At 61.8% G+C, this 57,671-nt stretch carries 28 protein-coding genes and 1 pseudogene (1 of these 29 running past the window's edge); 12 read left to right on the top strand and 17 right to left on the bottom strand.

Annotated features, from left to right (window positions below):
* Positions 1-87 precede the first annotated feature (87 nt).
* A complete protein-coding gene (locus tag QM716_RS24975) occupies positions 88-270 on the bottom strand; it encodes a hypothetical protein (RefSeq protein ID WP_283306837.1) in 183 nt (60 codons plus the stop codon).
* A gap of 128 nt (positions 271-398) precedes the next feature.
* The gene (locus QM716_RS24970; protein ID WP_283306836.1) at positions 399-1,010 is read right to left on the bottom strand and encodes a VOC family protein; all 612 of its coding nucleotides are present in this window, start codon (positions 1,008-1,010) and stop codon (positions 399-401) included.
* Positions 1,011-1,327: 317 nt separating this feature from the next.
* Between QM716_RS24970 and QM716_RS24965 the strand changes: the two genes are divergently transcribed.
* On the top strand, positions 1,328-4,432 hold the full coding sequence (locus QM716_RS24965; RefSeq protein WP_283306884.1) for a multicopper oxidase family protein: 3,105 nt from the start codon (positions 1,328-1,330) through the stop codon (positions 4,430-4,432).
* Positions 4,433-4,490: 58 nt separating this feature from the next.
* Here the strand turns inward: QM716_RS24965 and QM716_RS24960 are convergent, their stop codons facing one another.
* The 4 genes and pseudogenes from QM716_RS24960 to QM716_RS24950 form a co-directional block, all read right to left on the bottom strand.
* A complete protein-coding gene (locus QM716_RS24960) occupies positions 4,491-4,724 on the bottom strand; it encodes a ferredoxin (protein WP_283306835.1) in 234 nt (77 codons plus the stop codon).
* Positions 4,721-4,963 (bottom strand): NADH-ubiquinone oxidoreductase-F iron-sulfur binding region domain-containing protein, encoded by a 243-nt coding sequence (locus tag QM716_RS29435; protein ID WP_502942138.1) that lies wholly within the window; start codon positions 4,961-4,963, stop codon positions 4,721-4,723. Before QM716_RS29435 ends, QM716_RS24960 begins: the two co-directional genes overlap by 4 nt.
* Positions 4,964-5,409: 446 nt before the next feature.
* Positions 5,410-5,937 (bottom strand): annotated as a pseudogene (locus QM716_RS29430) (NADH-ubiquinone oxidoreductase-F iron-sulfur binding region domain-containing protein); the annotation flags it as partial.
* Position 5,938: 1 nt separating this feature from the next.
* The gene (locus QM716_RS24950; RefSeq protein WP_283306833.1) at positions 5,939-6,496 is read right to left on the bottom strand and encodes a ferric reductase-like transmembrane domain-containing protein; all 558 of its coding nucleotides are present in this window, start codon (positions 6,494-6,496) and stop codon (positions 5,939-5,941) included.
* 218 nt (positions 6,497-6,714) lie between these two features.
* Here QM716_RS24950 and QM716_RS24945 point away from each other — a divergent pair, with 218 nt between their 5' ends.
* The 5 genes from QM716_RS24945 to QM716_RS24925 are packed head-to-tail and all read left to right on the top strand — an operon-like array spanning position 6,715 to position 14,304.
* On the top strand, positions 6,715-7,458 hold the full coding sequence (locus tag QM716_RS24945; protein WP_283306832.1) for a response regulator transcription factor: 744 nt from the start codon (positions 6,715-6,717) through the stop codon (positions 7,456-7,458).
* Positions 7,455-8,690, top strand: a complete 1,236-nt coding sequence (locus tag QM716_RS24940; RefSeq protein WP_283306831.1) for a sensor histidine kinase — start codon at positions 7,455-7,457, stop codon at positions 8,688-8,690. The genes QM716_RS24945 and QM716_RS24940 overlap by 4 nt, the downstream gene beginning before the upstream one ends.
* 18 nt (positions 8,691-8,708) lie before the next feature.
* A complete protein-coding gene (locus tag QM716_RS24935; RefSeq protein WP_283306830.1) occupies positions 8,709-9,251 on the top strand; it encodes a DUF2231 domain-containing protein in 543 nt (180 codons plus the stop codon).
* Between the two features lie 35 nt (positions 9,252-9,286).
* On the top strand, positions 9,287-9,934 hold the full coding sequence (locus QM716_RS24930) for a HemK2/MTQ2 family protein methyltransferase (RefSeq protein WP_283306829.1): 648 nt from the start codon (positions 9,287-9,289) through the stop codon (positions 9,932-9,934).
* Positions 9,931-14,304: a non-ribosomal peptide synthetase gene (locus tag QM716_RS24925; RefSeq protein WP_283306828.1), complete on the top strand. Its 4,374-nt coding sequence runs from the start codon at positions 9,931-9,933 to the stop codon at positions 14,302-14,304. The genes QM716_RS24930 and QM716_RS24925 overlap by 4 nt, the downstream gene beginning before the upstream one ends.
* 3 nt (positions 14,305-14,307) lie before the next feature.
* Here QM716_RS24925 and QM716_RS24920 read toward each other — a convergent pair whose 3' ends face one another.
* From QM716_RS24920 to QM716_RS24910, 3 genes are all read right to left on the bottom strand, one after another.
* Positions 14,308-14,631, bottom strand: a complete 324-nt coding sequence (locus QM716_RS24920) for a DUF1003 domain-containing protein (protein ID WP_283306826.1) — start codon at positions 14,629-14,631, stop codon at positions 14,308-14,310.
* Between the two features lie 189 nt (positions 14,632-14,820).
* On the bottom strand, positions 14,821-15,738 hold the full coding sequence (locus tag QM716_RS24915; protein WP_283306825.1) for an acyl-[acyl-carrier-protein] thioesterase: 918 nt from the start codon (positions 15,736-15,738) through the stop codon (positions 14,821-14,823).
* 178 nt (positions 15,739-15,916) lie between these two features.
* Positions 15,917-16,216 carry a hypothetical protein gene (locus QM716_RS24910; RefSeq protein ID WP_283306824.1) on the bottom strand — a complete coding sequence of 100 codons (300 nt, stop codon included), beginning with the start codon at positions 16,214-16,216 and terminating at the stop codon, positions 15,917-15,919.
* Between the two features lie 79 nt (positions 16,217-16,295).
* On the opposite strand from QM716_RS24910, the gene QM716_RS24905 reads away from it, so the two are divergent.
* Positions 16,296-17,534, top strand: coding sequence for an HNH endonuclease signature motif containing protein (locus QM716_RS24905; RefSeq protein ID WP_283306823.1), 1,239 nt, complete (start codon positions 16,296-16,298; stop codon positions 17,532-17,534).
* 86 nt (positions 17,535-17,620) lie between these two features.
* Here the strand turns inward: QM716_RS24905 and QM716_RS24900 are convergent, their stop codons facing one another.
* Genes QM716_RS24900 through QM716_RS24890 form a run of 3 tightly spaced genes read right to left on the bottom strand, consistent with a single transcriptional unit; the run spans position 17,621 to position 22,103 of the window.
* The gene (locus QM716_RS24900) at positions 17,621-18,592 is read right to left on the bottom strand and encodes an antibiotic biosynthesis monooxygenase (RefSeq protein WP_283306822.1); all 972 of its coding nucleotides are present in this window, start codon (positions 18,590-18,592) and stop codon (positions 17,621-17,623) included.
* Positions 18,589-21,282 carry a molybdopterin-dependent oxidoreductase gene (locus QM716_RS24895; RefSeq protein WP_283306821.1) on the bottom strand — a complete coding sequence of 898 codons (2,694 nt, stop codon included), beginning with the start codon at positions 21,280-21,282 and terminating at the stop codon, positions 18,589-18,591. The genes QM716_RS24900 and QM716_RS24895 overlap by 4 nt, the downstream gene beginning before the upstream one ends.
* Positions 21,279-22,103, bottom strand: coding sequence for an FAD binding domain-containing protein (locus QM716_RS24890; RefSeq protein ID WP_283306820.1), 825 nt, complete (start codon positions 22,101-22,103; stop codon positions 21,279-21,281). The genes QM716_RS24895 and QM716_RS24890 overlap by 4 nt, the downstream gene beginning before the upstream one ends.
* A 261-nt stretch (positions 22,104-22,364) precedes the next feature.
* On the opposite strand from QM716_RS24890, the gene QM716_RS24885 reads away from it, so the two are divergent.
* The 3 genes from QM716_RS24885 (at position 22,365) to QM716_RS24875 (ending at position 51,166) form a co-directional block, all read left to right on the top strand.
* Positions 22,365-49,127, top strand: a complete 26,763-nt coding sequence (locus tag QM716_RS24885; protein WP_283306819.1) for a non-ribosomal peptide synthase/polyketide synthase — start codon at positions 22,365-22,367, stop codon at positions 49,125-49,127.
* A gap of 86 nt (positions 49,128-49,213) precedes the next feature.
* Positions 49,214-50,236, top strand: a complete 1,023-nt coding sequence (locus QM716_RS24880; protein ID WP_283306818.1) for an alpha/beta hydrolase — start codon at positions 49,214-49,216, stop codon at positions 50,234-50,236.
* A 102-nt stretch (positions 50,237-50,338) separates the two neighbouring features.
* On the top strand, positions 50,339-51,166 hold the full coding sequence (locus QM716_RS24875) for a helix-turn-helix domain-containing GNAT family N-acetyltransferase (protein ID WP_283306817.1): 828 nt from the start codon (positions 50,339-50,341) through the stop codon (positions 51,164-51,166).
* A 10-nt stretch (positions 51,167-51,176) separates the two neighbouring features.
* On the opposite strand, the gene QM716_RS24870 is transcribed toward QM716_RS24875, so the two are convergent.
* Genes QM716_RS24870 through QM716_RS24850 form a run of 5 tightly spaced genes read right to left on the bottom strand, consistent with a single transcriptional unit; the run spans position 51,177 to position 56,353 of the window.
* Positions 51,177-52,643, bottom strand: a complete 1,467-nt coding sequence (locus tag QM716_RS24870; RefSeq protein ID WP_283306816.1) for an FAD-dependent oxidoreductase — start codon at positions 52,641-52,643, stop codon at positions 51,177-51,179.
* 54 nt (positions 52,644-52,697) lie between these two features.
* Positions 52,698-53,159, bottom strand: a complete 462-nt coding sequence (locus tag QM716_RS24865; RefSeq protein WP_283306815.1) for a carboxymuconolactone decarboxylase family protein — start codon at positions 53,157-53,159, stop codon at positions 52,698-52,700.
* Positions 53,156-54,061 (bottom strand): NAD(P)-dependent oxidoreductase, encoded by a 906-nt coding sequence (locus QM716_RS24860; RefSeq protein WP_502942141.1) that lies wholly within the window; start codon positions 54,059-54,061, stop codon positions 53,156-53,158. Before QM716_RS24860 ends, QM716_RS24865 begins: the two co-directional genes overlap by 4 nt.
* Before the next feature lie 26 nt (positions 54,062-54,087).
* Complete coding sequence (locus tag QM716_RS24855; protein ID WP_283306813.1) at positions 54,088-54,837, bottom strand: SDR family oxidoreductase; 750 nt, start codon at positions 54,835-54,837, stop codon at positions 54,088-54,090.
* A gap of 49 nt (positions 54,838-54,886) precedes the next feature.
* The gene (locus QM716_RS24850; protein WP_283306811.1) at positions 54,887-56,353 is read right to left on the bottom strand and encodes an aldehyde dehydrogenase; all 1,467 of its coding nucleotides are present in this window, start codon (positions 56,351-56,353) and stop codon (positions 54,887-54,889) included.
* 198 nt (positions 56,354-56,551) lie between these two features.
* Between QM716_RS24850 and QM716_RS24845 the strand changes: the two genes are divergently transcribed.
* The gene (locus tag QM716_RS24845) at positions 56,552-57,409 is read left to right on the top strand and encodes a mycofactocin-coupled SDR family oxidoreductase (RefSeq protein ID WP_283306810.1); all 858 of its coding nucleotides are present in this window, start codon (positions 56,552-56,554) and stop codon (positions 57,407-57,409) included.
* Between the two features lie 95 nt (positions 57,410-57,504).
* On the top strand, positions 57,505-57,671 hold the 5' portion of the coding sequence (locus tag QM716_RS24840) for a TetR/AcrR family transcriptional regulator (protein WP_283306808.1). Its footprint extends 439 nt past the window's final position; 167 of the gene's 606 nt are visible here — the first part of the coding sequence; the start codon lies at positions 57,505-57,507; its stop codon lies beyond the right edge, outside the window.

The following is a 57,671-nucleotide window of genomic DNA, read 5'->3' as shown; positions in this document are numbered from 1 at the left end:
ACCGAACTCACCATCGAGTACCGGGGCAGGACCGACAGACAGGTCAAGATTCGTGGTCATCGCATTCGTGTTCGAGTTCTTGCCACGTCACATGCTCCCGAGTGCCGTCGTCTTCATCGACAAGGTCCCGACGACACCGACGGGCAAGGTCGACGAGCAGGCATTGCCGACCCCTGATTTTGCGTCGAAGATCGTGTATCGGGACCCGAGCACACCGACGGAGATCGCTGTGGTCACAGCCTTCTCGGAAGTTCTCGAAATCGCTGACATCGCGCTGACGACACCTTTTCCGAACTCACTGGGACATCACCTCGCCCGCTGCGCTCCAGACCGTTGCTCCGTTGATGGCGCACAGCTTGGCGAGGATTCGTCGGATGTCCTGAGTTGCTCGGGCTTGCTCACGAGTGCGCGCTCTCCCAGGCGAAACCGTCGAGATCCGCGAAAGGTTCGGAAGCGCCGGTGATGGTGATCCGGTGCGATCCGGTGCCTTCCGGGGCGAGTCCGGCATCCTTCGCCAAGGCGCGGCGACCATACAGTGCCAGTGTGACAGTGCCTGCTGCACTGGTGAATTCGACATACTTGCGGCCGAAGCTCTTGGACACTTCGAGTCCGTGGTCGAGGTAGAACTGCTTGCTGGCCTTGACGTCTTCGGCGCCGAGTAGTAGCACGAGGCTGTCGATTGTGCGGGTCGCTGGCCCGTTGTTCTTCTTCGATGACGTGGCGATCTTCCAGATCGAACCGTCAGGAGCCTGAACAACTCCGCCGTATCCCCAGAGGGATTTCTTGATCGGCTTCAACTCGGTGGCACCAGCTGCGAGTGCTGCGCCGACGAAGGCGTCGACGATGTTCGGTTGGGAAACGACGAGCGAAAGGGTATACCCACGAAACCCGGTGGTCGGTTCGCTGGATGCACGTAGCTGGATTCGATCTCGGACGCCAAGGGCGTTGTAAAAGGCCTCGGCTGCCGCGAGGTCCGGAACGTCGAGGATCACGGACTGCGCGGTGGTCATCTGGACGCTCCCTGCCGATGTGTGGTTTGACGACGTGTGGTTGGAAGTGGACTTCTGTGGTGTGTTCATGTGTTTCAAGGTAATTGCGGGTCCCGTGGCTGTGCTTCTCGATTCCTGATCGGTTTGGTGGGCCACCTTGCGGCGTGCATCTCGGAAGCGGGCACCGGCCGGGCAATTTGTCGTGAATATCCTGTTCAGCCGATGTTTTCTCGATAGGCTGATGAGCGCTGATCGGACGTATCTCACGCCACCATGGAACGGGGAAACCAGTGATCGCACTGCGAGGAAAGTCGTTGGCCGCGGTGGTAGTGGTGTCCATGACGGTGGCGTTGGCGGCGTGTACCTCCGGTGAATCGGCGCCTGAGATGGGCGCCAACTACGGCTCGGACGGCGCCCCCGTCGACTACCGGGAGCCGGTGAAACTGAGCAGTCGAGATGGTGTCCTCGAAGTGCGGTTGTCCGCTCATCAGGGAGTGATTCCGCTCGATACCGCGTCGGCGCCGGTGTCGAATTTTCTGCTCTTCGGATACGAGGTCATCCGCGGTACGGCATCGGACGGGTCAACCTCGGCGAGTGACGTCTATCCGGCGCCGACTCTCCGGGTCAACCCCGGGGAACGGTTGATCATTCATTACGACAACGATCTGCAGGAACTCACGATCGAGGACTTCTACGATCCGGCGTTCACACCGGCGGGCGGGGATGTGCCGATCTACCCGCCGGCGCTGTCGTCGGCTCCACTGAATCTGCACACGCACGGAGTTCACGTGAGTCCGGACGGTAATGCTGACAACGTATTGCTCAACATCCCCGCCGGTCAGGGAAATGTTTACGACTACGCGATTCCGGGAACGATGCCGAACGGTCTGTACTGGTACCACAGTCACCGGCACACGCTCACCGCCCAGCAGACGTACATGGGTCTGGCCGGGCTACTGGAAATCGGCCGGCCGGACGGCAATTTGCCTGTCGTGACGTCTAACGACGTTCCGATCCGCGATATGGCACTGCAGTACAACTTCGTGTTCGACCGCAAAGGAAAGGGCCGACAGCTCAACGACGCGAACTGGCCCCAATTCGTCAGTACCTTGACGCCGCCCACCGGCACGGAATTGGCCGACGGCACCTACCGTCCGAGCTTGGCGCCGGTGAATTTCTCGGAAACGACGGAGGGAGCGCAGTACTTCACCAACTGGTACAGCGGACCGCTGTCGCCGGCCAATCATCGTGGACAGAATCAATTCGTACCAGGCAACCTTCAGAGCTTCGAGGGCGAATCGACGAGTGTCCCGGCTGATCCCTCCCTGCCGGACAACCAACGCGATGTGCAGTACACCGTGAACGGTCAATTTCAGCCGTCCCTGAGAGTGAAGCCGGGTCAGACCGAAATCTGGGTCCTCGCCAACATCAGCGACTTCGCCTACATGCCGGTCACGTTGACGGAAACCGCAACCGGCGCTCATCCGAAGTTCGCGATCGTGGGGCAGGACGGAAATCCGTTCGACGAGGTCAGGCCTCCTGTGGACGGCGACGGAACCAGGCTGGTGATTCCGCCGGCGTCGCGATACGCGATTGCGGTGACGATGCCGGAGGCCGGCGATCTGGTGTTGGAGATGCCACCGCTCGAAGGTGCAAAGCCGGTGAGCAATCCAGGCATTCTGTACACAAACAACGGCACCGACAATCCGCCCGCCGAACTCGGAACCGTCACTGTCGACCCGTCGGTGATCAGCTACGCGGACGGATTCTTCACGTTCCCGACTCAGCAGTTGATCCGTGCGACACCAGAGGAGGGCGACGGAAAGACGGCTCCTTTCGACTTCGGACAAAAACTCGACACCTACACCTCGTTCGTGGATACCGCAGCGATGACGCCCGACGTGACCCGCAACCTCACAGTCTCGGGCGGATTCGGAAACGAGAAGGCCAGCAACAGTGATCCGAAGGCCTTCACCTACGAGTTCGCCGACAACACGTTCCCCAACATTCCGCTGATTCAACCGCGTTTGAATTCCGTTGAGGAATGGAAGATCACGAACCTCAACAACGACGAACATCCGATGCATATTCACGTCAACGACTTCCAGGTGACGGAAGTCGTGGATCCCGTCGCAGGTACCACGACGGGCGTTCAGCCCTGGGGAATCGACAACGTGAACGTACCGGCGCCGGTGACGGACGAGAACGAGAATGCGCTGGAACCAGCATCGGTGACGTTACGGACGAAGTTCACCGAGTACACCGGAACCTTTGTCATCCATTGCCACCGACTCAATCACGAGGACAACGGATTGATGGCGACCGTCAACGTGATTCCAGAGGTGTCGACGTATGCAGTGGCGGTGCCTGGTTCGGCCGGCGTTCCTGCCAAGGTCCAGATTTTCGATGCCAACGGCGACAAGCTGATCTCCACCGTCACTCCATTCTCGTCGTTCGAAGGCACACCGAGCGTTGCGATGGCCGACGTGAACGGAGATATGGTGCTTGATCTGGTGGCTGGAACAGGTGCTGGTGCAGCTCCAGAAGTGGTGGCGTACAACGCAGTGGGAGGCGTGCCGTTCACCGACGAGTTGGCAAGATTTGCACCTTTCGATTCGGGGTTCCGTGGTGGAGTGAACGTAGGCGGCGTTGACATCGACGGAAATGCTTTGGCGGACAACATCATCGTCGCGTCAGGCCCAGGAATCGAGTCCCAGGTCAAGATCTACTCCACCGACCTTCCGGCAGACAAGAAGTCCGCGCCGGCAGAATTCGGCTCCTTCTATCCGTATCCGGGCTCGAGTAGCGGCGTTACTTTTGCGACCGGGATGGTTGACAGTCACTCCGGTCGGGCGAGCATCGTCACCGCACCGGGTGCCGGCGACGAGCCTTTGGTCAAGACGTTCCGCTACGACCTGTACGAGCCGACGGCGGCCGCGAATGACGGCTCCGATGAACACGCAGGTCATGCGGTTGGTCCGGTGACGACATCACAGTTCTTGGCCTTCGACCAGGGCTATCGCGACGGAGTGTCGCTTTCGACGGGATGGGTGGCCGGCGCCGAGGGCGGAGCCAAATCGATAGTGGCGGGCATGTTCGGAGGGGAGGGCTCCGTCCGTGTCTTCTCGAGTGGATCCAGGCTCGACGGTGCGCCCGAGATGTACTTGGAGAGCCCTGACCATCATTCGGCGGACGTAGCGTTTCGGGAAGTTGCAGCCTTCGATCCGTTCGCCGGTCCAGGGTCGGGCGTCGAAGTAGCGACGACGAGCACGACCACCGGCGCGGATCTCCTTGTGAGTGGTAGCAACGGAACGGGTGCCGAAGTTCGGAAATTCACGCTGGGTCGCGCCGATCCGTCCGTGACCACATTGACACCGACGCTTGTGGGAACGCTCCCGCCCTATCCTGTCGGTGGGGGAGCCTTGCCGCTCGGCGGTCGATGATCGACGTCGACGGCATGGTGTGATTGCGAAGTCGGGATCAGAGCACGGAAACAGATCTTCATCGATCCTGACGCGAGAGAATCCTCAATGATGCTCTGGGACAAAGTTTGACGGCGCGTTGGGCGTCCGTTTCGAGTTCGGCGGGAATGTGTGGCTCACGTCGGCGATCGTGTGGGAGTGGATACCCGCATTCGTCTCGCGTGAGTAGGGTCGGCAGCAATTCTGTGCACAGTCCTCGACCTTCGCATGTAGTCCAATCGATGTGTAGGATTTTGGGCGATTTTGTGCTCATGATGCTGCTCCCATTCGTGTGCCGACCTCGCAGGCTCCTGCTGCATGCATTCGGAGATCGTGCTGGAAAACGCGAAGGGAACTCCTCACCAATCTCACTGTCCCGTCCGGGTGTTTGCATGCTCCACGCCCCTCGACCAGATCTGCCAGATATCGGATCGACTCCTGGGTTTGGGCCGACCCTGAGCGATAGGCAATCTCGGATAACGCGCGTGCCAGTCGGGCATTCCGTTGATGCACGGTCCACACTGACGGGCGCTTTGATCGGCAAGATACTCAACTATGTCGGCTGAAGTCTTCAGACCACACCTTGCGTGACCCAGTACGTGAATGACTCCGGCACCGGGCGAAGCACCGACCGTCGCCAACGCCGTTGTTGTCATGGTGCTAGTTGGCAAGTCTTGCGCATCGATCCAACCTCCGTGAAACCCGCCGACGAGGACTGCTCTGATCAACGGAGTATCAGTACGCGAATACTGGGTCACCAACTGATCCAATGGAATTCCCATCGGGACCTCGACGACACCACTCACGGTCACATCGCCTGACAGGGTGATCAAGGTGGTTCCCGACGCGCCGCCTAGCCCTCGCGTGCGAAACCACTCGGGTCCGTATCGGGCGATGAGTGCGATGTGTGCCAGTGTCTCGACATTGTGAACCACGGTGGGTCTTCCGTTCAGCCCGGCCACGGTGCTGTGTACCGAGCGGTCTCGAGGAATGGGTGCTCGGCCTTCGATCGTTCCGACTACCGCGGACGTTTCGCCGCTGATAAATGTCTTCGGCGAAGCCACGAGTGTGACCAAGGGCTCGGTCGGCCCGGCAGTCCTTCTTTCTTGCAACGCATTCCGTACGAAGTGAAGCTGCTGAGATCCTGCGTACAGATATGTTTCTCCGCTTCCGCACTCGTGTGCGACGAGTTGTAAGCCGTCGAGGACGAGGTGCGGCGCACGTTCGAGAAGTACTGCATCCTTGTCGCTGAGCGGTTCGCCTTCGCTGCCGTTTGCGATTACCACGACACGCCGTCCAGTTACGGAATCGAGTTTTCGCGCAGTGGAAAATGCCGCCCCGCCTTTCCCATGGAGACCGGCATCGGCGAGTAGGCGGCTCAAGGTACCCGGTGACGAGCGTGGGTTGTGGCCGTGGAGGGCCGTGTGGGTGGCTAGATCGGGTGAGGATGCGGCGATAAGTCCGGCACGGGTGGATTCGGTTGTCACCTTATGTCCTTTCTGCGAGGCGCAGAGTCGAGTATTCGACGAAGTCTGTCCGGAGTCGCCAGAGAACAGCTCCGGTCACGGCGACGGCTGATCCGATGGCGATGGCGAGAAACCACGTATGTCCTGAGTCCGTTCCGTTTTCCAGTCCGTGCGCGAACGCGATCGGCCACAGGGCGTACGCGCTCCAATGAACGAGTCGAAAAGTTCTGTTTCCTATGCGATTTCGCAGTAGTCCTGTCAACGACACCGCGAACAGAACATCGAATGCAAGGGTGCCCAGTCCGAGCCAGAAGGCACGATAGTCGCCCAGGAAGGGGAAGACGAAGTCGACGAGTTTCAATTGTGCGTACGGATCGGCCAACAGTGCCAGCATTGGTACGACTACGAGGATCACCCCGATCAAAGCGGCGGCCTTGTGCACGTTCTGCGCGCCGAATCGAGGTAGTCCCGCTAGAGCCCTACCGGACCGTGTGACGATTCCGAGAACCATTGACACCGTCAGGAACACGAGAGCGGTGATACCTGTCCCTCGGCCCAATGCCCACAGTGCTTCGTCCACGACTAGGGTTCCCTTCTGCCGGCGGCGACCGCATCTTCCGTCGGCCATCCGTTCAGTAGGCGGATCTCACCAGCACGGTCCACCAGTCGCGCGTCGAAATCCGTCTTCCGGTGTATCCATCTGATGCCTGCTCTCGAAGGTTCGATTGAGAACTCAACACTCGGCCGAGGTGCTTGTCCGGGGCTGCATGTCTGCTGTGAAGCTGCTGGGAATCGGTAGTGCCGTCGGAGAGCGCCGAGTTCCACGATCGCGCTGCAATCTTGGAGAGTTCTCAGAGCGGACGTGGCAGGCTCGCAGGCATGGGCGCGAAACCACGAATTCTTCTTGTCGAGGACGACCGGCAACTGGCGGGCATGCTTGCGGACCTCTTCGAGGAGGAAGGGCACGAGGTGGACGTAGCTCATGACGGACAAGTCGCTCTGCATCTGGCGTTGACTCGCACCTACGATGCTTTCGTCTTCGATCGTGGAGTACCGGTCATCGACGGTGTGGAATTGCTCAGAACCCTTCGGGCGAGGGATTGCTCAGTACCGTCGTTGATCCTCACTGCTCGCGGTTCCGTTGCCGATCGTGTGGAGGGACTCGATGCCGGTGCCGAGGATTACTTGGTCAAACCCTTCGAGATTCCCGAGTTGTTGGCTCGAATGCGTGCCCTGTTGCGTCGCCGAACTTCCGTTGTGCCGATCGTGGTCGGAAGGTGGGAAATCGATCGTGCGAACCGAACGGCTACCGACACCGAGTCCGGATCGGTGACCTCGTTGTCCGAACGCGAGAGCGAACTGCTCGGGTTTCTGAGCGCATCGCCTGGGCAGGTTTTTTCTCGGACTCAGCTTCTGGGGCGTGTGTTCGGAAGTGCAGATACTCCAGGCACCGTTGACACTTATGTCCACTATGTCAGGCGGAAACTGGGCAGGGACGTCGTAGCCACCGTCCACGGCCTCGGATACCGGCTCGGATCATGATTGTCCGCAGCAAAAACACGGACAGGCAGTCGTCTGGGATCAGGTTCGGTGACGAGGTGCGCCTACGGCGAGCCGGACGTTCAGCTGCGGTCCAAGCCGCCATTGCTCTTGGTGCCGTGTTGCTGATCGTTGGAGCGGTGTCCTATGTGGGTTATGCGCGGGCACAGGATCGTCAGATTCGTTCTGCACTGACCGAGGTTGCAGCCACAGCAGACGATGCGGACGATCCTCCACCCGGTATGTCGCTGGCCTTTCGTTCCAATGATGGCGTGGTGACCGTGAGCGCGCATGCCCCCACCGGGACCGCGTTACTTTTGGATGCGCCCGCTGGGTATTCAGATTTCACCGAAGGTGACAGTAACTTCAGAGCCCTCGTCTCCGACGGTGCGGAAGGTCGCGTTGTCGTGATCGCGGCACTCGAGCCCTATGAATCAGGAAGGCAGCGATTACTTCTCGCACTCGGATTTGCCGAACTCACCGGAATTGCCGCATCTGTGGGCGTCGTGGTGTTGTTGTCCCGACGGGCGATTCAGCCACTGACGCAGGCGCTCGAGCTGCAACGTCGTTTTGTCGCCGATGCATCGCACGAACTACGTGCGCCGTTGACCGTACTGCACACTCGTGCGCAACTTTTGGCTCGACGCGGAGACTCGCTCGAATCTTCTGAGCTTGTTTCGCAGCTCAACGGGTTGGTGGACGACACTCGGGCCCTTGGCGAAGTCATCGAGGACCTGTTGATGGCCGCATCAATGGACGACAGCGGACAACCCCGGAATCGAGTGGACATGGCGGCAGTGTGTGAGAAAGTCCGCGACAGTGTGGCCGATCATGCTCAGAAATCTGGCGTTTCCGTCGACGTGAGCCAGGCCGGAACTGGAGAGCCAGTGGTCCTGGGGATCGAATCTGCATTGCGCCGAGCAGTTCTCGCGCTCGTTGACAATGCGCTTGCTCACGAGCGTCCAGGAGGTCACGTCCTTCTCCGCGTCGAGCGAGATCGCGACCACGTCAGAATCCGCGTGAGCGATACCGGAATCGGAATCGAACCTGAAGCGGTTCCGATTCTGTTCGACCGATTCTCACACGGCCCGACTCAACCCGCCGGTAGCCGGCGATATGGCATCGGATTGTCCTTGGTTCGCGAGATCGCGCACGCACACCGAGGTATAGCCTTCGTCGAATCGACACCGGATGTCGGCTCGGCCTTCGAGATTGTGCTGCCGGTAGCTCGGTGACACCGAACACGTTCGAGCATGGTCCCCAGAACTCTCCAAGAAATCCTGCCTACGTTGGTCGACATGGGCCTGACCACGATCGGCGGATTACCCGCTCACCCACTCCTCGTTCATTTCGTTGTCGTGTTGGTTCCGCTCTCGGCGGTTCTGGTTCTCTGCTCGGTTCTATGGCCGAGTGCTCGGCGCAGGCTCGGGATTTTCCCACCGGCCATCGCCCTCGTCACGTTGATACTCGTACCGATCACGACCGATGCAGGTGAATGGCTCGAACACAATTCGCCCCACAGCGAGTTGATCGAGATTCACGCCGAACTCGGTGATCAACTTCTGATCTGGTCCATTGTGGTGTTCGTGTTTGCGGCGACGTGGTGGGTCCTGCACACCAACAGATTCTCCGAGTGGCGAAGCGCACGAACTTCACGGTCCGACAGTTCGACGCTGCTCCGAGTCGTGACAGTTGCGATAGCGGCAATGGCAATCGTGGCGGCCGTGGGTTCGATGGTCCAGGTCTATCGAATCGGTGAGAGCGGAGCGAAGGCAGTCTGGCAGGAGCAGTCGTAGACATCCACCGAGCAAGTCCACGGCAGGAGCGCAGTGTGATGATTCGATTTCCCGGTGTCTATGCGCCTCAGAGCGATACTCGCCTCATCTCCGACGCAGTACGCGCCGAGAAGTTGGATGCGTCTTCTCAGGTTCTCGATCTGTGCTCCGGTAGTGGTGCGCTGAGTGTGTGTGCGGCCAAAGCTGGGGCGGGAACGGTTTTCGCCGTGGATATCTCACGACGTGCCACGGTGTGCACCTGGATGAACGGGAGACTCCGCGGCCACAGAATCCGCGTCCGTCACGGAGATCTCCTGGCCCCGTTTCACGGTCGTCGATTCGACCTCGTCGTATCGAACCCGCCCTATGTTCCTTCTGTCGGCGATCGTGCGCCGCGCACCGGCCGTGCTCGTAGTTGGGACGGAGGCAACGACGGGCGCCTGTTGATCGATCGCATATGTGCGACGGCACCGGGTGTTCTGCGGAAGGAGGGTACGATACTGCTGATCCAGTCCGCACTCAGCGGTATCGATCGCACCGTCGAACTGTTCGCCGACCACGAGCTCGAGGCATCGGTGGTGTCGAGGACGTCGATTCCTTTCGGCCCGGTCTTGCTGTCGCGCAGGCGATACCTGGAGTCGATCGGCGTCATCGATCCTGATCAGGTCACCGAGGAGATCGTCGTGATCCGAGCAAGACGATGACGCCGTTGACAGCTGCACAACGCTCGTTGTGGTTCGCTCAGACCCTCGATCCGACCACCCCTTTTGTGATAGCTCAGTTCGTTGATCTGAACGGTGAACTGGATGCGACTCGGCTGGAATCAGCGACAGTCGCCGCCCACCGTGAGTTCGGTGTTGCGGGCCTTCGTCTGCGTGTGAAGGACGGAGTGCCGGAACTGGACGACGACCCTGATGTGGCACTGGTAGGCGAAAGGCTGGATTTTCGTCCACACGACGATCCCGTCGAGGCAGCGATGACGTGGATGAAGCGAGAGTGGAGCACAGCAACTCTCGATCCGGATACTGCCCTCACCGTCGCAAATCTGTTGCAGGTCGGACCTCATCGCTGGTTCTGGTACTACCGTGCGCATCACATCGCACTCGACGGTTACTCCGCTGCACTTCTGATGCGCCGCACGGCCGAGATCTATCTGTCCGCTGGTCCGGTGAGGCCGGATCAGGTCGACTCGGTTGTGGCGGATCGCGCGGCGGCGGTTGCCCGCCAGGAAAGCCGATACCGAGAATCACAACGCTGTGTCCGCGATCGAGAGTTCTGGCACGAGAAACTCCGGTCAGTTCCTTCACCTCCGTCCTTGGGCACGAGTGCGACGGGTACTTCTCGGCGGAGAATGTTGCGGGCGAGTGGCACAGTGCCACTGTCCGATCTCTCGGCAGCAACCGTGATATCGGCGTTCGCGTCATACGTCGCGCTAATGTGTGGTGTCGACGACCTGTGTTTGTCGCTGCCGGTATCCGGACGAGTGACTGCTGCGTCGAGATCGTTGCCAGGGGCGATGTCGAACGTGGTTCCTCTGGTACTTCACGGAGTGGGTACATCGACCCCCTCCTCGGCGGTATGCGTTGTCGAAAGCGCACTGAGCGAGGCACTTCGGCACCAACGTTACCGCCGGGAGGACATTTCCGCTCTGATTGACGGCCGAGGGCAGTCGAACGTGCAATCGTTCGGTCCGGTCGTCAACATCATGCTGTTCGACAGGACCCTGACCCTGGGTGCGGTACGAGGTCACGTCGAGATACTCACGACCGGACCGGTCGACGATATTGCGCTCAACGTCTACCCCGGTTACACAGGGAACGTTCGTGTCGATCTCGAGGCCAACGGTGCGCTGTACAGCTCTGCCGAACTTTCTGCGCATCATGATCGATTCGTTCGGTTCCTCGAGGCCTTCGTCGACACACCGCCGGATCATCCTGCTCCGCCTCTGTGGACGGATGTCGAGCTGGGAGCCACGACGCCGGCGTGTGGCGAGCTTTCGGTCGAGCCCAGAAGTCTTGATTCTCTTCTGCGTTCCGCAGTGCACCACGCTGCCGATTCGGTTGCGATCTCCGACGGTGATCGGTCATGGACCTACGGGCACCTCGATCGGATGGCGGAGATCTGGAGTCGACGCTTGAAGTCCGCCGATGTGGGCCCCGATGATGCTGTCGTGGTGGCGATCCCGCGATCCATCGAATCGGTCCTGGCAATGTGGGCTGCGGCGCGTGTGGGAGCCACATACGTACCGATCGATCCGGCCCACCCCGCCGAACGGCTCGTGGACATGCTCGGTGTATGCAAACCGAAGATCGGGCTCACGACTTTCGGGTTGCGAAATTCGTTGCCGCACGACCTCGAGTGGCTGTTTTTGGACCGTGACCCCGGTGCTCTCGGGCCGTCCTTCGACGCCAAGCCCGCACATGTCGATCATCGGGCCTACATGATCTTCACCTCCGGCTCCACCGGCCGGCCCAAAGCGGTGTCGGTCACTCACCGTGGCCTGGCCAATTTGGCTACCGACATTCGCGAGAAATACGAGCTGGATTCACGCTCTGTCGTAATGCATTGTGCTTCAACCAGTTTCGACACATCCGTCGTAGAGATGCTCGCGCCCGCTCTGTTCGGCGCCTCGTCGGTGATCTGCCCACCCGAGACTGTTGGTGGATTCGAGCTGGAAGACCTCATCTGCCGCCATGACGTGACACATCTACTCGTAACACCTTCGGCGCTCGCAACATTGGCTCCGGAACGGGTGACCTGTTTGAAATTCCTGATAGTCGGTGGCGAGAAATTACCGCACGAACTGATGCGCCGGTGGGCGCCGTTCGTGCGTGTTCGAAGCGCGTACGGTCCTACCGAGGCGACATGCAGCGTCACCATCACCGACGTCTTGAACGTCGACGATCGTGTGACACTCGGGCGCCTCATGCACGGAGGCCAGGCGGTGGTTCTCGACGCATCGCTCAATCCGTTGTCCACCGGGGCCGCGGGGGAGCTCTACCTGTCGGGACCCGGTTTGGCCAGAGGCTACGAGGGTAGGGCGGGGGAGACGGCTGCGCGTTTCGTTGCGTCCACTCTTTCAGCCGGGCAGCGCATGTTCCGAAGCGGCGATCGGGTCCGATGGACAGTCGACGCCCAACTCGAATTCCTCGGCCGCACAGACGATCAGGTGAAGGTGCGTGGGCGCCGAATCGAACTCGGTGAGATCGATTCCGTCCTGTACGGCCACCCGTCGGTCGAGTTCGCAACGACGATGGTCCGCGATCTTGCCAACGGCTCGCCGGCGCTGGTGAGTTACGTGAAACTGCACCCGGGAATGGGGGATACAGATGCAAGTATCGAACGGCTTCTGACACAAAAGTTGCCTGATTACATGATCCCGGTCGTCGTGATTCGAATCGACGCGGTTCCGCTCACCACGAACAAGAAAGTCGATCGGAGCGCGCTCCCCGCACCCACATTCGAGCGGAGGGAAGCGGTAAGGGGCGCAACACCGATCGAGGCCCGCATCATCCGTACCTTCGAGGAAGTGCTCACGGCCACCGAGATCGGCCACAATGATTCGTTCTTCGATCTCGGGGGAGACTCATTGTCTGCAACCCGTGTGATCGGCCGCCTCAACGCTGAATTCGGCACCAACCTCGGTGTTCGCGATCTGTTCGACTCGCCGAGCGCCGCCGCGCTCGCGAGTTCCTTCGGCCCGCACGCTGGACGGGTGCCACCATTGGAACGTGCACTCGACGCCTCGACGCCGGTGCTTTCACCTGCACAGGAAAACATCTGTCGAGAACTCACCTCACCTGCTCTGTACAACCTGCCCTTCACAATTCGCGTGCGTGGCAGACTCGATCACGACGCGTTGGCTTCGGCGGTGCACGACGTAATGGCCAGGCACGAAACACTTCGAACCGTGTATCCGGATGTCGAGGGTTCGCCCCGCCCGCTGGCAGTGAGTCCGGACCGGATTCCGCGCGGACTTCCAGTGTTCGAAGGGAATTCGAGCGATGTAGAGTCGATAGTTCACCAGACTCTCTCCGGGGGTTTCGATGTGCGTTCCGAGATCCCCATTCGCTTGATGGTATGTGCATACAGTCGCGACGATCATCTGTTGGCAGCGGTTGTCCATCACATCGCGGCAGATGGATGGTCCCTTGCCATTCTCGCGCGCGACTTGTCCATCGCGTACGAGGCTCGCGCGCGGAACACGAACCCGACGTGGCCGGCGACCGCGGTGCGGTACTCGGACTACGCCAAGTGGCGCACGGCAATTCTGGGAGCGCAGCGTGCGCCGACCGACCTCACCGTCGGTCAACTCGAACACTGGGCGACGGTTCTCGACGGGGCACCGAGCGAGATTTCGCTGCCACTCGACCATACTCGACCCTCGATGTGGACATTCGGGGCCGGGCGAGTCGAATTCTTGCTCGATCCCGAGACTCATCGCGGGTTGACGACGTCTGCAAAGCGAGCCGAGACCGGGGTGTTCACTGTCGTTCACGCCGTCTTGAAGGCGACACTGAGTGCTCTGTCCGGTGACCATGACGTCATCATCGGTAGCCCGGTCGCAGGCCGGGGCCATCCGAAACTCGACGACCTCGTGGGCATGTTCGTGAACACACTCGTTCTACGCACTCACGTCGACGTTACGGCGGACTTCGACTCTCTCGTAGCCGAGTGCCGCCGAGTTGAACTGTTGGCGCACGATCACAGTGATGTGCAGTTCGAGCGACTGGTCGACTATCTCGATCCTCCTCGTCACGCGTCGTTGCACCCGTTCTTCCAGGTGGCAATGTCGTTCGAAAACTTTCCTGCCGCAGTGCTCGAATCCGACGGGTTGACCTTCGAGGTCACGCCGCGGCCACTCGACATCGCCAAATGCGATCTTCATTTTCACTTCGCCGAAGTGTTCGACGAAACCGGTGAACCTGCCGGGATCGAGGTGGCTCTCGTCTACTCGTCCGATCTCTTCGACGCAGCTACTGCCACCCTCTTCGTCAAAACCCTGTCCGCAACCGCGGATGCTCTCGTAGCGAGTCCGGATGCGGCGCTGCTCGCGCTGGACACGACGCGGTGACGGTTAGCGTGCGGTGTGTTCCGGAGTGCAGACATGCTTGTGGATTTCCCGCGAGAGTCCAGCGACGGTCTCGGTCAGTGCCGTGTTCGCCTCGATCAACTGTCGGAGTTGATTGGTGTTGTCGAGGGTATGAACTGCAACTTCGCTACTGATGGCATCCGCCCGTTTCGCCGAGATCAACAGAATTGCTCCCTGCATGCCGGCAAGCATCGACAAAAATAGATTCAGCAGAATGAAAGGGTAGGGATCAAAACCGGTATCGCCGTTGAACCCCGCCCAGATTCCCATGATCGCGATGAAGACGAAGACGAATGGCCACGACCCCATGCCGTTGCGGACCACATCGGCCGCACGTTCTCCGCGGGTCAGCTCGGAACCGGTGCGTACTGCCGGATGCAGGTGCCATCGATTCTTGTTTCCTTATGTCATCGTTCGACGTGTCATAGTTCGCTATTGTGCGCTCGTTCCTACCATCAGAGTACGAGCAGGACGCCCGCGACGGCCAGGTTGGAACAATCAGTTGTCGGCGACATCTCTCGGCAACCTCGACTGACTCGAAGCACGGTGCGGTGGCGTCCGATCCGATTTTCGACAGACGTTGCTGTCAGATCCGTCGGGTTCACTCGGGGAGGGCGACCCAATCGTATCGGCAGGAGGTTTCATGAAGTGAGCGATGGCGTGGGTTTCGCCGGCACAGACGAACCATGCGGTGCTCGCAACTGCGTCGTAGTTGGTTCGGATCTCGACGGTCTCGTCGGCTGTAGTGGGCTTGATGTATTCGAGAACGGCTCGGAGGGGCTCCTCTCGCAAGGTTGAATGCTTGCGCATGACAGATTCGGCGGGCTGCCAGTAGACGGCGTTGTTGAGATGATGAAATGGATCGATATCACTTGCTCGTAGAGGAAACTCCTGACCCTCGGTGTTGGGCCCGGGGGTTCTGATCCGTGGTTGCCAACTGAGTCGATGCTGGTCGGTTGTCGAGGTCAGCGGCGCCGGGAAGTCTTCGCTGATGCTCGAAGGCATACCGTTCTGAGGATTGATGTTGATCCAGAATCCGTCGGTTTCGATCAACCCACCAGCTTCTGACTCGATACTCACCCGCATGGTGCACCAGCGACTGGAGAGGGCGGAACACCACCGGTGCAATCGAACGGTGTCGGGCCAGATGATCGGTCTGACGGCATCGATGACTGTTCGACGAACGAGCCACACCGGGTGGGTTCGTGCCGCGCCGTTTGCTTCGAGGTTATCGAAACCCAGATCTTGCAAGTAGCGAGCTATCGCGTCGAGTCGCAGGCTTCGGTCAGGGTGGACGTCACCAGTTCGGACGGGCCACGAATTGCTGAAGACCTCGCCCAGGGTGGGGCGCTTGGGAAGTGGATCCCGTACCGATCCAACACGATTCACGTGCGTTCGTGATGCAGAGGATCTCATCGTGCAGCGCTCTTTTCGTTGGTTCGGGCGGTCCAGCGTCCGGCGCGGATCGATATTGCCATCGGTGATTGTCTGACTCGAGCCAAGGTGTTTCGACGAATTCTTGGAGAGTTCTCAGTGCTGCGTGGCTTCGCGGTTCACTGCGGATGTATGCAGGATTGCGCCATTGCCAGAGAGATCAGTAAGCCTGCAGCGCATTGCATTCCGACTCACCCTCGGCCGGAGTGACATAGCGACTGTGAAATATCACGTGCGCCTCCTTGATGTCACTGGTCAGGTTGATGTCACTGGTCAGGTTGATGTCACTGGTCAGGTAGTCGTGGGTACCGAGCGAGCCAGGTATCGCAAAGATGATCTCCCCGGGTATTGCGGTTCTCAGTACAGGGACTGTTTGTTCGCCGTCCAGATGATGCGGGAGTAAAGACTGTCGGCTGCTGGCTTCCTGCTTCGTGAATTCGTGAAAGTTATGTACTTTCAATCGGTCTCGAGTTCGATGTTTCTTGAACCTGTCCGCTTTGTCCCTGGATATCGAAAGTATGTTCGATTAAACTTTGAGCATGGACAGTCGGGAAGCGTGGCAGCTGGATGGTGAGGATCTCAAGAGCGAGATGCTCGACCTGGTGCGCGTCCGGCATGAGTTGCAGTCGCGGATGGTACTGCTGATCGTGGAGATGTTTTCCCGGGAGACTGTGGTCGGGAAGGGTTTTCGGGCGATCGCGCAGTGGTTGCACGGTTCGACAAATCTGGAGATCGGTGAGTGCAGCCTGCTGGTCAGTCTGGCGCGGCTGCTGTTGCTCGAACCTGTTGTCGCGGATGCTTTTCACCGGGGTGGGGTTGATGCGTTGAAGGCTCGTCAGGTGGCGTCGTTTTGTCAGCATCCGCCGAAGAACATGACCCCGGCGGACGTGGACAAGGCCCGCGAGATTTTGCTTGATCTGGCGTCGAAGAAGATTGCTGATTGTGATGCGGTGCGGGCGGCGATTCGGCGGATCGAGAAGCAGTACGGCAAGCGTGAGGACGGAGTACCGGTGGGTGAGGATTCGGAGCGTAATGAGTTCTACGCTTCGAAAGGCCTGTACGGGCGAGTGTCGGTGAAAGGTGATCTGGATGCCGTGAACGGTGCCCGTTTGATCACGTTGCTATCGAGTTTGTCAGCGCCGACGCCGGAAAAGGACGGCGTCAAGGACACCCGCACGCCGGCGTTGCGGCGGGCGGACGGATTCTGCGAACTGCTGCGGCGGTACGAGCGGGCGGGGTTGGGACCGATCGAGGGCGGAGTGAAACCGCACATCACGGTCACCGCCAGCGCAAAAGACATGACCGATATGCAGGCGCTGAAGAACTTGTTGCCGTCGACGGAGGAACTCGGGTGTGCGTGGGCGGATTGGGTGGGCCCGATCAGTCTCGATACTGCCCGGATGCTGGCGTGCGACTGCACCGTGACCCGGATCCTGTTGGATGAGAATGGTGTTCCACTCGACTGCGGCAAGGACGTGCGAACGGCGACGGTTCCGCAAAGGCGAGCGTTGGCGGTACGCGATGGCGGTTGTGCGTTCCCGGGGTGCGGGACACCGTCGGGGTGGTGCGATGCTCACCATATTGTTCATTGGGGTGATGGTGGCCCAACGGATCTCGATAATCTGATCTTGTTGTGTGGTCATCATCATCGAACGATGCACCACACGGAATGGCGGGTGGAGATCGGGCCGGATCGGAAGACGGTGTTCTATCCACCCATGTCGATCGACCCGTATCAACAGCCGATCGGCGGGAACGGTCCACCGACAGCCGCCTGAACGGATATCGCTGAAAATGCCAGCGTAGTGCACCGGGGAATAACCATGCCCGGGGCATACGCTGGCGTTTTCGTGTTCCGCCGAGTTCAAGGCAGCGACCAGAACTGAGTAGTCACTAGGTAGAAGACGACAACCCAGAACAGGGTCACAGCGGCGACGATTGCCACTCCTTGCGCGTTCGTCTTCGCGACAGGAATCCCTGGAGGCGGACGCAGCCAACGGCGGAGGAGTCGATTCACGTAGTACGGCATCGTGAAGAAACTCATGATGAAGCTCGACAACAGGTTGCCGATCAACAATCCCAGCCAGAGTGGCAGCTTCAGCGGTGACAGCGCCAAAGTAAGCAAGACGACAGTCGGGTAGAGACCGACCCAAACCGCGATCGAGGTTTTTGTCTCCGAAGGTGGAGGGGCCTCGTTTCCGTTCTCGTCGAAGGCAAACCAACTGCCGAACGAATTGTCGACGGTTCGCAGTTCGAAGTCGTGGAACTTACGGCCCTCGGCGAGGAGTTGTTGTCGCTCAGGCGAAGTCAGCCACGTATCGAGATGGGCGGCATTGTCGAAGCGATAGAGCAGCGTCCATTCGTCCTGCACACCGTCGACGGGGCGAAACAGCTCGGTGCCGCGAAAGCCTTCGAAAGCGCTCTCCACCTCGCGAAGACGCTCCTGCCAGGCAAGGAACTCGTCGATGCTGTCGTCACTGACCCGGTGCGTCACTACGACGGTCAGCAGCGGATCCGGAGGCTTGATCCCGCCGCTCACTACTTGCTGCGTGGCCGGTCCGTCGAAGTACTGACGGCCGTTCTCGAGATAGTCCTGCCTCGTCGCGCTGTTGATCCACGCTTGAACATGGGCGATGGAGTCGAATCGGTACACGATCACCCAATCAGGTTGGGTGGGGGTCGGAGCCGCAATTTCTGCCCCGAGAAAGCCGGCGTAATCTGCGGCCGCGCGGTTGAGATCTTTCTGCCAGACCTCGAACTCTTTCTCCAGTCCGGCACGCACTCGCTGGCCGATGATTACTGTTGCCACGCTGTCCGCCGACGTGTTTGCGGTCATCGGTTCAGACCCGTGTAGATACGCTCGGGGGTGAGCGGTAGCGACCGGAATCGCGACCCGGTGGCATCCTGCAGTGCGTTCGCCAGCGCAGGAGCAACCGGATTGATGCAGCACTCTGCCATTCCCTTGGATCGGAGCGGACCAACGGAGTCGGACGAATCGACGAGGATCACCTCGGTGCGAGGGACGTCCGCATAGGTCGGTATCCGGTAGTTACGCAGGTTCGGGTTCATCATCGCGCCATGCGCGTCTACGTGGAAGTTCTCGGTGAGAGCGAAGCCGATGCCCTGGGCGACGCCACCTTCGATCTGTCCCCGGACCTGCGCCGGATTGATGATCACTCCGGCGTCGGTGGCCTGAACGCTGTAGAGAATGCGGATCTCACCGGTGATGCGGTGGACGGCAATCCGAAAGCCATGGGTATTGGACACCACGCTGCGCGGAGATCCGTACGCCTTCCGCGCTTCCGTGAATCGGATCCCGCGCGGGCGTGCAGCCTCGAGTACCTCTTGCAGAGTTACCCGAGTGCTACCGCAGACGATCTTGTCGTCGTCCATCGAGCACTGATCGATGGCGACGCCGGTGTGGTGTGCGGCGAAGGCCAGCAGTCGGTCACGTAGCGCGTTCGACGCGCGAAGGACGGCGTTGCCGGCAACAAACAGTCCGGCGCTGGCGAAAGCGCCTGTGTCGAAACCGGTTCGGTCGGTGTCCGACTGGATGATTCGCACGCGCGACGGTGTGGTGCCCAGCTGATGTGCGGCGATCTGCACGTGGGCGGTAGAGGTTCCCTCACCGAATTCGACTGTGCCGATGGCAAGTTCGTACACACAGTCTTCGCCGAGGGTGAGCCAGGCCTCGGAAATGTGCTCGGTGGGAGGCGCTGTCTCATGTAGTGAACTGGCGGTACCGGTTCCGACAAGCCAATCGTCTCCGAGGGATGGGACCGGATGGCGGTTCAACGCGGCGTCGATCAGATCGATGCATTGCCCCAGCCCGTCTTCGGTGAAGATCACGTCGTCGGGGCCGTCCTCGAGTGCTACCAGCGAATCGCCCGGTCGCACGATATTGCGTCGACGCAGGTCGAGTGGGTCCATGTCCAGCGCGACGGCCAATTCGGTCATCGCCGATTCCACCGCAAAGGCAGGTTGAGTCATACCGTATCCGCGCAACGCACCACTCGGAACATTGTTCGTGTACACGGAATACGCATCGAACTTCTTGTTGGCACAGCGGTAGAGCGAGACCGCCGCGCCGCCGGCAAACAGAGTTTCGCCGCCATGGTTCCCGTACGCACCGGTGTTCGAGATGTTTCGGTACTGAAAGGCCGTGAGGGTTCCGTCTGACTTGGCACCCAGTTTGATCGTCAGCTTCATCGGATGACGCGGTGACGCGGTGGTGAACTCTTCTTCGCGGGTGAATTCGAGGCAGACGGGACGGCCGGTGTCCAGGGTGGCGAGCGCCACCAGATCTTCGCTGATCACTTCTTGTTTTCCGCCGAACCCGCCGCCCACGCGTTTGCAGAACACGCGTAGTTGATCCGGGCGGAGGTCGAAGAGGTGGGCGAGTTTGACCTTGGCGATAGAGGGGGACTGGGAACTTGTACGAACGTGAAGGCGGCCATTTTCCATCCACGAGATCGACCCATGAGTCTCGAGGTGCGCGTGCTGAACCCGTGGGGAGAAGTAGGTGCCTTCGTGGATGACGTCGGCCTCGGCGAACCCGGCATCGACGTCGCCGACATGGCCGTGAATTTCGAGCAGAATGTTGCGCTCGGGATCGCGGACGAAGGGATCGTCGGAGCCGTGCAGGGTCGGCGCGCCGTCGGCCATGGCCTCTTCCGGATCGAACACGGCAGGCAGGATCTCGTAGTCGACTTTCACCTTCCGGCGGCCTTCTTCCGCAGCGACGATTGAGTCGGCGAGTACGGCGACCACTCGCTGACCCACGAAACGCACGACGTTGTCGAGGATGTACGTGTCGTCCGGATCAACAAGGTGGTCGGTATGAATTGCCGTGGTGAAGAGCTTGCGCGGCACGTCTTTCCAGGTGTAGACGCGGTGGACGCCAGGGACGGCGAGAGCGTCGGTGGTGTCGATGGACACGATGCGTGCATGGGCGTGAGGTGAGTGCAGCACTTTCAGGTGCAGCATGCCGTCGATTTTGGTGTCCATCGTGTACTCGGCGCGTCCGGTCACCACCTCGGTCGCCGCCGGCGCGCCTACGCTTGTTCCGACTGCTTGACCGGGAAGGGCAACCTCGATTGCGCTGACGCCATTGACCGCGTCTTCGATGGATCGGTATCCGGTGCAACGGCACAGGTTTCCCTTGAGCGCCCGCGGCAAGTCTTCTTTCTGCTCGTCGGTGAGCGCCGCCGAGGTCATGATCATTCCGGCAGTGCAGAAGCCACACTGAAATCCGGGTGCGTCTCGGAACTGCTGCTGAATCGGATGGAGATCTTCGGGCGTGCCGAGCCCCTCGATGGTGGTCACGTCGTGACCGTCGGCGCGAAACGCCGGTGTGATGCAACTGTGTATCGGTGCGCCGTCGAGCCACACGGTGCAGGCCCCGCAGTCACCGCCGTCGCAACCCTTCTTCACCCCGTGGTGTCCGAGGTGCCGAAGAAACGTGCGCAGACACTGACCGGGGAACGGTTCCTCGTCGAACTTTCGTTCGTTCACCGTGTAGCTCATGACAGGCTCCCCGTCAGTTCGATTCGCAGCTCGTCGGCGTAGTGACGAGCGAGGTGAAGGCGGTGGTCGGGGGCTCCGTTGGGATCGTCGAACCAGCTCTCGGCGGGGATGGAGTCGACAGCTCGTCGCAGCGATTCTTCGTCTGGCATCGCGTCGAACGTCAGCCGGATCGGATGCGTTGTGCCCGCAGTGATGGTCAGGTGAAAGTCGTCCGTGTCAGGCGTCTGTACCGCGATCATGAAGAGCGTTGATCGCCCGAGGTGAGTGAGACTGAATCGGCGGTGGGCGTGCCGTTTGGTGAGCGAGTGCACCGGGAACTCGATGCACCGAAGAACTTCGCCCGGCTCCAGGACGTTCTGGTGGTCGCCGGTCACGAAGTCGCAAGCGTCGACGGTCCTGACACCCCCGTCGGTAGCCCACAGTGTGAACGTGGCCTCGAGTGCTACCGCAAGCGTGATCATCGGTCCGGCGGGAAGTGACATGCAGATGTTGCCGCCGACGGTGGCCGCATTCCACACTTTGAACGAGGAGAGGAAGTATTCGCAACTGACGCGAATAAGTGGACTTGCGCGCCAATTATCCGGTGGTACAAACGCATACAGTTCGGCAACTGTGCACGTAGCTCCGACGCTGAAGTGAGTCGCGCCGATGTCCAGTGGTGTCCAACCGAGTGCTGTGAGGTCGACGAGTCGACGTGTGTCGGGTTGTTCCGCTGAGAACAGCCAGGTTCCACCGGCAAGCCAGGCGTCGCCTGGACGCCACACGTCCCCTGGGCGATCCGGTGGTCGGCGTATCACGTCGGTAATGGTGGTGATGTCCATGCGCCTGCTCCCCTCGGGGGACGTGTCGTCTAGGAGTGGGACATTACCGAGGTGACGGGCCACATTCACACTTTTAGTGCATATCCGGCACGCGAAACACGAGCGAAACGTGTGCGACATCGACCGGTGGATCGCTGCTTGTGCTGGCCGATTCTGGGTACGACTGCTTGAGAGGCGCGATCAGCCTCTTGCTCTCGCGCTGTTGATTCGGACGCGGCTACGCACTCGGCGGCCGCGGAGACCGTGCGGGGCTGGGACACTGTGAAACCCTTCGAGGTCAAGCGGACTGACACTTCTGATCAGACGCACTTTCCGCTCTCGGCCGCCCAACGGGCAACCTGGTTCGCGCAACAACTCGATCCTGAAGTCCCGAATTTGATTGCGCACTACGTCGAGTTGCGCGGCGAATTGGACGTCGAGTTATTGGATCGGGAAACGCGGGCGGTTGCACACGAGTTCCAGTCTCCCTTGCTGAAAGTGATCGAGGTCGACGGTCAACCGATGCAGTACGTGGATGAGACTGCCGAAATCTCGGTCGGTTTTGTCGACTTCCGCGGGACCGAGGAACCGTTCGATGCTGCGCTCGAATGGATGCGCCGAGATTGCCGGACGCGACTCGACCTGGCAGTCGACGAAATCGTCGAGACGGCTGTGCTGTGCGTGGGTGACCTGCACTACCTGTGGTACAGCCGCATTCATCACGTAGCGCTCGACGGTTTCGGTGCCATGACCACGATGAACCGTATCGCGCACCGGTACTCAGCTGCGGTGGCGAAGAAAAGTCCGAAACCTGGTCGTGCCGCCGCGCTTCGCACGTTGTACGACATCGACGAGCGATACAGAACGTCAGATCGATTCATTGCCGACCGTGAGTACTGGGCCGGGCGGAACACGGCCGTCGCCGGATCTACCACCCTGGCGGACGACTCTGGGCCTGCACAGCCCGAGAGCGCACTCGAGAGTTCTCTGATCTCGCGCCGCGGCGGTGCCCGACTCGACGAATCCGAGAACCAAGCTGCAACAGTCATCGCAGCACTCGCGCTGTACCTCTCGCGGTTGACCGCGAAAGAGACTGTCCAGATCCATGTTCCGATGTCCGGGCGGACAACGGCGCTGTTACGCAACTCGGGCGGAATGATGGTCAGCGTCGCACCGTTGGTAATCGCGACGGCCGGGGTCGATACCGTCGGGGAACTCGTCGCGCTGGTCCAGCGTGAGCTCATGGGTGCATTGCGTCACCAGCGCTGCAGCCTCGACGACATCCGTCGGGACGCAGGCGTGAAGAGCGGTGTGGCCGGCGAAGACTCGTTCGCCGGCCCCATGGTCAATGTCATGCTGTTCCGCCAGGAGGTTCAGCTGGGCGAGATGGTGGGCGAGTACCACATAGTCACGTCCGGTCCGGTGGAGGATCTACTGGTCAACGTGTACCCGAGTGGCGATAGGCTGCGGGTCGACTTTCGGGCGAACCCGAACCGGTACGAGGACGCGGGTTTGCGCGATCACCACCGGAATTTCCTCGAGTTACTGGAAGAGTTGATCGCGGCCGATCCCGGTGCCGAACTCTCGGCAGTACACGACCTGACCGCTCGCGAGGGTGTGCGACGACGCCGCGAAGCTTGGCAACTCGCGTATTGGAGACATCAGCTCTTCGGGGCACCCGAACTGCTGCAACTTCCGTCCGATCGACCCAGGCCGGCAGCGCAATCGCTGCAAAGCGGACAGGTCGACGTCCGGGTCGGCACCGACACCCACACGCGGATCACGGCAATGGCGAGTGATCTCGGGACCGACACACGTGCGGTCTTACACGCAGGCTTTGTGCTCCTGGTGAGCCGGTTGTCCGGAGCTTCGGACGTGGTGATCGGTGCGCCGGTGGGATCCGGCGCGAACCTGGTGGCCATCCGCAATCGCGTCGATCTGGAGATGCCGTTCACGGCGCTCCTGCACAGCGTCACCGAGGCGCGCAGTAATGCGCTGGTGCACAGTGAGACACGGCTCGAGCAGCTGGTGCAGTCGCTCGATGTGGAGGATGTGCCCGCGTATGCACCGGTCGTTCAGGTGACGTTCGAGTGCGTCGGCAGCACTGACGAGCGTCCTCGTGACGTTGGCCGTTTCGACCTCGGTGTACGTGCAGTGGAAACCTTCGGCGCGGAGGGTGCACCGTCCGGAATAACGGTGGTGCTCGAGTTCGCCACCGATTTGTTCGAGCCCGAAACGGTACGTGGCCTTGGTTTACGGTTCGCGCGCATCCTGGAATCCCTCACCACGGGTCCGTCAGTCGTGATCGGCGACATCGACATCTTGTCGGACGACGAGCGATCCGCGATGCGGCCTGTCCGCAGTGGCCCCCGCACTTCGCATCGCACCCTCGCCGAGTTGTTCGACGGAGCGGCGCGGCAACATCCCGACCGTGTAGCTCTCTCATACCTCGGTGACGAAGTGACGTATCGAGAAGTCGACGAGGATTCCACTCGAATGGCTCGGATGTTGATTGCCCGCGGAATTGGTCCGGAAAACCTTGTGGCGCTGGGTTTGACGCGCTCGATCGGATCAGTTGTTGCCATGTTGGCGGTGGCCAAGACGGGTGCGGCATTTGTGCCCGTGGATCCGAACTATCCGTCTGAACGTGTTCGTTACATGCTGATCGATTCCGGCGCCACGCTGGGACTCACGGTCGTTTCGGAACTTGACCGTTTACCGGATTCGTTTCCGTGGATGGCGATGGATGACCCTGAGTTTCGTGCCCACTGCGCACAGTTGTCCGGGCGCTCCATCTCCGACATCGATCGCGTGTACCCACTCCGGCCCGACAATCCGGCGTACGTGATCTACACCTCGGGTTCGACCGGACTCCCCAAGGGGGTGATTGTCTCCCACTGTGGTCTGGAAGATCTTGCCGGCGAGCAGCGTTCGAGGTTCGGTGCGACGCAGAATGCTCGAACGCTGCACTTCTCGACGCCGAGTTTCGACGCCTCGATCTTCGAATATCTGTTGGCCTTCGGTGCCGGAGCGACCATGGTGATCGTCCCGCGCACCATCCTCGGTGGGGACGAGTTATCCCGATTCCTCGGCTCCGAGCAGATCACGCACGGCTTCGTCACGACCGCGGCGCTCGGAACAGTCTCACCCGATGGACTTTCGGACTTCGGCAATGTCGTGTTCGGTGGGGAGGCATGCCCACCGGAACTCGTACAGCGGTGGGCTCCGGGACGGAGACTGTGCAACGCCTACGGTCCGACCGAGGCCACTGTGATGTCGAACATCAGCGAACCGTTGGCGTCGTCGGAGGCAATCACCGTGGGTGGACCGCTGCGTGGATTCCACGAGATCGTGCTCGATCCGCGATTGCGCCCCGTTCCTGACGGTGTTGTGGGGGAGTTGTACATCTCGGGTGAAGCGCTCGCGCGCGGCTATCACCGGAAGTGTGCATTGACGGCAGAACGATTCGTGGCCAACCCTTTCGACCCCACCGGGCAGCGAATGTACCGAACGGGGGACTTGGTGCGCGTGCGGCGCGGCCGTGCGCTCGAGTACGTGGGACGTAGTGACTTCCAGGTGAAGGTTCGCGGCTTCCGGATCGAACTCGGGGAAATCGACACCGTCGTACAGTCGTGTCCGCGGGTCGAGAATGCAGTCACCGTGGCGACTACAGCGCCCTCGGGCACAACGATGATTGTCGCGTACGTCTTGCCTGCCGGCGGGAGTGCGCTGTCGACGGCCGAGTTGACGCAGTACGTTGCGGACCGCGTGCCGTCGTACATGGTGCCCGCAGCGTTTGTTCTTCTCGACGAGTTGCCGATCAGTCCGTCGGGAAAGGTTGATCGTGCGGCATTACCTGCGCCGCAGTTGATCGGCCGATCAGACCAGTTCAGACCGCCTGTGGGCATAAACGAGCACTTGCTTGCCGAGATCTTCGCTGACGTCCTGGGTGTCGCGAAGGTAGGTATCGGTGACAACTTCTTCGATCTTGGTGGGAACTCACTGGTTGCGACGAGGCTGATCGCGCGTGTCAACTCCGGTGCAGCAGTCGATTTCGGGGTGCGAGCCTTGTTCGAGGCACCGACAGTCGAATCACTGGCGGTGAAAGTGCGTGACGCGAAGGCATCCGGTCTCGATCACTCTCGCTCGAGGCGTCCTCTCTTGCAGAGACATTCGCGTCCGGACACAGTGCCGGTGTCCCTGGCGCAACAACGCCTGTGGTTTGTCAACCAGTTCGACACGTCGTCCCCGGCCTACAACATTCCCATGGCGGTTCGACTGTCAGGAGCATTGGATGCCGATGCGCTGCGGGCCGCGGTGGGAGATGTCGTCGATCGTCATGAATCGCTTCGAACCGTCTATCCAGCCTCGGTGGACGGCCCACTGCAGGTCGTAGTTCCCCCGGAGCGCGTGATGTCGAAGGTGGCGTGGGACGCGGCTGTCGACGAGGAAGCACTGGACGAGCGGATTGCCGAACTCGCTCGACAGGGATTCGACGTGAGTGTGGACGTGCCCCTTCGAGGCACTCTCTTTCGGATCACTCCAGACGAACATGTCCTCGTACTGGTTGTTCACCATATCTCGGCGGACGGAGCGTCACTCGAGCCGCTCGCCCGCGACCTCGCCCGCGCCTACGAAGCGAGGGCAGCGAATCAGGTACCGGACTGGCCCCCGTTGCCCGTCCAGTACGCCGACTACAGCCAATGGCAGGTCGAAGTACTCGGAAGTGACGCCGATCCGGACACTCTCGCGTCCAAGCAGTTGGACTACTGGACGTCAACCTTGTCCGGTCTGACTGACGTGATCGACCTTCCGCTGGATCGACCGAGGCCGGCCGAACGATCCATGCGCGGTGATTCGGTCCGATTCTCGGTGCCCGCAGACGTGCACAGTGACCTTCTCGAGCTCGCTCGACACCTCAACGCAACACCTTTCATGGTGATGCACTCGGTATTGGCGGTTCTGTTGGCACGACTGAGCGACTCGGCAGATATCGCGATCGGCACTCCGGTGGGAGGGCGCGCTGAGCAAGCGCTCGACGATCTGGTCGGGATGTTCGTCAACACGGTGGTCCTGCGAACCGCCGTTGATACTGCCGCGACCTTCGAGGACATCCTTGCCAGGACTCGCGAAGTGGATCTGGCAGCGTTCGGGCATACCGAGGTGCCGTTCGAGAGCGTTGTCGACGCGGTTGCGCCGGAACGTTCGACGTCGCATTCACCCATCTTCCAAGTTCTGTTGGAGTTTCAGAACATCGCCCACCCCCATCTCGAACTGCCAGGACTCGTTGTCGATGTGATCCCGGTGGATATCGGTGTCGCAAAATTCGACTTGCAGTTGGCGCTCTCCGAACGGCGCGGCAAGGACGGCATCCCGGCCGGCTTCGATGCAGCCTTCACCTATGCCTCGGACATCTTCGAGCGCAGCACGGCCATAGAGTTCGGGGAGCGGTTCGTCCGCCTACTGAGGTCGGTCGTGGCGAATCCTACTGCCCCGGTAGGTGATGCGGAGATCCTTGTTGCGGGTGAGCGTGGGTTGGTGGTGGGTGGTTGCGATGGTGTGGGGGTGGTGTTGGGGGCGTTGACGTTGGTGGATGTGTTGGATGGTCGGTGTGGTGGTGGTGTGGGGGGTGGGGGGTTGGTGTGTGGTGGGGTGGTGTTGTCGTGTGGGGAGTTTGATGGGCGGGTGAATCGTTTTGCGCGGTTGTTGATTTCGTTGGGGGTGGGTCCGGAGTCGCGGGTGTGTGTGGCGTTGTCGCGGTCGGTGGAGTTGTTGGTGGCGGTGTTTGCGGTGGTGAAGGCGGGTGGGGTGTTTGTGCCGGTGGATGTGGGTGCGCCGGTGGAGCGGGTGGGGTTTGTGGTGGGGGTGGTGGATCCGGTGGTGGTGTTGTCGCGGTCCGGTGATGGTGGGTGTTTGCCGGTGGGGGTGGGGTTTGTTGATGTGGAGTGTGTTGATGTTTCGGGGTTTTCGTCTGCTCCGGTGGGGGTGGGGGAGCGGTTGGGGGTGTTGTTGCCTGAGCATGCGGTGTATGTGATGTTCACGTCGGGGTCGACGGGTCGTCCGAAGGGGGTGGTGGTGTCGCATGCGGGGGTGGTGAATCGGTTGTTGTGGATGCAGGGGGAGTTTCCGTTGGGTGTGGGGGATGTGGTGTTGCAGAAGACGCCGGTGTCGTTCGATGTGTCGGTGTGGGAGTTGTTTTGGCCGTTGATGGTGGGTGCTCGGTTGGTGGTGGCGGATGCGGGTGGGCATCGTGATCCGGTGTATTTGGCGGGTGTGATCGAGCGGTGGGGGGTGTCGGTGGTGCATTTTGTGCCGTCGATGTTGGAGGTGTTCGTGGGGGAGTTGGTGGGGGAGTTGGGGGTGGGGTGTTCGTGTCTGCGTCGGGTGTTTGTTTCGGGTGAGGGGTTGTCGTCGGTGACGGCTGCGCGGTTTGCGGGGGTGTGTGGTGCGGAGTTGGTGAATTTGTACGGGCCGACGGAGGCGTCGGTGGATGTGACGTTTCATGTGGTGGATGGTGTTGAGGGGGTGGGTGTTCCGATTGGTCGGGCGGTGTGGAATACGCGGGTGTTGGTGTTGGATTCTCGGTTGCGGCCGGTTCCGGTGGGGGTTGTGGGGGAGTTGTATGTGGGTGGGGTGCAGGTGGCGCGGGGGTATGAGGGTCGTGCGGATTTGACGGCGGGTCGGTTTGTGGCGGATCCGGTGTCTGGGGTGTCTGGGGTGGTGGGGGGTCGGTTGTATCGGACGGGTGATGTGGTGCGGTGGGGGTGTGGTGGTGAGTTGGAGTTTGTGGGGCGTAGTGATTTTCAGGTGAAGGTGCGGGGGCAGCGGGTGGAGTTGGGTGAGGTGGAGGCGGTGTTGGTTGCTCAGGTGGGGGTGGCTCGGGCGGTGGTGGTGTTGCGGTCGGGTGTGGGTGGGGATTTTTTGGTGGGGTTTGTGGTGGGTGAGGTGGGGGTGGTGGTTGACGAGGTGGCGGTGTTGGAGGGGGTGAGGAGGTCTCTTCCGGGGTTCATGGTGCCGTCGGTGGTGGTGGTGTTGGATGGGTTGCCGGTGACGGTGCATGGGAAGTTGGACCGAAAAGCCCTACCGGATATCGACTTTGATCCTCCTCCACTTCACTATGTTGCACCGCGTACGCCTCTCGAGGAGACCGTTGCGACCGTTTTCGGCGAGCTACTGGGAATATCGACGGTAGGTGTGCGCGATGATTTCTTTGCTCTCGGTGGAAACTCTCTCAGTGCGACTCGGTTGGTTGCACGGGTGAATTCGGTTCTCGGAGAACGGATCAGTATCCGTGACGTCTTCGACGCGTCTACCGTGGCAGCGCTGGCCGAGTTGGCGCAGTCACGCGGAGGGGGCGCCAGTGGCGGCGTCGGAGGCAAGCCGCCGTTGAGACCACGGGGTTCAACTACGGATATCCCGCTTTCACCTGCGCAGCAGAGGATGTGGTTTGCCAATCAGTTCGACCCCGATTCCTCCGCGTACAACGTAGCCTGCGCGTTACGACTTGACGGCACACTGGATGTCAGTGCACTTCAAGCGGCATTTGACGACGTCGTCGACCGGCACGAGTCTCTGCGCACGGTTTTCCCGCTCACTGGCGCCGGCCCACGTCAAGTGATCATGTCTACCTCACAGGTCCTACCAAACCTCGTACCGACAATTGTGCCGGGCGAGGAGGAACTGCGCGAGAGGTGCCGCAGCCTTGTTTCGGAGGGCTTCGATGTCACACAGCAGGTCCCGTTGCGCGCCGCTCTGTTACGTGGGGGTGATCAAGTCCTGACGCATGTCCTGGTGATCGTAGTACACCACATTGCCGCAGATGGTTTCTCCATGGCGCCGCTGGCTCGCGATCTCATGAGCGCGTACGCCTCCCGAGTGAAGGGAGAGGCGCCTGAGTGGGCGCCGCTCGAGATCCAGTACGCCGACTATGCGTTGTGGCAACGTGGTTGGTTGGGTTCGGAATCCGACGAGCAGTCCTTGATGTCGACACAACTCGGCTATTGGGTCGACAATCTTGCAGGCGCACCGGAGGTTCTCGACATTCCCACCGATCGACCGCGCGGTGATGTGCGTTCGCTTCGACGCGGGCGGGTTCGGTTCGCGGTGAATTCGAAGGTTCATGCCGGTCTGATCGCCCTTGCGCGCCAGCACAACGCCACGGTATTCATGATCGTGCACGCAGCCCTGGCAGTGATGTTGGCACGATTGAGTGATACCGACGACGTTGCCGTCGGAACTCCGATCGCCGGGCGTGGGGAGCGAGAAATCGACGAACTGGTGGGGATGTTCGTCAATACATTGGTCTTGCGCACTGCAGTAGACCGCGGGACGACTTTCGGGGAGTTCCTCGGCCTGGTCCGAGGCGTCGATCTGAGCGCCTTCACCTACGCGGACGTTCCATTCGAACGAGTTGTCGAGAGCGTGAATCCTTCACGTTCGACGGCATACTCGCCCCTGTTTCAAGTCATGCTGGAGTTCCAAGACATCGAGCGGCCTGGACTTGAACTCCCCAACCTGCAGGTGACCGAAGTGGGTGTCGAGATCGACACCATCAACTTCGATCTGCAGTTGACGGTATCGCAAACCTACGACGACACCGGCGAACCGGACGGCATCCGCGCTGAATTCGGATATGCCACAGATATTTTCGATGAGGGAACAGTAGGGGCCTTCGCCGGTCGATTGCAGCGAATACTTGACCGCGTGACCTCCGATCCGCAATCGCGGATCGGAGATATCGACATCCTCGAGGCCCGTGAGCGCATCGAACTGGTACCCGTTCGAGGTGTGGTTTCGACCGCGGCGCAGACTTTATCGGGCTTGCTCACTGCAGCAACAGATATGGCAACCGCCCACGATCCCGACGCCGTCGCGCTGGTATTCGAGGAGCGTGAAGTGACATACCGCGAACTCGACGCGCAGTCGAACCGGTTGGCCCGCATGCTGATCGAATCCGGAGTGGGCCCCGAGTCGGTGGTCGCGCTGTGCGTCCCACGTTCCGTCGAGTCCGTTCTGGCAGTGTGGTCCGTTGCCAAGACCGGTGCGGCATTCCTTCCTGTGGACCCGAGTCACCCTTCTGGACGTATCGAGTACATGCTGGGCGACTCCGGCGCAGCCTGGGGAATGACCATCAGGGCGCATCGTGGGGCGCTCGCCGACCGAATGCCGTGGGTGGTTCTCGACGACGAGAGCCTGGCGGAACGGTTGTCGACGTACTCGCCGTCGAGAATCACCGACGCGGATCGGACGGCACGGATTCGAACCGACAATCCGGCCTATGTGATCTACACCTCGGGATCAACAGGAACGCCGAAGGGTGTGACGGTCACGCATCGCGGGTTGAGCAACTTTGCTCTCGAGGAGCGCGAGACTTTCGCTGCCACGACTCGATCCAGAATCCTGCACTTCGCTTCGCCGAGTTTCGACGCGTCGGTTCTCGAACTCTTGTTGGCCGTTGGTGCTGGGGCCACCACGGTGGTCGTGCCCCCGACCGTCTATGGCGGGTCGGAACTGGCGGCGTTACTGGAGCGCGAGCGCGTCACCCATTGTTTTGTCACTCCGGCGGCCTTGGCGTCCGTCGATCCCGACGGCCTCACCACAGTCGGATGCGTCGTAACCGGCGGAGAGGCGTGTCCATCGGAATTGGTGACCCGCTGGGCGTCGGGCAGAAGAATGTTCAACGCCTACGGCCCGACCGAGGCGACGGTGGTGTCGAGTATCAGTGCGGCTCTGACCTCGAACGAAATGGTCACTATCGGTGCACCAACTCGGGGATTCGCCGAGGTAGTGCTGGATTCGCGGCTTCACCCGGTGCCAGTGGGGGTGGCAGGGGAGTTGTATCTTGCCGGGCCGGCTTTGGCACGCGGCTATCACCAGCGCTCCGCACTGACGTGCACGCAATTTGTCGCTGATCCGTTCGGTCCGTCGGGAACACGGATCTATCGCACGGGCGATCGGGTGCGCTGGACTACCGACGGACAGCTGGAGTATCTCGGGCGTACGGATTCCCAGGTGAAGATCCGCGGGTTCCGCATTGAACTCGGGGAAGTCGAGGCGGCTCTGCTCACAGATGGACACGTGACCCAGGCGGTTGCCGACGTCTGGAACGGTGACGGCGGTGGGAATCGGTTGATCGGCTACGTGGTGCCTGATCGCGGCGCGAACATCGATACTCGCGAAGTACTCGAAAATGCCGGCAAGCTGCTGCCGTCGTACATGGTGCCTGTGGCCTTGGTGATACTCGACGCGCTTCCACTGACGGTTCACGGAAAACTCGACCGTGCAGCGCTTCCCGCGCCCGATTTTTCATCCGCCTCCTCACCAGGCCGGCCACCCCGAACGGTAACCGAGAGCCTTCTTGCCGGTCTGTTCGCGCAGGTGCTCAGCGTGGAAACAGTAGGCGTGCACGATTCGTTCTTCGCGCTCGGTGGCGACAGCATCATGTCCATCCAATTGGTGGCCCGGGCTCGCGATGCAGGTGTGATCTTCTCGCCTCGAGATGTGTTCGTCCATAAATCTGTTGCCGCGCTTGCCGAGTCGGCGAAATTCGAGCACGACGGAACGGAAGTTCTCGCGGAGCTGCCAGGATCGGGCGTCGGTACTGTGCCGCTGACGCCGGTGGCAGAGTGGATGCTCGACCGCAGCAGTGGCGGCGAATTGAGCAGGTTCTCCCAGGCACTCTTGTTGACAGCTCCCGCTGATCTCACCCAGGACGTCCTTGTCCGTAGCGTCCAGGCGCTGCTGGATCGGCACGACATGCTCCGAGCGCGCCTGGTCGTGCGTGAGCGGGTCATGGAAGTCCTACCGCCCGGCTCGATCTCGGCCGAAGGACTGATCCGTCGTGTGAGAGTCGAATCGGTGGACGACGACTTCACCACCTTGGCGTCGACGGAACTCGAGGCCGCGGCGGACAGCTTGGATCCTGCTTCCGCCGACGTGGTGCGCGTTGTCTGGTTCGACGTTGCTGACAACCCCGACTTGCCGAACAAGCGGGGCCGATTACTCCTGGTGATTCATCACCTGGTTGTCGACGGCGTCTCCTGGCGCATTCTTGTCACAGATCTGGCGTCAATGACAGCGCATCTGCGAGCCGGTGTTCCTCCGGCACTACCGCCGAGCGGAACCTCGTTTCGGCGATGGTCACACGGGCTTGTCGAGCACGTCGGCAACCGGAGCGGCGAATGGCACGTATGGAAAACGATCCTGGAGGGTCATGACCCGCTGATCGGCTCGCGGCCACTCGACCCCAGGATCGACGTCGACGAGACTGTCGACACCGTCACAGCTGACATCACGTCTCACGTGACCAGGAACCTTCTCACCACGGTTCCTGCGGCATTCCACGCCGGCGTGATCGACGGGCTCCTCACCGCTGTTGCGCTGGCAACAATCGGGTGGCGACGACGCCGGGGCATTGATACCTCCGACGCGCTGATCATTCTCGAAGGCCACGGACGTGAGGAAAGTGCCGTTCCCGGCGCAGATCTCTCTCGCACCGTCGGTTGGTTCACCACGCTCTACCCGGCTCGATTGGATCTTGGCGGAATCGATGTGGACGACGCACTGGCAGGTGGAGGCGAAGCGGGGCGCGCCGTCAAGGTCGTCAAGGAGCACGTGCGTGCGATCCCGGACCACGGAATCGGCTACGGCATGCTGCGGTACCTGTCCGGAGACACGGAGAACCTTGGCCGATACCGTTCTCCTCAAATCAGTTTCAATTATCTGGGCCGGGTGAGCACCTCCGACGGAACGCAGGACTGGCTGCCGGTCGAGGGCAACCGAAAACTCGGCGGAACTCAGAATCGTTCCATGCCGGTGGCGTCGGCGATCGACATCAACGCGGCCGTCGAGGACGGTCCCGACGGGCCGTGCCTGACAGCGTCGTTCGCATTTCCACGCGGGGTACTCGACGAGTCGGACGTCGCGGAGTTCGCGGAACTCTGGCGTCGTGCGCTCGATGGTCTGACCGCTCACGCATCGCGACCCGGTGCGGGTGGTCTGACACCGTCGGACATCCCGCTGGTGTGGGTGGACCAGCAACAGATCGAACGCTGGGAGGGGGACTACCCGGCATTGAGCGATGTCTGGTCGGTGTCGCCCCTTCAGGCCGGGTTGATGTTCCATGCTTCACTGGCGGCAGTATCCACGGACGTCTACACAGCTCAACTGTGCGTCGAACTCGAAGGAGTGGTTGATTCCGATCGTGTGCGGGGCGCTGCTGTCGGACTGTTGGTCAACCACCCGAATCTGCGTGCGGCGTTCGTCTACGACAGTAACGGCGTACCAGCACAGTTGATTGTCGATGATGCGGAGATTCCATGGAGCGAAGTAGATCTCACCGAGCAAGGATCGGAAACCGAAGCAGAGCTACGACGCCGCCTTGACGAGGATCGCAGAGCCCCCTTCGACCTGGCCTCGCCGCCACTGCTGCGGCTGACGTTGCTGCGAACCTCCCCGACGCGGTGCGTGCTGGCGGTCACAAACCATCACGTTGTTCTCGACGGTTGGTCGATGCCACTGTTGGTACGAGAACTGCTGATGCGATACGCCGCCGACGGTGCCTCGCCCGATCTTCCCGAGTCCCCGTCGTACCGCACTTATCTGGAATGGTTGGCGCACCGCGATCTCGACACCTCGCTCGCGGTATGGGAAGACGCCATGCAGGGCGTCGAGGAGCCGACGCTGTTGGCAGATCCGGCACCGAACGTGGCGCAGGGTGTGCCCGAGGAAGTAATCGTCGATCTGCCTGAACCGGTGCTCGACGGACTCAGTGCACTTGTCCAGCGCAGCGGGATCACGATGAACACGGTGGTCCAAGCCGCGTGGGGTGTTCTGTTGTCCCGATTGCTTTCCCGTGAAGACGTAGTCTTCGGCGCCACGGTCTCGGGGCGTTCACCTGAATTGCCTGGTGTGGAAAACATGATGGGGCTGCTGATCAACACATTGCCTGTCCGCGTGCAACTGGATCCGGACGAGACGTGTGCGGAGCTGCTCGCTCGACTACAGGACGAGCAGATAGCTCTGCTCGATCATCACTATGTCGGACTCGGCGCGATTCAATCTGTTGTAGGGACAGGCAATTTGTTCGACACACTGTCGGTCTTCGAGTCGTATCCGATCGATACCTCGGGGATGGACGGGAACACCGACATAGCCGGTATGAGCGTCACCGCCGTGAATGCCCGCGATGCCACGCATTACCCGCTCACCCTGCTCTCGATCGCCGAGCCGGCTTTGCACCTGAGCCTGCGTTACCAGCCTGCAGCCTTCGATCGCGCGGCGGTCGACACCATCGCACAGCGTTTGGCGCGGATTCTCACCGCCATCGCAGTGGACGAGAACACAACGGTCGGTGAGGTCGACGTGTTTGTTGCGGGTGAGCGTGGGTTGGTGGTGGGTGGTTGCGATGGTGTGGGGGTGGTGTTGGGGGCGTTGACGTTGGTGGATGTGTTGGATGGTCGGTGTGGTGGTGGTGTGGGGGGTGGGGGGTTGGTGTGTGGTGGGGTGGTGTTGTCGTGTGGGGAGTTTGATGGGCGGGTGAATCGTTTTGCGCGGTTGTTGATTTCGTTGGGGGTGGGTCCGGAGTCGCGGGTGTGTGTGGCGTTGTCGCGGTCGGTGGAGTTGTTGGTGGCGGTGTTTGCGGTGGTGAAGGCGGGTGGGGTGTTTGTGCCGGTGGATGTGGGTGCGCCGGTGGAGCGGGTGGGGTTTGTGGTGGGGGTGGTGGATCCGGTGGTGGTGTTGTCGCGGTCCGGTGATGGTGGGTGTTTGCCGGTGGGGGTGGGGTTTGTTGATGTGGAGTGTGTTGATGTTTCGGGGTTTTCGTCTGCTCCGGTGGGGGTGGGGGAGCGGTTGGGGGTGTTGTTGCCTGAGCATGCGGTGTATGTGATGTTCACGTCGGGGTCGACGGGTCGTCCGAAGGGGGTGGTGGTGTCGCATGCGGGGGTGGTGAATCGGTTGTTGTGGATGCAGGGGGAGTTTCCGTTGGGTGTGGGGGATGTGGTGTTGCAGAAGACGCCGGTGTCGTTCGATGTGTCGGTGTGGGAGTTGTTTTGGCCGTTGATGGTGGGTGCTCGGTTGGTGGTGGCGGATGCGGGTGGGCATCGTGATCCGGTGTATTTGGCGGGTGTGATCGAGCGGTGGGGGGTGTCGGTGGTGCATTTTGTGCCGTCGATGTTGGAGGTGTTCGTGGGGGAGTTGGTGGGGGAGTTGGGGGTGGGGTGTTCGTGTCTGCGTCGGGTGTTTGTTTCGGGTGAGGGGTTGTCGTCGGTGACGGCTGCGCGGTTTGCGGGGGTGTGTGGTGCGGAGTTGGTGAATTTGTACGGGCCGACGGAGGCGTCGGTGGATGTGACGTTTCATGTGGTGGATGGTGTTGAGGGGGTGGGTGTTCCGATTGGTCGGGCGGTGTGGAATACGCGGGTGTTGGTGTTGGATTCTCGGTTGCGGCCGGTTCCGGTGGGGGTTGTGGGGGAGTTGTATGTGGGTGGGGTGCAGGTGGCGCGGGGGTATGAGGGTCGTGCGGATTTGACGGCGGGTCGGTTTGTGGCGGATCCGGTGTCTGGGGTGTCTGGGGTGGTGGGGGGTCGGTTGTATCGGACGGGTGATGTGGTGCGGTGGGGGTGTGGTGGTGAGTTGGAGTTTGTGGGGCGTAGTGATTTTCAGGTGAAGGTGCGGGGGCAGCGGGTGGAGTTGGGTGAGGTGGAGGCGGTGTTGGTTGCTCAGGTGGGGGTGGCTCGGGCGGTGGTGGTGTTGCGGTCGGGTGTGGGTGGGGATTTTTTGGTGGGGTTTGTGGTGGGTGAGGTGGGGGTGGTGGTTGACGAGGTGGCGGTGTTGGAGGGGGTGAGGAGGTCTCTTCCGGGGTTCATGGTGCCGTCGGTGGTGGTGGTGTTGGATGGGTTGCCGGTGACGGTGCATGGGAAGTTGGACCGAAAAGCCCTACCGGACACAACTTTCAACGCTGCAGAATATCGCGCGCCGATCACGCAGACCGAAGGTGTGGTCGCTCGTGCGATCGCTGACGTACTCGATCTCGACCGGGTGGGGGCCGATGACAATTTCTTCGAGCTCGGCGGGGACTCTCTCAGTGCTACCCGCGTCATCGCGCGCATCAACACCGCGTCGAACACGAAACTGGGGGTCAAAGCGCTGTTCGACACTCCGGTGGTGGCTGATCTGGCGGCCTTGATCGATCCAGTCGAACCTGTACTTGGTGAATCGGGGCTGGGAAAACTCACGGGTAAGGCACGGCCAGAACACATTCCACTGTCCCTGTCGCAGTCGCGTATGTGGTTCCTCAACCAGTTCGCCACTTCATCTCCGCTCTACAACATTCCCGTTGCCCTGCAACTCGACGGATTCCTGGATCTCGAAGCGCTCGAAGCTGCGCTCGGCGATGTAGTGGAACGGCATGAATCCCTTCGGACGATCTTCCCGACTTCCGCGGACGGGCCCCGCCAGGTGATTGTCGAACCAGGGCTCGCTGCTCCTCGAATCCACCCCGTGCCGATTCCCGGCGAGCAGATATTTGCGGCGTTGCATGGGTTTTTCGACGTGGGATTCGATGTGGCCGAGGAGTTCCCGCTGCACGTGAGGTTGCTCCGAACCGGGCCGGAGCAGCATGTTCTTGCGATCGTTGTCCACCACATCGCGGCCGACGGCTTCTCGATGACGCCACTGGCACGTGACCTGATGCGCGCCTACACATCCCGTGCGCAGGATCAGAGTCCGAACTGGGTGCCATTGCCCATCCACTATGCTGACTACAGCGTGTGGCAGCGGGAGATCATCGACGCAGAAGACGGTCCGGGTACGCCGATCTCGGATCAATTCGATTATTGGACCGAGGTGCTGTCGGGAATCCCCGAAGTCTCACCGCTCGCTCTTGATCGGCCTCGAACGCCGGAGCGCTCCTCCGAAGGTGCCGTTGTCTCGGTGAGCATCTCACCCGAAGTACATCGAGCTTTGACCGACCTTGCACACCAGCATGATTCGACACTCTTCATGGTTCTGCACGCGGCGCTCGCGTTGCTGCTGGCACGGCTCTCGGGGTCAGGCGACGTAGTGATCGGGACGCCGGTCGCGGGACGCGGCGAAGCGGTGTTGGACGACGTGGTAGGGATGTTTGTCAATACTCTGGTTCTTCGTACACCGGTCGAATCCGGAGCAACCTTTGCCGACACTTTGGCAGCTGTGCGGTCGACAGATCTCGGCGCACTGGACCATGCGGACGTTCCGTTCGAAAAGCTGGTGGATTACCTTGCGCCCGATCGTTCCACTGCGCATTCACCCCTATTTCAGGTACTACTCGAATTCCAGAACGCCACGAGCCTGCGCCTCGAACTACCGGAGTTGACGGTCCGTTCGCTCGACATCGATCTCGAGGTGGCAAAATTCGATCTGCAACTGAGTGTGATGGAGCAGATCGACGAGCGCGGCGTCCCGGATGGGATCAGCGCCGGCTTCCGCTATGCCACGGATGTTTTCGATCAAGGATCAGTGGAGCGAATTGCACAGCGCTTCGGGAGGGTGATCGACGCCGTGATCGACGATCCGTCCGCGGTCGTCGGTGACATCGACATTCTTCTGACCGGCGAACGTAGCGAGGTACCGGTTGCGCCGTCTCGCTCAGTTATTGACACGAATGATGATTCGCTGTCGGATCTCTTCGATCGAACGGTACTCACTTCGGGTGATGCCGTGGCGGTGCGTTGTGACGGACAGTCGGTGACCTACCGCGAACTGGACGAGCAAGCTAACCGCCTCGCACGACTGCTGGTGGCGCAGGGGGTCGTGGCAGAGACACTCGTGGCAGTGGCGATGACCCCGTCGTTCGAACTTCTTGTGTCTCTGCTGGCGGTGGTGAAATCGGGCGGTGGATACCTACCGGTGGACCTGACGTCTCCGCCCGAACGGGTGAGCTTCGTGCTGCGTGACGCTGCGCCGGTGTGCGTACTGACGACCACCGCGGGCAGTGATGAAGTCGGCGGTAACGGGGTGCCCGTGATCGTCGTGGACAGTACCGACACTCGTGATGCGCTGCAGAGGTTTTCACCGCTGCCGGTGACCGACGAAGACAGGCCGCTACCGTTGCAGCCCGATTCGGTGGCCTACGTGATTTACACCTCGGGATCCACCGGGAGACCGAAGGGGGTGCAGGTTCCTCATCGCAGCGTCGTGACATTGCTGGCAAACACCAGAGCGCTCTTCGGATTTGACCGCGGCGATGTGTGGACGATGTTTCATTCGGCGGCATTCGACTTCTCGGTGTGGGAGATGTGGGGTGCACTCGCACATGGTGGCCGTCTGGTGCTGGTCGACTATTTCACGGCACGTTCACCCGAGGCATTCCTCGAATTGCTGCGACAAGAACGTGTCACAGTGCTCAATCAAACTCCCACCGCTTTCTATCAATTGGCGGAAGCCGACCGGCGTGCCGGGGGTGCGGACCTGCCATTGCGTTACGTGATCTTCGGCGGCGAGGCGCTCGACTTCGGACAGCTGACGCGCTGGTACGCCCGACGCGGGACCTCGCCACCAGATCTGGTCAACATGTACGGCATCACGGAGACAACCGTGCACGTCAGCCACCTACCGCTGGATCGTGAACTGGCACGTGAAGGATCTGCTTCGGTGATCGGGCGGGCACTGCCCGGGTTGCGTGTGTACGTGCTGGATCAGCGGCTGCACCCCGTGCCGCCCGGCGTGGTGGGTGAACTGTATGTCTCCGGCGACCAGGTCTCACGCGGATACCTAGGCCGGTTCGGTCTCACCGCCACACGTTTCGTTCCCGACCTCACAGTCAGCGGCGCGCGCATGTACCGGTCCGGTGACGTGGGGCGCGTGAATGACAACGGACAACTGGAGTACCTCGGGCGTAATGACGTGCAGGTGCAGGTGAAGGGTTATCGAATCGAACTCGGCGAGGTGGAGTCTGCTCTGCTCTCCGGAGTGGGAGTGGCGCAGTCGGCGGTGGCGGCACGCGGAGGCCGATTGGTGGGCTACGTGGTGCCGGAGTCCGGTGCGACCATCTCGCCGAAGGCGTTGCTCGAGGACCTCTCGGCGAAGTTGGCAGCACACATGGTCCCCGCTGTCGTGACGGTTCTCGAGGCCCTGCCACTGACGGTGAACGGGAAACTCGACCGGAAAGCGTTGCCTGAACCTGACTTCGGGCAACAGATAACCGAGAGTCGTAGTCCTGCGTCGGAAACGGAAAACATCCTTGCGGGCCTTTTTGCCGAGGTTCTGGGACTCGACGAGGTGGGGGTGGACGACTCGTTCTTCACCCTCGGTGGCGATTCGATCATGTCCATCCAGTTGGTGACCCGCGCCAAGTCTGCCGGAATTCTGATCACACCGCGCGAGGTGTTCGAGCGCAAAACCGTGGCAGCGCTGTCCGAGACGGCCGGAACGGCTGGCGACCGCGTCGTCCTCGACGAATTACCTGGCGGCGGCGTCGGTGAGATCGAATTGACGCCGATCGTCAAATGGATGCTTGATCGTGGTGGAAATTTTCGCCGGTACTCCCAATCTGTTCTGCTCGCGGTTCCTGCCACGCTCGACGAGGACACGTTGACACAGGCCATGCAGGCTGTGTTGGACCATCACGACATCCTCCGAGCCTGCCTACGGGTCGCACCGCATCCCGAATCCGCTGGGCGGATGGACGTCGAGCCTGCAGGTGCGGTGAGGGCGCAGACAATCGTGCGTCGCGTGCATCTCGACAGCGCTGTGGACGAGACGGTCTCGGCGGCACTTGGTGCCGCTCTGGATCGGCTCGATCCGGGGACCGGCGTGATGGTGCAAGCAGTGTTGTTCGAACCTGACGGACGCGGGGGAAAGCGGTTGCTTCTCGTGGCGCACCACCTCGTGACGGACGGGGTCTCCTGGCGAATTCTGATCCCCGATCTTGCGCTCGCGTGTGAACAGGTGCAGTCAGGCATCGACCCTTCACTGGCTCCGGTCGGGACGTCGATGCGTCGATGGGCACGCGGCCTCGTCGACGCCGCGCACGAGCCGGACCGGGTGGCCCAACTCGACTACTGGCGGGAGGCACTGCGAGGTCCTGACCCGATGCTTGGCGCGCGCTCCTTGGCGACAACGGATACCGGAGTGAGGGCAGCAGACGTCGAAATGCGTGTACCCCCAGCCTTGACCGATACCGCGTTGACAGATGTGCCGCAGGCGATTCACGGGAGCGTCGAGGACGGATTGTTGACGGCGTTGGCTTTGGCGTTGGTTCGCTGGCGGGGCGAGCGCGGGAGCGATGCTCCGGAGACGTTGATCAGCCTCGAGGGGCACGGACGCGAGGAACCGGTCGTCCCGGGGGCTGACCTTGCTCGCACCGTCGGATGGTTCACGTCGATCTTCCCGGTGCGCCTCGATCTGAGAGGAGTGGATACGAGTGACGCCTGCGCCGGCGGTCCGGCTGCAGGCTTCGCAGTCAAGGCTGTCAAGGAACAACTCCGGGCCGTGCCGGACCGCGGCATCGGATACGGCCTACTTCGATACCTGAACGGTGATACAGGACAGACTCTTTCGCAATTTCCTGCGCCACAGATCAGTTTCAACTACCTCGGACGCGTCGGTGGATCCGAGGCTGACGCTTCAGCGGGATGGACACCGATCCGTGACGAGGGTTTGCGGGCCGTTGCGGCCACTGAGCTGCCACTGGCGGCTGTCCTCGAGGTCAACGTGATCACCGTCGAGGGCAGCGACATTGCAGACGGCCCGGAGCTCGTTGCCGCCTGGACCTATTCGCCGGACATTATGAGCGAGGACGACGTTCGCCACCTTGCACAGTTGTGGGTCGACGCACTGGCCGGACTCGGCGAGTACGCGGCGGACGGTGGCGGATTCACACCCTCGGACTTCGATCTGGTCGAGCTTCGACAGGATGCGATCGACGACCTCGAGAGTCGGTGCGACGACTTGCGCGACGTCTGGCCACTCTCACCACTGCAAGCAGGACTGCAGTTCCATGCCGAACTGGCCGAAGAGTCGGTCGACGCCTACCTCGTGCAGGTGACCCTCGACCTCGTCGGCCACCTCGATGCGGAGCGCCTGCGCCGCGCCGCCGATACGCTGCTCGACAGGCATGACAACTTGCGCACCGCCTTCCTTCACGACGCGGACGGCCGCGCCGTCCAGGTGGTCCGAAGCAACGTGGCTGCACCATGGCAGGCGGTCGACCTCGCTGCCAAGTCAACTCGGGATCTCGAGCAAGTACTGGCGCAGGACCGAGCGCTCCCGTTCGACATCTCGCGTGCGCCGCTGATCAGGTTCACGCTCATCGCGATTGCCCCAGAAACGTTCAAGCTTGTGCTGACCAACCACCACATCCTTCTGGACGGCTGGTCGATGCCACTTCTGATCAGGGAGTTGGCGACTCTGTACGTTGCGGACGGCGAGGCGTCGGAGTTGCCGCGTGTACGCCCCTACCTCGACTACCTGACCTGGATGAACCGTCGCGACCGGGAAGCCTCCCGCGGGGTGTGGGCGAGGGCACTGCGCGGAATTGACGGACCGACGCTGCTTGCCCCGCACGATCGGTCGCGTCGACTCTCCACCATGGCGGCCGAGTGGGTGTTCGATCTGAACGAGGATTTCACGACGACGCTCCGCGGCGTAGCGCGGAGCCGCGGGCTGACGTTCAATTCGATTGTCCAGGCGTCGTGGGGGATCGTCCTCTCGGCACTGACCGGGCGAGACGATGTGGTGTTCGGAGCGACTGTGTCGGGTCGACCTCCCGAGCTGACCGGGATCGAAACCATGATCGGGCTGTTCATCAACACAATTCCGGTCCGAATCGCGGGGCACCCGGGTGAGAGTGTCGGCGCTCTCCTACAGCGGATTCAGTCTGAGCAGGCGGAGTTGTCGGATCACCACTATCTTGGACTTTCCGAGATCCAAGACGCCTCCGGGCCGGAGATCGGCTTCGACACGTTGACAGTCTTCGAGTCGTACCCCGTTGACCGTCAAGGACTGTCGACCGATACGGACAACGCGGGGATCCGAATCGCCGGCGTCGAGGCGAAGGATGCTGCCCACTATCCGCTCAGTTTGGTGGCGTCGGTCGATACCAGGCTTCGACTGAAGTTCGAGTATCTGCCCGAGGTTTTCGACTCAGGCGATATCGAGTCCATCGCCGGCCGACTGCGGCGCGTGCTCGAAGCGTGTGTCCATCCGGATCAATCGTTGGCCGCGGTGTCGGTGCTGACGGAGATCGAACGCGACCAACTGTTGCCCGTCCGTGGCGCGGTTGGTGGGTCGACCCGCATTTTTTCAGAGATCTTCGACGCGGCAGTTCAGCAGGATCCGGATGCGCTCGCTGTTGTGGCGGCGAGCGCCAGCATGACCTATGGCGAGCTGGATTTCCTGTCGAATCGTATTGCTCGGGTACTCGTCTCGCGAGGACTGGGAACCGAGGACTACGTCGCAGTCGGTGTTCCACGTTCTCTCACCTCAGTGGTGTCGATACTCGCCGTGGCCAAAACAGGCGCTGCATTCGTGCCGATCGATCCGAACTACCCCGACGAGCGGATCACCCACATGCTGAGCGATTCCAACGTCGGCGTCGGTTTGACCACCGCCGCATGTCGAGATCGACTGCCCGAAGTCGCACAGTGGCTGATTCTCGACGATCCGGACTTCACCAAGAAGTGCGAAGGATTCTCGGGCCGTCCTCTGACCGACAACGACCGACTCCGTCCGATCGGGTTGGATTCTGCGGCCTACGTGGTCTACACCTCGGGGTCGACTGGCGTGCCGAAGGGAGTGGTGGTCACTCATCGCGGGCTCGACAATTTCGCGCGGGACCAGGTCGAACGCTACGGTGCAACACCACAATCGCGCACAATGCACTTCTCCACTCCGAGCTTCGACGGGTCGCTCTTCGAGTATCTGCAGGCTTTCGGAGCCGGCGCGACGATGGTGATCGCCCCACCTGGGGTGTACGGGGGCGAGGAGCTTGCGGAGCTTCTGGCCGAGCACGCCGTCACACATGCGTTCATCACCACGGCGGCACTGGCTTCGGTGGATCCGGTTGGGCTCGAGCAACTTTCGGAGGTCGTGTTCGGTGGTGAAGCCTGCCCGCCCGACCTCGTCGCTCGCTGGGCGCCTGGCCGTCGGCTGTACAACGCCTACGGACCGACCGAGGCGACGATCATGTCCAACGTCAGCCCGCCGATGGCGGCCGGTGAACGCATCACGATCGGTGGACCCATCAGGGGTGTGAGCGAGCTGGTGCTCGATTCGCGGCTGCAAGCCGTTCCCGTCGGGGCGCCTGGCGAGCTGTACCTTGCCGGGCCTGGAGTGGCGCGGGGATATCACCGTCGGCCGGGATTGACGGCAGAACGCTTTGTCGCCAACCCGAGTGACCCTGGAACGCGGATGTACCGCACCGGAGACATCGTGCGGTGGACGGCCGAATCGCGTATCGAATACATCGGCCGCAGCGACTTCCAAGTCAAGATTCGGGGCTTCCGTGTCGAACTCGGTGAGATCGACAGCGCGCTCATGGCCGAGCCGAACGTCGGATTTGCCGTCACCATTGCTCACCGCGGTCCCGCGGGAGAGGCCCGGCTCGTGTCGTACGTTATGCCAGCAGAGGGCCAATTGGACACCGGGGTCCTGATTCACGCCCTGGCCGAGCGATTGCCTTCGCACATGGTGCCCGCCGCAATGGTCGTGCTGGAGAGCATTCCACTGACAGCCGTCGGCAAACTCGACCGCTCGGCGTTGCCCAGCCCCGAGATCCACACGACCACAAAGGAATTTCGTTCGCCTGTCGGCCCGGTCGAGCAGGCGGTGTCGAACGTGTTTGCAGAGGTACTCGGCCTCGAGCGCGTTGGTGCCGACAGTAATTTTTTCGACCTCGGGGGAAATTCTCTCAGCGCTACATCGGTTGCGGCCAGGCTGCGGGCAGTGCTGGAAGCCGCCGTCGGCGTGCGGGATCTGTTCGAGGCGCCGACGGTAGCCGCCTTGGCTGCGGTGATCGAACAGTCGGTTGCTGGACAGTCGGGGCGCCCGGTGTCAGTGCCGCGCCCTCGACCCGAAAACATCCCGTTGTCGTTTGCTCAGCAGCGAATGTGGTTCGTCAATCAACTGGACACCAGTTCGCCTGCGTACAACATCCCGCTCGTGGTGCGACTGACCGGTGAACTCGACAAGCCGGCATTGAGAGCAGCGGTGTCCGACGTCATCGCTCGCCACGAGTCGCTACGAACGATGTTCCCGGTTCGCGGCGACGGGCCGCTCCAGCACATAGTGCCCACCGACAGCACGGCGCTGCCGCAGTTGGCCGAACCACCTGTTGCCGACGAACATCACCTCCGCGACGAGCTCGCCAGAATGGTCTCGGCAGGTTTTGACGTCGCAGCGCGAATCCCCTTGCGGGCAGCGTTGTTCACCATGGGCGAGCGCGAACACGTACTTGCGGTTGTGGTGCACCACATCTCCGCCGACGGTTTCTCGATGTCCCCGTTGGTGCGGGATGTGATGACGGCATACGAGGCCCGCGTGCACGGCGAAGAACCAGATTGGGCGCCTCTGGCGATCCAGTACGCCGACTTCACCCTCTGGCAGCGAGAGCTTCTGGGTTCCGGCGAAAACCCGGCATCGGTGATCTCCGAACAGCTGGATTACTGGCGACGCACACTCTCGGGCACACCCGACCTCCTTGAACTTCCGCTCGATCGGGACCGGCCCGCACAGCAGACTTTTCACGGCGCGCGCATCCACTTCTCGATCGGCAGTGACCTCCACCGCCGTATCCGGGAGCTGTCGAGGCAGCATCAGTGCACTGCATTCATGACAGTGCACGCGGCGCTCGCGGTACTGCTGGCACGTCTCGGCAGCACCGACGACGTCGTGATCGGGACACCGATCGCCGGTCGAGGGGATCGCGTCCTCGATGACCTGATCGGCATGTTCGTCGGGACACTTGCCCTGCGTACACAAGTGGACTCGGCTCAGTCGTTCCGGGACTTCGCGGCGCATTGTCGCGAGGTCGACCTCGCGGCGTTCGCGCATTCCGAGGTTCCGTTCGAGCGGGTTGTCGATGCGGTCGGGCCGAAACGGTCGACGGCTTACGCTCCCATCGCCTCGGTGTCGTTGGAATTCCAGAACAACGAACGGCCGAATCTGCAACTGCCGGAGTTGGAAGTTCGCGGCATCGACCCCCAACTCGACGTCGTGAAGGTGGACCTGGAATTCCTCCTGGCCGAGGAATTCGACGAAAGTGGAGCGCCTCGAGGAATGAGCGGCGCGGTCGACTTCGCCACTGATCTCTTCGATCCAGGTACGGTCAGCAGCTTTGCCGACATGTTCGTGCGTGTTCTCGAATCCGTGACCGTGCGTCCCGAAGCGGCCATCGGTGACATTGCGCTGTTCGGTGATCTCGAAACTCGCGAGTTGGTGCCGGCGCGTGGACAGACGGGAGTACCACCGAAACTGTGGCCCGACTTGTTGACGACCGCTGCTGCGGTTGACCCGGACTCGGTGGCTCTGTCACTGGAGAACCGGCAGATCAGCTACCGCGAACTGGACGAGTGGTCGAACCGTGTGGCCCGGGAACTGTGCTGTCGGGGGGTGGGCCCGGAGACCTTCGTGGCGTTGGGAATGCCCCGATCGATCGAGTCGGTGGTGGCAATCTGGTCGGTGGCCAAAGCCGGAGCTGCTTTCGTGCCCGTCGATCCCGACTACCCGCGTGGGCGCGTCGAATACATGCTCGCCGATTGCCGAGCCTCACTCGGATTGACGGTTCACGGAAGCCGAACCCATCTACCCGACGTGGTTCCTTGGCTCGAACTCGACGATCCTGACTTCGAGCAGCGGGTGGCGGCGTTGTCGCCGGAACCGATCACCGACGACGACCGAACCGGTGAATTGCGCCTCGACCATCCTGCCTATTTGATCTACACCTCGGGGTCTACCGGAAAGCCCAAGGGAGTGAACATCACTCATCGCGGTCTGGCCAACTTCACGGCAGAGACTCGTGAGCGGTTCGAGGTCACTCACGATGCGCATGTCTCGCAGTTGGCCTCGCCGAGTTTCGACGCGTCCATCTTCGAGTTGACCATGGCGTTCAGCGCGTCCGCACGGGTCGTGATTGTTCCACCGGCGGTGTACGGTGGCGCCGAATTGGCTGACGTCTTCCGGCGCGAGCAGGTCACTCATGCCACCATCACGCCGACTGCGCTGGCGGCGCTCGGTGACAACGGATTCGAGGCGCTTCGTGTCCTCGATCTGGTGGGCGAGGCCTGTCCGCCGGAGGTGGTCACGCAGTGGGCGCCGGGTCGGAGGCTGCACAACGGATACGGCCCGACGGAAACCATGGTGCAGGCAAGCGTCAGTGATTCGATGAAACCCGGGGCAGGAGTGAACATCGGCTCGCCCGCAGTGGGATTCGGTTTCCTGGTGCTGGACGAGCGTTTGCAACCCGTCCCGGTCGGTGTGCCGGGGGAGTTGTACATCATCGGCCCGGGTATGGCACGTGGGTACCATAATCGAGCGTCACTGACGTCGGAGCGATTTGTGGCCTGCTTGTACGGGGCGTCGGGGCGCCGGATGTACCGCACCGGAGATGTCGTGCGTTGGCGTGAGTCCGGCGGTGACAGTGCAAGTGATGACGGCAGTGCAAGTAATGGGTCACATCACACGCTCGAGTACATCGGGCGCAGCGACTTCCAGGTCAAGATCCGTGGTTTCCGGATCGAACTCGGCGAAATCGATGCAGTTCTCTCGCGCCACCCGTCAGTGGACTTCGCTGCCACCATCGGCCACGTCGGACCGTCGGGTGAAACGGTCCTGGTGTCGTATGTGCGCGCGTCGGATGCCGAAGCCACGGACAGCGACGAGATACGGGTGTACGCGGCCGACCGACTACCCGCGCACATGGTTCCGTCGGCGGTGGTACTTCTCGAGCGAATTCCTATGACGCCGGTGGGTAAGCTCGACCGGAAGGCTCTACCGGCACCCGAATTCAGTTCGGCTGCAGCCGAGTTCCGCGAACCGGTCACCGAGACCGAGCATGCAGTGGTCGACGCATTCGCCGAGGTTCTGGGCGTCGACCGGGTGAGCACCGCGGACAGCTTCTTCGATCTGGGCGGGTCGTCTCTCGTTGCCACCCGAATCGTCAGCGCACTGCACTCCCGATTCCAACGCAGGATTCCACTTCAATGGTTGTTCCTCGACCCGACACCTGCCGGAATTGCTCGTCGCCTCGACCTGCCGACTGTGAGCGCTGGCATGGAAGAGTTGCTCGCCGTGGTTGTTCCGCTGCGCGCAGAAGGAAGTGGGCGACCGCTGTTCTGTGTGCACCCTGGTATGGGCCTGTCCTGGGGCTATGCCGGCTTGGTGCGGTATCTGCCCGAGGACCGACCGGTATACGGACTTCAGCTACCCGCACTCAGTGACGACGGTGACTATCAGTCGATCGAACAGTTGGCGCATCGCTACGTGGAAGAGATGGAGGCCGTTTCGCCGGAAGGGCCCTACGACTTGCTCGGGTGGTCGCTCGGTGGCGTCATCGCGCACGCCATGGCCGTCGAATTGCAATCGTCCGGCGGCGAAGTCGCAACGCTGACGATGATGGACAGTTACCCCGACAACGGCGATGCGCCGTCGTCAGCCGTCCTCGACGTCCGGGACCTGCTGAGAGGCCTCGGCCTCGAGGTCGAGACCGACGGAGATCTGACGTTCGACGACGCGGCCGCCGTGTTGGCCCAGTCGGTCGGGACCGAGACCGGGGTCGACGGTCGGGACCTCGAGCGGCTTGCCCGCGCGTACGAGACTTCGCAGCGAATCACGCACCAGTTCGTTCCACAGGTCTACGAAGGCGACCTGGTGATTTTCCCGGCAATCGGAGGAGACGACACGATTCCGCGCGGAAGGTCGACCCAGGAATGGAGCCCGCTCGTGAGCGGCCGGATCCTGGAGATACCGGTGGGCTGCGGACATAACGAGATGATCGAGCCTGCGGCCATGTCGGTCATCGGACCGGAGATGGCTCGGATCCTCACGATGTTTTCGGGCTACTCCGAACGGGCATGACAACTTCAAGCCACCGAGCCGCAAGCCCGCGAAGCGAGCGCCACCAAGCTGTTGCCGGGCACCGCAATCGAGCACGAGGAGCGGCAATGAGAAGGATCGGACGCACTCGGGCGATACTTGTCGTCGCCCTCGTCGCATGGACAGGATTGTTCGGTGAAGCAGCGCTGGCCTCGGCAGATCTGGCGCGGACGTTGCCTTCAGACGGATCAGCTCTCGATCACGTCGAGGAGATCAACGCCCGTCAACTGACGATGTACGTCTACTCGGCTGCAATGGACAAGGTGATCCCGCTCGAGGTGATTCGGCCGGCAGACACCAGTGCGCCCAGGCCGACTCTCTATCTGCTCAACGGCGCCGGCGGCGGCGAGGATACGGCTACGTGGCAGACACGGACAGACGTCGTCGACTTCTTCGGCGACAAGAACGTCAACGTCGTGAATCCCATCGGCGGTGCATACAGCTATTACACCGACTGGGAGAAGCCGGATCCTGTTCTGGGACTGAACAAGTGGACCACGTTCCTCACCCAGGAGTTGCCGCCGATCGTCGACGCCACACTCGGTACGACGGGCGCGAACGCCGTCGCCGGATTGTCGATGGCCGGTACGTCGGTTCTGAGCCTGGCCGAGGCCGCGCCGACGGTTTACCGTGCGGTCGGTGCCTTCAGCGGTTGCGCCGAGACGAGTACTCAACCAGGTCAGGACTACGTGAGATTCGTGGTCGGATTCCGCGGCGGCAACGTCGACAACATGTGGGGTCCCCTCGGTGGTCCGGGGTGGGTGGCCAACGATCCGGTGGTCAATGCCGAGAGATTGCGAGGCATCGATCTCTACATCAGCAACGGAACGGGTCTGCCAGGTCCACACGAGAATCTGGGTGGACCGATGGTGAACGGTGATCCGGGCGTTCTGGCCAACCAGGTGATCGTGGGTGGTGTCATCGAGGCTGGGACCAACCAGTGCACCCATCGTCTGGCCGAGCGGCTCGACTCCCTGGGAATCCCCGCCACCTACGATTTCCGGGCAACGGGCACGCACTCCTGGGGTTATTGGCAGGACGATCTTCACAACTCGTGGCCGGTGATTGCCGCGTCGATCGGTGCGCGTTAGCCGGCGTACCCGAGTATCGGTAGCTGAGTTGTTTCTCACTTCGGGACCCAGTCTCCGAACCTGGCCGCCCGAACTGCAGGTCAGCGGCGTTATAGTCGCCAGATGAGTTCAGATACACTCGCGCACCTCGACACCGATGTACTTGCGCGCAGGTTTGCGTGCCTGGGTGACCCGACGCGGTTGCGAGTGCTTCGACTTGCAGCTGCCGGCCCGATAGAGGTCGACGCGATTGCACGCGCTGCATCACTCGAACTGTCCGCCCTGGGTGCTCACCTCAAGGCGTTGAGCGACGTCGGCTTCGTCGAGGTGACGATGCGCGAGGGCAACTCGGTTGTCAGTGTTGCCGGAACCGCGTACTCAGATCTGATGGCAGCGGCTGCCGTCCTGGCTGCGCGCGGTCCGGTCAGCGACACCTTGGGGCTGCTTCCCTCCGATGTGGTTCTGCGCCGCATGGAGTCGGGTGACTGGGACGCCGTGCGGTCGATCTACCGCGAGGGAATCGACACCGGAAACGCGACCTTCACCACGTCGGTGCCATCCGCCGAGAAGCTCGACGCGCAATGGTTGCCTGATCATCGATGGGTCGCAGAAATCGACGGACGCGTCGAAGGCTGGGCGAGCCTGAGCCCGGTGTCCTCGCGCGACTGCTACCGCGGGGTCGCCGAGAACTCCATCTACGTCGGCAGCGGCGCTCGCGGTCGCGGGGTCGGCAAGCTGCTGCTTCGCCAACAGGTGCAGGCCGCCGACGCCAGCGAGATCTGGACCGTGCAGTCGTCGATCTTTCCGGAGAACCGGGCGAGTGTCGCGCTGCACCAGGCCGTCGGGTTCCGAATCGTCGGGACTCGGTCGCGTATCGCTCAACTGGGTGGGCGGTGGCGTGACACGTTGTTCCTCGAACGTCGCAGCGAGGACGCTCTCGCTGACATTTGAGAACAGGCGCTCAGCCTTTGGCAGCGCTGATTCCGGCGCGTCGACCGTAGAAGCTGCCGTCACCGAGGGACGTGCCTGAGGCATAACCGCCGGCGCAGACACCGGCAGTGCAGCGGCCGGCGGCAAAAAGCCCGGGTATCGGCTCGCCCGAGACGTGCAGGACCTCCGAGTTGATCGATGTGCGAAGTCCTCCGAGTGTGAATCCGGCGGTGAAGTTGCGAAGGTCGAGCGCCGCGACGGGCGAGCCGATCGGCTTGACCCACTCCTTCTTCTTGCCGAGTACCGGGTCTTCACCACGGGCCGCGTGGCGGTTGTAGACCTCCACGGTCGACTGCAGCGTGCCCTCCGGCAGACCCATGTCGGATTCGAGTTCCTCGACGGTTTCGGCCACCCACTTGGGCTGAAACCTGAAGAACGGTGTGGAACTGTCTGCGGCGCAACCCTCTTCGTAGGAAGCTTCGTCGATGATCAAGTAGGCCTGATTCTCGTTGCGTAGCAATGTTTCCTGCCCGATCCTTCCCGGGTACGTGTCCTCGTTGACGTAGCGCTGTCCGCGTCCGTTGACAAGAATGCCGCGGATCATCAACTGGGGGTCGCCGAAGAATGCCACCTCGGTTGCGTCCATGTGAGCGAGGTCGGCGCCGAGGGCCTGCGCCATCTGGATCGCCTTGCCGTCATGCTCCTCGATGGCTGCGCCGGGCCGACCGATCAGTCTCGGAGCGTACGACTGGATCATCGATTCGTTGTAGGCGAAGCTCCCCGTCGCCAGTACGACGCCCGTGCGTGCTCGGACCGCCACTTCTTTGCCGTACTGCTTGGCGATGATGCCGACGACTCGATCGTCGTCGACGACCAAGCGCTGCACCCGCATGTCGTATTCGGCCCGTACGCCCAGGCTTTCGGCTGTCTCGATCAACGGCTTCATCAACATGAAGCCGCCGCCCTTCTCTCCGGTGCGTTTGCCGCTCATCTGCGGAACGTGACCACGAGGGGCCGGTGTCGCGATCGTGTTGAACGGTGCAGAGTTCTCGCCGCCGGAATACATGAGACCGTCGTCGAAAGGCGTTTCCCAACCCGGTTGGCCATAGAAACTTTCCTTGAACGGCACGCCGTTGTCGACGAGCCAGTTGTAGTGTTCGACGCTGCCTTCGCAGTAGTCGGTGATCTTCTCCTCGTCCGCGCCGGGACCGAGCGCGGCCATCATGAACGACTTCATGTTCGCGGGGGAGTCCTCGAACCCGAGCGCCTGCTGCAACGGGGTTCCGCCGCCCAAATAGATGAACCCGCCGGCCAACGCCGCCGCGCCGCCCCATCCACTCGTGCGTTCGAGCACCAGCACGTCGGCGCCCGCCCGGGCCGCCTCGATCGAAGCACTCACTCCGGCGATGCCGTAACCGGCGACGACAACGTCAGCCTCGAAGTGCCACCGCTCGATGCTTGCTGCGGACTGCGGACGGATTGAGCTGGCCTCGGCCATGGATTCGGGTCCTTCGTTCTTCGGTGGGTTGATTTCAGTATCTCGATCGACGGTTCAGTCGGTGTCCGTTTTCGCGGAATCCGCGGCAGCCTTCTCCTTGGCGCGTGCGGCTTTGCGGCGGTCGGCCTTCACGGCGATCAGCGCGTTGTTGAGGCCGGTGGCAAGCGGCCAGCCGACATAGTGGCACAGGAAGATCGCGGCCTCTTCGAACTGCTGCTCGGTCAACTCTTCGTTGTGGAGAGCAGCGTTGATCTGGATCTTTGCGACCTCGCTCTGCCCCTGGGCGGTGATGGCGCCGATCAGCAGCAGTCGCCGATCACGCACCGACAGCCCCGGTCGTGTCCAGATATCGGCGAAGAGATGGTCGGCGGTCACCGCGAAGAAATCACCGGGAACATCAGCGGGGAGTTCCCAGCCGTACACCTCGTTCATCTTCGCGACGCCGCGAGCGCGGGTCTCGGAGCTGCGGCTTCCTTCGGCTCCGCTGGTGTCGGTCATGTGGCTGGTGTCGGTCATGCGTGCTCCCGTGTCGTAGATGCCGGTGAAGGTTCGCCGTCCCCGTCCCCCTCCCCGTTTCCGACGCCGAGTCCGACGCCGAGTCCGGAGAGTGCAAGGTGCGCGAGCGGCAGTTCGAGACTCAGCCGCTCACCGAGGTCGATGGCCAAGGCCAAGTCCTTCTCCCCGAGATTGCGAACGTGCTGCAGTATCGAGAACCACGGATCACCCTCCGAGACCGGTGCAGTGGTGTCGCGAAGCATGATCGCGCCGGCGCCACCGGTGATGGCATCGGTATGCCTGACGATCTTCCCGAGCGTGCGAAGATTCAGTCCTGCGGCCTCGGCTAGTCGCGCAGCCTCGGTCGTGGCGGTGAACGAGACGAAATGAAGAAGGTTGCGTGCGAGTTTCATTCGAGTTCCTGCGCCGACATCACCGGCATGAACCACCAGCTCGGCCCAGGATCCGAATGGCTCACGGACGGCCTCGAACGCCTCCTCTGATCCACCGATCATCACCGCCAACCTGCCCTGGGCGGCACCGCCCGCACCGCCACTGATCGGCGCGTCTATCAGCAGAACACCGCGCCCTTTGCAGATACGAGCGAGTTCCACCGCCGTGGTGTCCGAGATGGTCGAGTGAATCGCGACGACGGTTCCTGGCTGGGCAGTCGTCAGGATCCCGTGCGGCCCGTCGACAACGTCGCGGACCTGCGCGTCGTCGAGCACCGTGACGGAGATGATGCTCGCGCGCGCGGCCACCTCGGCGGGCGTCGATGCTGCGCCTGCACCCGCGGTGGTGAACGGCTCGAGCGCTTCGGGGCGGGCATCACACACCACCAGCCCGCCCGGCCAGTCCAGGAGGCGCGTTGCCATGGGCGCACCCATGTTGCCCAGACCGATGTACCCCAGGCGGGGCTTCAAGGAAGGGGGCTCAGAAGCGGATTCCGTCACGACCGGTACACCTGCCCGCCGTCGACGTTGAAGATCTGCCCGGTCACCCAGCCCGCGTCGTCCGAGAGGAGGAACAGGCACATTCCGACAAGATCCTCAGGCGTTCCCATGCGCTGCAGCGGTATTCGCTTGACCATGTCCTTGACGATGTTGCCGGGGGTGACGGTTCGAGTCGCCTCGGTGTCGATGGGACCGGGAGCTATGGCGTTGATGCGGATGTTCGACCAGCCGAGTTCGGTCGCGAGCTGTTGCGTCAGGCTGTTGACCCCGGCTTTCGCGAGTCCGTAGTAGTTCGAGTACAGCCAGGCTGCCGTGGAGGACTGGTTGACGATCGAGCCACCCTTTTCTCGCATGTGAGGTACGACGGCGCGGCACACCTGCAAAGCGCCGTCCATGTTGACGCTCATGAACTTTCGGTAGTAGTCCCAGTCGACGGTCAACAGGGAATCGATCTTCATTCCGCCGTAGATGGCAGCGTTGTTCACCAGATGCTCGATGCTGCCGAACTGCTCGATCGTGAACTCGGCAAGTGCCGCAGTCGATTCGCCGTCGGCAACGTCGACGTCCTTGAAGACCGCGCGCCCTCCGTCCGCGGTGACCTGTTTTGCGACAGCTTCGCCGAGTTCGCGATTGAGGTCGGCGATCACCACGTTGGCGCCCTCCGCGGCCAACGCGCGAGCGTACGCCTCCCCGATGCCCTGCGCCGCGCCGGTGACTATCGCAGTGCGACCGTCGAAACGTCCCATGTCGTCCTACTTTCGTGGTGATGATCTGCGGTGATGGAGGGTGTTAATGTCAGGAAGGTGAAGCGACGAGCTTGGTTTCGAGGTATTCCTCGAAACCTGCGAGACCCATTTCGCGGCCGATCCCGGATTGTTTGTAGCCACCGAACGGTGCGTCGGCCGAGTACCAGACGCCGCCGTTGACGCTCAGCGTTCCGGTTCTGACACCCGCTACGACGTGCGCGATGCGATCGGGATCGGTGCCCCACACCGACCCGGACAGTCCGTAGGGCGAATCGTTGGCGATCCGGATGGCGTCGTCGTCGTTGTCGTAGGGAATGATCACGAGGACGGGTCCGAATATTTCCTCTTGCGCTACCCGCGACGAGTTGTCCAGCCCGGCAATGAGAGTGGGCTCGACGAAGAAACCCCTTTTGTGACTGGCAGGACGCCCACCACCCGTGACGAACGTACCGCCCTCTTCGGCGGCGAGCGCGAGATAGCTCTCCACCCTCTCGCGCTGGCGCGCCGAGATGACCGGACCGCACACCGTTCCGCGGGCGCTGGGGTCACCTGCCCGAATACCGGCCATCGCTGTGGACGCCGCAGCCAGAGCATCGTCGTACCGACTGCGCGGCACCAGAAGCCTGGTACTGAGCGCGCAGCCCTGACCGGCGTGAACGCAGACGGAGAACGCAGCAACCGAGCATGCACCCTTGATGTCCGCGTCGTCGAGGACGATGAATGCCGACTTGCCCCCGAGTTCGAGGAAGACTTTCTTGAGTGTCTGGGCGGCAGAGCCCATGACCGCGCGTCCGGTGGCGGTGGAACCGGTGAAGGACACCAGATCGACTCGCGGGTCGCTGCACAATTGTGCGCCGAGTGAATGATCCGTGGACGTCACTACGTTGACGACTCCGGCGGGGATCTCGGTTTCTTCGGCGATCACCTTGGCGACCAGCGCAGCGCACCAGGGTGTGTCCGGTGCGGGTTTGAGAACGATGGTGTTGCCGGCTGCGAGGGCGGGACCGAGTTTGGCGAAATTGATCTGGTGCGGGAAGTTCCACGGCGTGATCGCACCTACGACGCCGACTGCTTCCTTGAGTAGTCGGCGATGGGTGGGTATGCCCATGGGTGACGCGTGGCCGAGATCTTGTTCCCACGCATAGGATTCGATCAGGTCGGCCCAGTAGCGAAGATCTTCGATCGGGCCCTCGAGTTGTGGGCCGCTCGTCAGCATGACGGGCGCGCCCACTTCGGCCACAGTGATCTCACGTAGTTCTTCGATGTGCGACTGGAGTGCATCGCACAGTTGGCGCAGGCAGCGAGCGCGAAATTCGTGATCGCGTGCCCACTCGGTGCCGTCGAATGCACGGCGCGCGGCGGCGATGGCCGCGTCCATGTCCGCGGCGGTGCCTTCGGCAGCGCGGCCGATCAGTTCCTCGGTTGCCGGGTTGAAAACCTCGAAGGTTCCGCCGGATCCGGGGACCAGCTTTCCGTCGACGAGAAGTGCAGAACTGTCTGCGGGTCGAATCGTCATAACGCGAGCCCTCTCTTTCTGGACATGTGTCTGGACTCTAGTTCACACTTGGGATTGAGGCAATGGTTTTTGGGGCATAAGAGATTTCGGGCCCAGCTGTTTGAGAGTCGGTGGATCGGCCTCGACGAAAGCGCCTCATGTCCGGTGAGGCGCCGCTACGGTTCACCACACCGTCCATACCCGCAGAGGAGTAGTCGAATGAACAGAGTTGACGGAAAAGTGGTGCTGGTGACCGGCGCTGCGCGAGGTCAGGGGCGCAGTCATGCCGTCCATCTGGCACGCGAGGGCGCGCACGTCATCGCCTTCGACCTGTGTGCCGACATCGCCAGTAACGAGTACCCACTCGCCAGTCCTGCCGATCTCGAGGAGACCGCCCGACTGGTGAAAGAGACCGGGCAGCAGGTGGTGACGGCCCGGGTCGACGTCCGCGATCGCGCCGGACTCCAAACGGCCCTGGCGGAGGCGGTGAGCCAGTTGGGCGGACTGCATGTCGTCGTGGCGAATGCCGGTATCTGTCCGCTCGGCAAGCATGTGTCCACCGCAGGTTTTGTCGACGCGTTCGACGTGAACTTTCTCGGCGTGGTCAACACAGTGCACGCGTCGATGGAGTACCTCGGCGAAGGGGCTTCGATCATCGCGATCGGATCTGTCGCCGGCCTGGTGCCGCAGACCGGATTCAACGGTCAGCAAGCGCTCCAGGGTCCGGGAGGAGACGGATACGGCCTGGCCAAGAAGCTGATTCAGGCCTATACCAGTTCGTTGGCGCTGACCCTCGGGCCGAGCTCCATTCGGGTCAACGCGATTCACCCGACGAACGTGAACACCGACATGTTGCAGAGCATGCCGATGTACCGGACGTTCCGTCCTGATCTCGAGAATCCGACCGCCGAGGATGTGGCAGTGACGTTCCCGTTCATGCAGGCGATGCCGACCCCATGGGTCGAGCCCGCGGACATCTCGCATGCGGTGGTGTACCTGTCTTCTGACGAGTCGCGTTTCGTGACTGGTCAGCAACTGCGTGTCGACGCGGGTGCCGGGATGAAGATCGGTCTGTAGTAGAACTTTTCCTCGCTGCTGCCTGCCGGCGATGAATTTTCGGAGTTTCGCCGTTTCGTTGCCCTGGACACGGTGCTGTAGTAACGTCCAGACACGTGTCCAGCAAACGGGGCGAGCGAAGCGGCGGAGGATCGGTTGTCTACGAATCCACCCGTCGGCGCCTCACGGGCAAACAGGCGGAGACAGTAGCCAGACTGGCCGAAGCAACCGTGAAAGTTCTACGCGAACAGGAGTTTTCCGGTCTGAGTATCCGTTCGGTTGC

Origin of the sequence: Rhodococcus sp. IEGM 1409 (assembly GCF_030056735.1) — a bacterium.
GTDB lineage: Bacteria > Actinomycetota > Actinomycetes > Mycobacteriales > Mycobacteriaceae > Rhodococcus_F.
The sequence above is the reverse complement of the archived record's forward strand: the minus strand, read 5'-3'. Positions and strand labels throughout refer to the sequence as shown.

Excerpts from the sequence above, each read along its gene's own strand:
- QM716_RS24925 (WP_283306828.1), top strand. The coding sequence starts at position 9,931 with ATGACGCCGTTGACAGCTGCACAACGCTCGTTGTGGTTCGCTCAGACC.
- QM716_RS24865 (WP_283306815.1), bottom strand. The coding sequence starts at position 53,159 with ATGACCGACACCAGCCACATGACCGACACCAGCGGAGCCGAAGGAAGC.
- QM716_RS24895 (WP_283306821.1), bottom strand. The coding sequence starts at position 21,282 with ATGAGCTACACGGTGAACGAACGAAAGTTCGACGAGGAACCGTTCCCC.
- QM716_RS24845 (WP_283306810.1), top strand. The coding sequence starts at position 56,552 with ATGAACAGAGTTGACGGAAAAGTGGTGCTGGTGACCGGCGCTGCGCGA.
- QM716_RS24905 (WP_283306823.1), top strand. The coding sequence starts at position 16,296 with ATGGACAGTCGGGAAGCGTGGCAGCTGGATGGTGAGGATCTCAAGAGC.
- QM716_RS24870 (WP_283306816.1), bottom strand. The coding sequence starts at position 52,643 with ATGGCCGAGGCCAGCTCAATCCGTCCGCAGTCCGCAGCAAGCATCGAG.
- QM716_RS24970 (WP_283306836.1), bottom strand. The coding sequence starts at position 1,010 with ATGACCACCGCGCAGTCCGTGATCCTCGACGTTCCGGACCTCGCGGCA.
- QM716_RS24965 (WP_283306884.1), top strand. The coding sequence starts at position 1,328 with ATGACGGTGGCGTTGGCGGCGTGTACCTCCGGTGAATCGGCGCCTGAG.
- QM716_RS24880 (WP_283306818.1), top strand. The coding sequence starts at position 49,214 with ATGAGAAGGATCGGACGCACTCGGGCGATACTTGTCGTCGCCCTCGTC.
- QM716_RS24975 (WP_283306837.1), bottom strand. The coding sequence starts at position 270 with ATGTCAGCGATTTCGAGAACTTCCGAGAAGGCTGTGACCACAGCGATC.
- QM716_RS24890 (WP_283306820.1), bottom strand. The coding sequence starts at position 22,103 with ATGGACATCACCACCATTACCGACGTGATACGCCGACCACCGGATCGC.
- QM716_RS24960 (WP_283306835.1), bottom strand. The coding sequence starts at position 4,724 with ATGAGCACAAAATCGCCCAAAATCCTACACATCGATTGGACTACATGC.
- QM716_RS24900 (WP_283306822.1), bottom strand. The coding sequence starts at position 18,592 with ATGACCGCAAACACGTCGGCGGACAGCGTGGCAACAGTAATCATCGGC.
- QM716_RS24935 (WP_283306830.1), top strand. The coding sequence starts at position 8,709 with ATGGTCCCCAGAACTCTCCAAGAAATCCTGCCTACGTTGGTCGACATG.
- QM716_RS24875 (WP_283306817.1), top strand. The coding sequence starts at position 50,339 with ATGAGTTCAGATACACTCGCGCACCTCGACACCGATGTACTTGCGCGC.
- QM716_RS24850 (WP_283306811.1), bottom strand. The coding sequence starts at position 56,353 with ATGACGATTCGACCCGCAGACAGTTCTGCACTTCTCGTCGACGGAAAG.
- QM716_RS24855 (WP_283306813.1), bottom strand. The coding sequence starts at position 54,837 with ATGGGACGTTTCGACGGTCGCACTGCGATAGTCACCGGCGCGGCGCAG.
- QM716_RS24940 (WP_283306831.1), top strand. The coding sequence starts at position 7,455 with ATGATTGTCCGCAGCAAAAACACGGACAGGCAGTCGTCTGGGATCAGG.
- QM716_RS24915 (WP_283306825.1), bottom strand. The coding sequence starts at position 15,738 with ATGAGATCCTCTGCATCACGAACGCACGTGAATCGTGTTGGATCGGTA.
- QM716_RS24920 (WP_283306826.1), bottom strand. The coding sequence starts at position 14,631 with ATGGGGTCGTGGCCATTCGTCTTCGTCTTCATCGCGATCATGGGAATC.